This is a genomic window from Caldivirga sp. MU80 (genome assembly GCF_001663375.1).
Lineage (GTDB): Archaea > Thermoproteota > Thermoprotei > Thermoproteales > Thermocladiaceae > Caldivirga.
Genome location: NZ_LCTF01000005.1, coordinates 1 through 57671 on the forward strand (window position 1 = coordinate 1; position 57671 = coordinate 57671).

Consider the following 57671-nt stretch of genomic DNA (forward strand, 5'->3'; position numbering starts at 1 on the left):
ACCGTAAGTATAGGCAGGAGTATCCGGGCTTGCATGCTCACTTAGTAATCCAGGCGATTAGGCAAGCCTCTGAGGTTGCGGAATCATTCGTTAAAAGGGGAATGAGGAGCTTGGTGAGCAAGCCCTATCCAGAGGTTAGGAGCGTCTCGATTAGGTTTACGGAGAAGGCATGGAGTTATGAACAGTTCGCTAGGTCAATAGCCCCGGTTAGGCTTAGCCTATCACTGCTCGGCGGGAGAAGGGAGGTTTGGTTAAGGTTGCACAAGCGCTTCTGGCTCTACTGGTGGAAAGTGTTGAATGGAGAGGCTGAGCTTGCCAGGACGTTGATTGTTAAGAGAAAGGCAAACAAGTGGTACGTAGTGTTCGTGTTCGAAATAAAGCCTAGGGAGGAAAGACCACAGTCAATTGTTGCCTTCGACATAAACGAGAACACCGTTGCTGTTAGTAGGATTGATTTACCATCCACCGTGGATAAGGTGGTTAATTGGAATAGGCAGTATCTAACGCCACAGCTCTACATGATTAGGACGGACTTCGGTAGGCTAGCCAGGAGGTATGAAAGGATTAGGGACGCAATTATCGATAGGCTAAAACCACACTTCGCATTACCGAGCGGTAATTACGTGAACATAACGAACACAAGGGAGTTTAGGAAGCGCGTGAAGAGGCTGCGCGAGGAAGAGAGGAAGGTTGGTAGGGTTAGGTATGTGGCGAGTGAGTTAACCAAGAACCCAGCAATCATAATCACCGAGGAACTTGGTGATAACCCGCAGGAATCAATGATTAATGAAATCAGGAGGAACGAAACAAGACACCGCATAAAGCAGATACCATTCAAGGCTGTGGAGAGGGCTATTGTGGATAAGGCTTTAGAGCGCGGCTCTAAACTGTTCCACGCATCATCCTATAGGAACAGCAGGGTTTGTCCAATTCATTTTACGAGACTTGAGAGGACTGATGATTGGCATTTCTTAAAATGCCCACTTGGACACCTCGTGCATAGGGACTACGCATCCATACTCAATATGGCTTGGAAAACAACACCAGAAGCATGGACCAAAGGCGTGTGGTGGGATTTGAAGAGGGAGAAGATGAATTGGAAGGTACGTGAAGGCGATTCCAACCCAATTATACCATACCCCATCGTACAGTACCTGCATGCAATATTAAAGACTTTCACGGCCAGCGAGGAAAGCCCCGCAGTGCTGGCCCGGGGCAGCCCCATGAACCCAGCCAGAGAAGCCAATGAAGGCTGGGCGAGGACACCACCCCGTTCTAAGACAACACCCACCCCTCAGAACGGGGAGGAGGCCAGTTCAGAAACGACGTCCTGGTGGTGACTGGGTCGTTATCAATATCAGCTAAGAGGGAGGTTGAGACCTTCCCTGGGAGGAGGGGTGGTGGTAAAACACTGCTAATGTTACCCCTACCCTTCTCCAGGTATGTGGAGCTCTTTAACATTCACTTACCTAGGGGTGACTTAGGCTTCGTCCTGTCGAATTACCAAGCATATAACCAATTCATTCCAATCCTAAATGATCTTCTGGAGAGGTATGAGGTGACTGGTGGATTTCCAAATGCCATTAGGGACTTCCTAAGGACTGGGGGCATTTCCAGCGATGTACTCAGTGACTTCATATCAAGCATTGTGAGTGATGTGAATAGGCTCAGGAGGAGTGAGACTTTCCTCAAGCTTACGGTTAGGGGGATAATGGAGAGGACCGCCAGTGAATTCAGCTACCATACGCTATCCAGGTCATTTGGGGTGGGTACGGTTAAGACTGCGATAAGCTACGTAGAGCTACTGGAGAGACTACACCTGCTTAAGGTTGTGGAGCAGGTGGACCTTGAGGGTAATGTGATGCCCAGAAAGGAGAAGAAGTTCTACTTCATCGACCCCTTCATCTACAGGGCCTTTGCCTTCTGGACCTCGGCCAGGTTACCTGACGAGAGCGGGTTAGTGGAGAGCATAGTCCTAACCCACCTATCCAGGATCTACGACGTCCACTACACTAAGGCTAGAGGTGAGGTTGATGCAGTGGTTGAGGATGGGGAGCCCATTGGGTTTGAAGTTAAGTTCGGAAGGGTTAAGCATGAAAGAAGGATCCTGGGCAGGATGAAGAAGATCTACATCCTAAGCAAAGACATGTTAGGAGATAATGTGATACCGGTAAGCCTATTCCTCGCCATGCTGAATATTCCGCAAACCATCGAATTAAAAATCCTAGAATGATGATTATATAGCCTCAACTTACATATAACCTTAAAATGCCAGTAACCTCCTCACCCATTCAGCAACTCTTATAACCACCTCCACGCACTTCTCATCCATCTTCCCCCAAGTACACTTCACTAAGTACCCCATTTGCCGCATCTGGGAACCTGGAGACGAGGTAGTATGAATTCAAATCCCTTAGGTAATCCATCACCTCATTAACCGGCAATCCACCATCCCTTAACCCCTCAACTAACTCAAGCAGGTTATGAATCTTCGGCAGCAGTATGCACAACCTCCGTATAATTAAAGCCCTAAGCGGCTTGCCCCCTTCTGCATCCTTAGCACTAAATAACCACCCCTCTCAATAAGGCTTCACATTAAATAACAATTAAATACTGAATACACTATAGAGAAATAAAATAACATTAGATTAAATATTCAACATGATAAATAATATTATATGGTATTATCGGTTAAATACATATTATATATAGGAATATGTGACTAACAAATAGTAATGAATTATAATATAATGGCATAGTTATCGTAGTATTCAACTTATTATATAGACTACCTATCAATACGGAACTGTTTCTTCTAAGTATGTAGCCTACTTCAATTCAATTCCTAGGGACACCATTAGGACTCGGTTTCTTGAGTCAGTTGGGGCGAACTGACTCATGATCCAAGTAAGGCCTCTTCACCTAAATGGGGATTTCAAGTTCACTAACGATTAAAAATTGAATGAATGACACTGTCCATTTAATTCCTAACTAGTGTTGTTTTTCCCGGGTGTTGGCATTAGTTTTTGGGTTTCTGAGCTCCCCTGACTTATGGCGCTGTAGCATTACCCTGCATGCACGTGAGGTACCCTTACCCTAAGGCGCTCATTAGGGGGATTCATGTAGGGTAAGAAGGGGATTAAGGAACCAAGTTACCTGGTTCCCAATGGGCACTAGTTCCACTGCACCTACTCGTTGCTTGTCGGCACGGTACACTAAAGCTCAGCATTAATCATGGAGTCAACCTCATTGCGGATGATTAATAGAACCTTCCTAGCCCTCTCCCAGTCACGATTCCTCAAGCGCATGTGCAGTAACTCCGACTCTCCACAAATACGCTAAAGTCTAACATCACCTTTTACCTGAGTTTTACAAACTGACCCAGAGTAATGATAGCCGCCGCTGGGTGTCGGTGTTAAGCCATGTGCAGTCAACCTTGGCTTTAAGGGGCCTTGATGTAATGGTATAATGTCCTAATAAAATAAAAAGATTCTCTACACTAATGCCTATATGAGGTCAGGTAGGAGAGTTGGGCTTGTGACAATAGGTGAATCGCCTAGGGTTGACATAACCAGTGAAATTAAACCTATACTTGGCATTGATGTTGAATTAATGGAGTGTGGTGCTTTAGATGGCTTAAGCAGAGATGAGATAAGGAACCTATTGCCTAAACCCAGTGACTACGTGTTAGTTACTAGGCTTAGGGATGATACCGTGGTGAAACTTAGTAAGATTAAGATCATTGAAAGGATGCAGAGGTGTATAAATTACCTTGAGGACTACGTTAATGTGATTGGCCTACTGTGTACCGGTGACTTCCCTGAACTATCGTCAAGAAGGCTCATGGTGGAGCCCTCCAGGTTAACCATGAACGTGGTGTCTTCGCTTAGTGGTGTAAGAAGACTTGGCGTAATCGTGCATGATAAGGATCAGATGCGTATGGAGGAGGAGAGGTGGAGGCGTATTATTAGCGACGTGGTTGTTATACCAGTATCAGCATATACAAGTAGTGAATATGACTTCAGAAGGGCCGCTGAGTATTTACGTGCCAGTAACGTTGACGTGGTGGTCCTTGACTCACTGGGCTATAGCATAGACATGAGGAACGTGGTTAGGGAGGTTTCTGGAAAGCCCGTGATACTGCCTAGGACAATTATGGCTGAGGTAATTAGGGAATTATCTGCATAATGCATTTAAGGGAAAAACCTGAAGTGATGGTATGTCGATGCTTAAGTACCTGTTAGAAATAATAGATTTACTCGATAACCCGAACGTTGACGGTGACTCTGTTCGAAAACTCTTTATCACTAAGGGTCTCGATAAATACCTAACGATAAGTATTGAACGTATTAGTAGTGAAAAGGGATTTACGGATTTTGTAAAGATTATAGTTCTGGGAAAACGCGGTAAGTACAATGGTGGTGATGCACCAACTCTAGGTATTATTGGTAGGCTTGGTGGTGTTGGTGCAAGGCCGTTGATAAAGGGCTTGGTATCTGATGCTGATGGTGCTATAATAGCCTTAACCGTTGCCTATAAACTTGCCGAAATGAGCATGAGGGGTGATGTTCTTGATGGCGACGTAATAGTAACCACGAATATATGCCCTAATGCCGTGGTAACCCCTCATAGACCAGCACCGATGATGTCGAGCCCAGTAAGCATATTTGAGCTTTTAAAGAGGGAGGTTGATCCACAAATGGACGCCGTGTTAAGTATTGATGCGACGAAGGCTAACCTGGTTGTTAAGGGTAGTGGTTTTGCAATAACCCCCACTGTTAAGGATGGGTGGATACTCAAGGTCAGTGATGATTTAATAAACATATACATGTGGGTAACTGGAAGATTGCCCATTATAGTGCCAATAACAATGCAGGACTTACTACCATTCTCGACACCAATATATCATATAAACAGTATCATGCAACCCTGGCTTTACACGCACTCCCCAGTGGTTGGTGTAGCTACGATAACGGAAACCGTGGTACCAGGCTCAGCAAGCTATGCCACAAACATTAATAGCCTCGATGAGACATCAAGATTCGTAATGGAGATTGCCAAAGGGTTTACCGCAGGAAGCGTTAAGTTTTATGATGAAAGTGAGTGGGAGACTATAATAAAGCTACATGGAGAGATAAGGCCAATTTTAACGAGGACACTGCACACTTAGTGCAGCGTTAGAGTCTCAGTACCGGTAACTTAGCCCTCCACGCAATATACAGGTCAACCACCCATATGACCGTCACTATACCTGTCAATGCCAATTCCAATGGCTTCACAGGGCTATTGAAGAATGGTGAAACGTCTATTGCGATGTAAGCTGTCACTATTGATATGATTAGCCAGGCATCGGCAACAACACGGCTACCCTGCCCCCTCCACGAGAAGTATATCCCCAACACGGCAGTTATCAGCATGAATAGGGAGATAGCCAGCGTGTGGTACAATGCGTAGATATTGGAGTTAAGCTGCAACGTACCAAGAAGTATCGCCGAAAAGGCTAGTTGCACGGCGGAAAAGTAGAGACTAAACCTGTGGAAGTTCATCTAACCACCCTTTCTAAACCACTCCTATACACGTACCTACCGAATTCATACCTAATGCCTGCTCTCTTGAACACGTACGCCAATGCCACATGCACGACGAAGGCCACCAGTATTGCGTTTATAGCCGCAATGCCCGGAACAAAGAAGCCGGCCAATGCACCGGCGGCGAATGACAGTAGCCCAACTAGGTTCACCTCCGGGTATTCCCTACCAGGCTCAAGTTTAAACCTCTGGCGTGGATCCTTAATACCCTCAAAGTACCTCTTAACAATGTAAAACTCAGCGAACACTGATCCACCTGCAGCGGGTAGTAGTGAACCAAGTAGCGTTATGAAGTTTTCAAAGGGTGTTAATGAGGCGCCGGCCGTGTACCCCCAGTAGGCCGCTAGCAGCGTACCTATGACGCCGACTATTATTGAGGATAAGTCCCTCCTAACCGGTATAGCATTTGTAAAGCTTAAACTACCACTGTATAGGTTAACCGTGTTTATTATCCACTGCCCCAGTATTATTATAAGCAAGACACCAACACCCATGCCAAGCTTTAACATGTCCTCCGTGATTATTACACTACCCGTCAGTAGCACTATGGCCACGGCACCTAGTATTAAGAATGGGTAGAAGACGTACATGTGCAGTACCCATGCCGTAACCGCATCTCTAGCCCTCTTGGCAAACCTGGTTATGTCGGGTGCTATCAAGGACCCAGCTATATATAGGCCAACGGTGTCTGTTATAGCATCAGTAAGGGTCATGTGTGACTTAGGTGCTGCCGTAAAAACAGCACCCCATCCACCATGTAGTGAAATGGCGAGCAGTAGGCCAACCGCAATGAGCCAGACATGCTGCGGTAAAATGAAGTAGCTAAGGAATGATAACGCCCTGTAGCCTATGTACGTAGACAATATCATGAGGATCCCACCCCAAAGGGCTGCTGCCCATACGGAGAAGAATGGGTTATGTGGAAAGATCTCGTTCATAACGACACCGAAGAACCAGCTCTCAACCGCGAACCACCCAATGCCCGTGGTTATCGTTATCAATGCGAACCCAAGAACCTTACCACCAACCCTGCCAAAGGGGAACCTCCAACCAACGTATGTTGATAAGCCTGAGTAAGCACCAATAGCACCACTAAGGGCACCTATTATAGCGAGGACCGTGGTACCTCCCGTTAGCACCGCTATTGTGGCATCAACGAAGTTAAGCCCACCGCCAAGAACACCGCCAGCAAAGAGGACTGCTATGGCTCCAAACGATGCACTTAACGTAAGGAACATGTTATATAAACCATACCTTTCCGTGGAAGGCACCTCCTCTAGTGAGTAGTCGTCGAAGAATATACCCCTTCCTCTCCCCTCCATATGAAACGTATGCACTAGATTGTTTTTTAAGCATTATCCATATTTTTCATTACATACTACATTTCCTAATGATGATAATATTTAAAATCTATTCCCATACAACGCAACTTAATATGGTACGTTACCACCTATCTAAAACTGATGTCGAGGATCTTGTGGTAGGGGCCGCAATACTGGGTACTGGTGGTGGAGGGGATCCCTACATTGGTAAGTTGATGGTTATTCAGGAGCTTGAGAGGGGCAGAAGGATTGAGATTGTCAGCATTGATGAGGCTGATGGAGATGCCTTCATAGTACCTGTGGCAGCCATGGGAACACCTGTTGTGCTTATGGAGAAGATACCAAGTGGTAAGGAGGCTCTATACTCACTTAGGTTACTTGAGGGTTACTTCAACAGGAGGGTTGACTTCATATCGCCAATAGAGGCTGGTGGCGTAAACTCAACAATACCACTGGTAGTTGGCGCCGAGAGGGGGTTACCTGTGATAGATGCGGATGGTATGGGTAGGGCATTCCCAGAGTTGCAGATGGTCACATTTCACATATACGGCATTAAGGCAACACCCATGGCTATATCCGACGAGAGGGGTAATGCAGCGATCCTGGACACGGTGGACAACTACTGGGCTGAGAGAATAGCTAGGGCGATCACGGTTAAGTATGGTGGCTCGGCATGGATTGCAATATACCCAACCTTCGGTAAACTATACAGGGATGCAGCCATTAAAGGCAGCATCTCCCTGGCCATTGAGGTAGGTAAGGCATTACGGGAGGCTAAACTAGCCGGTAGAAACCCAGTAGATGCATTGCTTGATGTTACCCACGGCTTTGAGTTGTTTAAGGGTAAGATAATTGATGTGCAGAGGTTCAATATTGGCGGATTTGCACGTGGTGAGGCTGTTATCGAAGGGCTCGATGAGTACAAGGGTTCAAGGTTAATGATCAGGTTTCAGAATGAGAACCTAGTTGCAATTAAGGATAACGAGGTGGTGGCCTCAGTACCAGACTTAATAACAGTGCTGGATAGTGAATCCGGTAAGCCAATAACCACGGAGAGGCTTAGATACGGACTCAGGGTCCTCGTAATCAGCATGCCATGTAATGAGAAGTGGAGGACCTCCAAGGGCCTTGAAACCGTTGGCCCAAGGTACTTCGGATACGACATTGACTACGTGCCAATAGAGGTAAGGGTGAAGAGGGTGGTTAAGCCATGACTAAGTACAAGGTTGGCATTGACGTTGGCAGCACACATACGGACGCAGTAATACTAGACGAGGGCAATAACCTAATACACGCCGAGAAGACCATGACCACGCCTGACGTAACCAGCGGCATAATCAACGCACTAAGACTTGTCCTGGAGGGGTCAGGGGTGAGTAGGGATGATATTGCAGCAGTCATGTTCGGCACAACCCACATAATAAATGCAATAGTTCAACGCAGGAACCTAGGTAAGGTTGGCGTCGTTAGGATTGGGCTACCGGCAACCGAGGCCATTGAACCAATGCTTGACTGGCCAATTGACCTCAGGGATTCTGTTAACGCTGGCATTACGATGATTAGGGGTGGGCACGACTACACAGGCGAACCAATAACGCAATTCGACGAAGACTCCCTTAGAAAGGCACTTGAGGCGTTCCGTAATAGGGGTGTTGACGCAGTAGCTGTAACGTCGGTTTGGTCAGTTGTTAACCCTGAACATGAGGTTAAGGTCAGGGAATTGGCCAGTGAGCTACTGCCAGGCGTACCTATAGTTTTATCTCATGAAATCAGCTCAATAGGGCTCCTTGAGAGGGAAAATGCGACTATACTAAATGCAGCCTCGATAAAGGTCATGGTTAACGCAATAAATGCGCTTAGGGAGGCTTTAAGAGATATGGGCCTTGAGCATGCCAAGATGTTCTTCGCCCAAAACGATGGCACAACGGCATCAGCTGACTACATAGTTAGGTTCCCCATATTCACTGTAATAGCGCCGATATCCAACAGCATCAGGGGTGCATATGTCCTAACCAAGATACCTAACGCCATAGTCGCAGACACTGGTGGAGCAACAACCAACATAGGGGCGTTAATCAATGGCTACCCAAGGGAGGCACTTGAGATTGAGATTGGGGGTGTTAGAACAAACATCAGGGCACCTGACGTAATAGCTATAGGTCTCGCTGGGGGTAGTATTGTCGAGGTTAAGGATGGTGACGTTAAGGTTGGCCCCGTGAGCGTCGGTTACAGGTTAATTTACGAGGGAATATCGTGGGGTGGTGGTACGGTCACCGCAACCGACATAGCGTTAGCAAAGGGTATCATGAGTATTGATGACCCAATGTGCAACCCTGAGCTGGCCAGATCCAAGATACCGAGCTGGCTTGTTGAAAGGGCATACGCCAAAATGATTGAGATACTTGAGGATTCCATTGACAGGATAAAGCTAAAGCCAGAACCGGAAACAGTAATACTGGTTGGCGGTGGATCCGCAATGTGGCCCAAGACGCTTAGGGGAGCCAGGGAGGTTATTAGACCTGAGCATGCCCAATATGCAAATGCAATAGGTGCAGCCACGGCGCTGGTTGGCGCCGTCGTAGAGAAGGCATACTCGTACGAGCAGATAACCAGGGAGAGGGCTATCCAGGATGCATCCGAGGAGGCTAAGAAGAGGGCTGTTGAAGCCGGTGCTGATCCATCAACGGTGGAGGTGGCTGAGGTTGAAGAAATAGCAATGCCATACCTACCAGGCAATGCGGTGAAGGTAAGGGTAAAGGCAGTTGGAAAACTAAAACTCTAAAAGAAGTAATAATGATTTATCTCCAAGTTTATTAACCCTTAAGTAAATATTAATCAATGAACTTCTGGCTTAACGTATTGGCTGTAATACTTGGACTGCTGGCTGGTATAGCGGTAATAGTAGCCGTTGTTGTTGGGGTAGTATCCGTGGTGGCGCTTATCTTAAATAAGCTTGGTAGGTATGATGATGTGGAAACTGCATTAAGCGTCGTAATCCCAGCCTTGTCTATAATACTCGCTGGTATTGGCATAGTACTGCTCGTTACGTCAATCACCCAGATAGCTCACAATGGGTTGACGTGGTGGGATGCGTTCAACCTTGGCTTAAGCATACAGCTCGTGCTAAGCCTGTCTTTAAGACGCAAGAGAGAGGAGTAGCCAATTATCGCCACCACTATTGTGCCTGCTTCTTAATGCAATGAGCAACCCCACGGTTCCTGCTACCCTTTGCCTCACACTGGTAGTCCCTTTGCAACGTTCTTAGTAGTGCATTCACAGGTTTGTTGACGGCATATGGGTGGTATTCGAAGATTAACTCCTTGAATAGCCTAACATGCTCGTAGTCGTTTAGTATTACGTCGAATTCGCAGCCTTGGCAATCCATCTTGAGGACAGCCTCACCACCATTGATACTGAGTCTACTCATTAATTCGCCTAGCGTTACGGCTGGGATACCACTGTTACAATTACCTGGCCTGTGGTATGTAACTACTGTGGCATCTAAATCAACATTCTCGATGCATATTTTTCCTGGCTTGCTTGCTAGGCCTGCATTAATTGGTATAATCACGTTTTCCAGATTGTTTAGCCTAATGTTATCAAGCATCTCGGCAAAGGCACCAGGATGAGGCTCAATGGCTATTACCTTCCTTGCACCTTTTAAGGCGAAGTAAATGGCCGAGTCCCCTATGTAGGCCCCAGCATCAACAACCCTACCAACAACATTCAACGACTCATACTCACCGTAATCAAAAACCTCAAGGATAGTACCATGCATATGCCTAAACTTCACACCACCCCTAAACCAAAAACCACCAACAGAATCATAAACCCAACCATTTACCTCAGCATCCCCATTAGTATCATCAACCCTCATGTCTCTCACCAAATTCACTTCAAGGTTAATGCACCTAATTAAACTTTAATCAACCGCACGTCTAGGTTCATCAATAGACTTCAATTACCCCACGAACTCCTAGCTGACTTTACTTAATGCAGATAGCCATTAATCTACTCGAGATTATAAGGAAGGTAATTGAAGATCAATTGAAAGAATGCGTAGATAATTACCTTGGAACATCTCTATTGCTGATCCGAATTGACAAGTTAGGGTTAATATCTACCTTTACCTCTCATTCTCATTAACTGCGCTGCCAAGACAAGTATAGGTCCAACAATGGCACCGCCGATAGCCATAATGATTATAAGTAGAATGATGAGTATTAGCCAGGCAAATGGATTGTCTCTCCATTCCCTTCCCATTATCCATTGGAAGACGATTATAAATAATCCAAATAATATTAAACCGGCCACAAGATAGAGCCAAAGTTTTACTAATATTATCACAAATATTAGATAAATAAGAATAATACCAATATTTATATATACTGCATATATGATATTACTATTAATCCTATAAGCAATAGTTAGAGCAAGTGAAACCACTGGGAAAATCCATAAGTAACTAGGAATAGTAATATGTAGCTTAAGGAAAGGCAGAATAATGAGAGAAACTAGCCAGATTATCAATCCAATCCAGTCTAAGGCACTTACCCAGTTAACACGCATAATAAACTTAAAGATATAACATTTTTAAGCATAATCATAATCTATAGTGATATTACGGTGAATCGCATCATATGTGTCTACATTAGGCACATCAGACAAGCATTACTTCACTGTGTTTTCCCGAATCCATAAGGGTTATGTACCGTTTTACGATAATTTTAAATACATGACTTAGTTGCATGATTACGTGAAGTATTTCGTATTCCAAGGTAGAGCTGTTAATGCGGCGCATTCATTGATTATGCTTAGAAGTGGGGGAACTAGGTATTTTGTCTGGGGTTTTCATAGTGGGTTAGAGAGCAGGTACAATTCAATTAATACCGGTGACTATGCATTTCTCTATGTGACTAGTCCAGTGAGTGCAATAGTGCTTGGTGGTTTTGTTCGCAGTAAGTTTAGGGGTGATGATAAATTCTGGCCAATTGACTATGAGGCTGGGGATAAGTGGCCACTTAGGGTTGATATTGAGGTTGAATTCCTGTGTGTAAAGGATGAAGGGACGTGGAGTATCATTAAGGGGTGCTCCGAATCCAGCTATGATAAGAGTAATGACTGCAGTAGGTGGGGTCAGTATTCCCAGGAGCTTATAGGTGATTTACCGTATGGGCTAATGAACAAGAGGCCGATGCTTGGTTCTATAATACCCTTACCTGATGAGGATGGGACTAAATTACGCAAGTTCTTAATTGAAAGGTGTGCTACAATTGAGCGTATTAGGCAGGTTAACATTGATGATGTTGCCAAAGACGTTTCATCAAGGTTATTTATTAATGGGGACATTATTAAGGACGTTGCCAATGCCGTGATGACAGGTAACGTTATGCTCATTGGTCCACCTGGCGTCGGTAAGACTAGCCTTGCCAAGGAGGTTGCTAAAGCCCTTAGCGACGTTCCACCCATTGTCAAGGTTGCCAATGCATTATGGTTTAGAAGGGATGTTATCGGCGGTGAAACCATTAGGATGGGTTCAGTTGAATGGAAATCGGGCTTTGTAATACAGGCTTATAATCTAGCGGCTAAAAACCCGGGTAGGTACGTTTTCCTCATTATTGATGAGTTTAATAGGGCTGATGTTGATAAGGCATTCGGGGACTTCTTCACAATATTCACATCACCAAACCCTGAGGATTGGGGGATGCCCGGTACGCTCATTGAGGAGATTAGGAGCTACAGGGAGAGGGATAATTACGCCGAGGAGTTTATGAAACTCTATGAGCAGTACAGCGATGAACCACTTAGGCGCATTAGAATCATCGGCACCATGAATGTCGTCGACATTAGGAACCTGTTCATGGTTGGTGAAGCAATCTTAAGGAGATTCATCATAATAGAGGTCAAATGCCCAACAGACACCAGTGACGTTGAAGGATTCCTCAATAGGTATGGCAAGGACATACCCAGTGACGTTCATAAGGAGATAATAGACTTCATTAGAGGTCTACGTAGGCCACCAGAGCCAGGTAAGTCGAGGGGTAGGCTTTGCATATCCCCAGGCTCCGTCAAAGTCAGTATTCAACTCCTTAACAATGCGTACGTCAACGGCATCATTGATAAGGCTAAGAATCCCCGTGAGGTGGTTAGGGACCACTTCATAAATTACCTCAGGTCCTCACTAGGCGTATTAATCGGAAATGAGCTGAAGGCATTTGACGAAACCGTGAGGAGGCTTATAAGTAAGGCTGGGTGACGATTAGTGAGGCGGAGTCTCCTTAAAAAGAGGCTTAGAAACTTAACAATACTAGGCAGGTACTACCTTGACCACTACGGAATCAGCAACTCCGCTAAGGTCATCAGAGCCTTACTTGGGTATGTCGGTGAAGGCCTTAATGTTGATGAGTTAAGCAGAAGCTACCTATCAATCACCATGGCGAACCTGGTGGTAAACGACCTGGTTCATGCAGTAACAGCCTCCCTAAACGATTATGTTAGGTATAGGGAATTCCGCGTAACCTACGATGAAGAGGCCTGGGGCCCGGTTGACGTAGCTAGGACTATTAGCGTGTACCCAAGCGGCCTATACGCCTCATTAACCTACCTCCCAACCAATAGGTCACCTGAATACGTCCTACTAAGGGAGATGGCTGTCCGTTCTCTGAAGTTGATTAACAAGGTTCGTAATAATGTAGTGGGTATTAAGCCGAAACTGGGTGAGATAGGTGATAAGTTCAATGAACCTATGGCGGGTGAGTTGGAGAGTAGGATTAATGCCCTAGGCGATGCAATTAAGAGACTTAGGGGGCTGATTAACAGGTTGCCTAAGCCCAGCATCAGGTATAGTGGTGATGAATTACTCAGTGAGGTTAGGAAGCTTTTACCGTACTCACCATCATGGTTCATTAGGGCTTATAACGCATACCTATTGAGTATACACCTCCTTAAGCCTATTTTAATTGCTCAGAGGAGGTTAAGGATCAGTAGGCGTGACCTGGTACTACTTGGTTGGAGACTCTATGAGATATTTGTCTACACACTACTACTTAGCATATTCATTGAGAACGGCTATAGAATCGTGAGTGGTAACCCACGAAGAATACTGCTCATTAAGGGTACTGAGGAGGTCCTAGTGCTATTCAATAGCGCATTGGACAATTCAATAATCAGCGATGTTAATGGTAATACAGGTATTGCTGAGAGAATTAGGGGCAGGCCTGACGCTGCTGTTAGTAGTAATGAGAGGGTTATTGTGGTTGAGTGTAAGTTCTCAAGCAACCCCACCTACATAACGGCCGGTAGGTTTAAGGCAATGGCTTACATGCATGAGTATAATGCCAACCTCGGCATAGTGGCGTTCCCAGACCTAGCCGTTGGAATGGCCTATGACGAGGAGGATAAAGCACAGAAGGCCTATGGGGCATGATGGTTAAGGGCGGTGGCATAGCCAGGATCTCGCTTAGGAATGGTGAAGTATTATACATGGTTAGGGTTGACCCGGCGGAAAAAGATGAGCCTGGTGAAAATTGGGAAATCTCCAAGTTAAGGCTCACAAAGGTGCTTAAGCATGTATTGAACTTACAATAATCTTCATCATCCCGCGGATTACAAATCCTAACCACAGCAGCCGTATTACCCATCGCAGCCCTTTAACTATACCTGGTTATGATTAAAAATCCATCCATCGCCGTAGTGATGCTATAGGTTATGTTACCTTACATTAAGGATTCTCATCAACTAAGTAATATTATGTTACGTGGATTCAAATGATGGTTGATGCGTTCTTACTAGGGGCGCCGAGATGAGAGGAACGGGGCGTAATGGCCATGGGGACATCTTTAAAAACTAAAGCCATAGGGTGGCGCGCATGGAATTTGGGGTCTTCTTCGCGGCGTTAGGTATAAGTCTCCTAGAACTTTCCGAAGCAGGTGCGGTAACTGCAATTTACCAGGGTTTGTACAGGGGGTTTAGACCTGTGCTGTATTCACTAGCCGGCGTCCTACTGGTGTTGGTACCCACCTTCACGGTGGGGCGCTACATAGTCTACCTACCACTCGACTACGTACTAGCGGCCTCAGCAGTAATACTGTTTTACTTTGGGTATAGGCTACTTAGGAGTGCCCGAAGGTACTTTAAGAGGATGAACAAGGGTGGGGGCGGTGAGGAGGAGCGTGGCGACTTAGCCGTGGTGTTCACGGTATCAGCAATAGAGGCCTTCGAGGCCGCCCTAGTTTTAATCGCCCTAATACCGAAGAGCTATGCCTCAACCTTAATGGGGACTTTAATAGCCGCAGCAGTAGTCGTCGTCCTCACGGCACTCATCAAGAACCAGATAGCTAGAATTAGGCTACCTCATCTCAAGTACGTCCTATCCTCATTGCTCTTCAGCCTGGGGACACTATGGGCCATGGAGGCCACCGGCCTTGAGATAACAGACCTAGTGCTACTTCCCCTCTTCCTAGCATACCTAGGCATCAACTACCTGTTGATTAAGGCATGATGCAATGTGGTACGTAGACACGCCAGAGTGCCTATTATGCCTTATTGAGTCTAGGTATTCGGAACTAAAGAAATTGAATGTTAAGGACCCGGCAATGTACAATGGAACTCGGTGGATACGTGATGGAGAACGCAGGCAAGGGCGGGGAGGAGGCCAGAGTATTCATGGAATCCCACATATGGCTTAGGCGCAGGCTCGGATTGATGATCCACATAATGATGAGAAAGCATCCCTAGAATCCCTCACAAAGGACGCAATAAGCAATCTACTCAGTAATTTAGGTGATAATGTGGTAAGGTACGTGGAATTGGCGGCAGCGGCTAACTCCGTGGACATACCCATGAGGAGCAGTTTTGGTTTTCATGATTATTTGTGGGGTTTATTACCATTGGTGATGAAGCGATTTACTTATAAACTCAATCCTAGCAATCCCTATTGGTTACCCTGGGTTTCCGAGATCCGTAGTGGCTGGGAGCCGCGGGCGACCGTTGGGGAGCTGCTGCGGTGAGGGGGCTCGGGGAGACCGTCGAGAAGGAGACGGTGGAGACAACAAACCTCTACCGCCTCCGGAGAGACGGCTACAGGTTCGGTACGGATGACCTACTGGCTAGGCTCAATGATGGGGTTCATTGGTTGGGGGTCACGCGGGATGGCTTGCGTGAGGTCATCGCTAGGGCTGGCTCGATAGGGTATGTAGTGGATAATGCTGGTGAGTTTCAATTCGATAAGGCACTCATCAAGAGACTTGCTGAGTTGGGTAGGGAGGTGGTTGTTTTATGCCAGGTCCGAGCCGTACGAGGTGGACGTTACAGAGGAGTACGTCATTAATGAATTACACGGCCTCAGCAATGTGAAAGTTGCGGGAAGTGGCAATGCGTACTCGGCATTGGTGAAAAGGGATTTGTGGTCATCATTGGGGTCTCATGGCCTATTGATAATGAAGGGTCTGGATAACTTCGAAACGTCCTAGAGCTAAAGCCAGGTTAGGCAATGCATTATTTCTACTAAGGGCTAAGTGTCCATTAATAGCCAGGCTTCTCGGTGTACCAACCAACAGCCCTGTTATAGCTAGCCGAGATTATGTGGATAAAATACGTATTCAATAATAGGCATTAGGCATTCTAGCCCTGATAACAGCCTCCCTCAATGTTGGGTACTCTATCCTATAATTATTATTTACCTTAGCTATGAAACCACCCTTGATCAGGTTTGTAATTACCCTATGCATTACTGACTTACTTAATGGCTTGCCCAATGCCCTACCCACTTCACTCATGATTTCACTCCATGATAGGCCAATTGGGAAATTAGCCAGTAGTTTAAGCACGGTAATGTAGACGCCGGAATTGTATAATTTAACGAACGCCCCTAAATCATGAAGCCACTGGGATATTGCGTACTCCCTAGCCCTCTCCAGGGCATCAACATGGCTCTTCCCAACACTCCTCCCTATTCCATACATCACAACGAAACCAGGAATTCCGGAGAGAACATTATGCACCTCAACCAACTCATCCCTCGTATAATGAATACCAGCCTCATTGAAACCCCTCGATAGATACTCCACGGTATCGTCTAAACCCCATCTATCGATAACGACCTCATCAACAAACCTAGCAAAACCAGCCTCAGAAGCCGATGGTGCAATAACTCTCTCAAGGAGCCCCGGCATTGAGCCCGTCAGTATGACTATTATGTTTGGGTAATTATCATGGATAAACTGAAGAAAGCCCCTATAATTGAAACCCCTTATAAACGGCAAGACCTGAGCTTCATCAAACACCACAACAAACCTATCATGCCTACGACTAAGCTCCCTCATAAGCGTCAACAGGTTCGATTGAAACACTGACGCAGTAACTCTAACGTTCTTAAGACCTAACTTAAGTATTGCAAGGTTAAGTTCGAGATCAACCTCAACCTGCCTATCACCAAACCTCATATCGCTCGGCACAAGGGCTTGGTAACTAACAGACCTAAGGCCTATGTATGGTGAAAGATCAAAGTAGATGTATGGGTAATTAAATTCATTAAGCACAACCCTAACAACACTAGTCTTACCAACCCTACGCGGACCAAGAACCGCCGCAAAAACTCCTCTCTCAATATCATCCTTAATACGAGAAACAGCCCTCCTATGCCCATCACCGACTAATAGTCTCAAGCTATTTATCGGTCTATCGCTGAAGTACATGAGTTCTCACTAAGAACTAGTTCTTAGTGAGAACCTATATAAACTAATCGGTGAAATTCACGATTAAAACTACCGATGCATTATCGCTGACTTATTACTTCTCTTAATGCCATTAGCATTCCCTTCCTGTTTGGTGCGTCCCTTGGCAGTATGTACTCATCATCTATCCTTTCTATGAAGCCCGTATTGACTAATCTATTTAGTATTTCGTAGACTCTTGATTCTGGGGCTTCCCCAATTAAAGCCTTAACCACCTTAGCCACCTCACCCAGCGTACCCTTCCCGCCTAACCTATCCAGTGCTATGATTACGGCTGAGTATCTTTCTGGGGATTGGGAGCCAAGTAGGAAGCCCTTAAACTCCTCCTTAACCTCATTAATCACCATCCCCTCCACTTCACTTAAGTCGACAGGAACATTTAGTGCTCGGGGTGGTGCCCCCGAGAGGGGGTTATTTCCCTCCGTTAGATGAGCCGATGGGGCGATACCCCACTGTTACCACCACTCCGAGGCGAAGCCATTAACCCCCAAAGAGGGGGCAACGGACGAGACCCCCACGGTGAAACCCCGCCCAAAAGACGGGGAGGGGGATCATTCCAATCTTCACGGCGTTGAACTCAAGGAAGGTTTCCTCATCCACACCCAATACATTAGAGATGAACCTAACCACCCTACCACCCAGTGTATACCTCCTAATGGCTTCATTAACTCCCTCCAGGAATACCCTAATGAAGTCGGGCCTTGAGTACCTTCTCTTCTTTGGGTCGTAGAGTCTCATTAAGTTAACCTTGACGACAATATATCTTTGATCATTAACTGCGACATTAACTACACTGGTCTTGCCAACCCTCCTAAAGCCATAAACTGATAGCCAAACCCTCCTATCAATGCTCTCCCTTATTTCACTCAACTTCCTCTCTATCGTAAAGATCTCTCTTATCCTCCTTAGGCCTAACATCGAATAACATTACGCCCCCGTAATTATTACGCCCGCGTAATGTTAAAACCTTACTCATCTTGCAAATATCTACCCTTAGATCAGGTAAGGTTAATTACGCAATCAAGTTCCTCCCAGCCCATCAAGGATGGGGGGGAGGATAACTTGCCTTAAACCCCTTAAAGATTTAGTCTGGAACGATGAAATAATGAAAATAAGTTTAATAATCTGGGCATTGGTATAATTAGTATGTCTTGGAAGCCCAGTGAGGATGTTGAGAGGGATAAGGAGAGGGTTATTGAGTATGAGAAACTGTATGGTGGGTTTACTGTACAGGGGCCGTTGACTGTGGAGTTGCGAACAGGCATTATAGTGGCTGCCAGATTTGCCGATAAACTAAGGCGTGCTGCCTTTGCCGCCTTCTCAAGAACAGTACCTGAAGATGTGATCCTGAGGGATATTGCAGAGTTAAATAGGTTGATATATGAGGAGATGATGAAGATGAACATAGATAAACTAGCCCTCGTTAGGATAAGTGTCGTTGTTATTTACGATCAAAGAAATAATAAACTCAACTTCTCTAATATAAAAATTGAGAGACTTTACACCGAGGATGAGTTAAACAAGGTGGTGAGCGAGAGGTGCAGGGAGCTGGAACAGAAACTTGAGCGCATTAAGAGCATTATTGGGTAGCTGAACCAATTGAGTTTCATAAACTCCCCTTACCAATAAGCATTAAAACCACGGGAAACTCACCCATACAGTCAATGTCTAAAAACCTGCATAGTTCATTATCATAGAAGGCGCCAACAGCCCTGACACCCAATCCAAGGCCTGTGGCGGCTAGGTAAATGTTTTCCATAACAGCTCCAGAGTCCAGTAACACGTATCTTAAAGCCCGCTTCCAGTATTTCCAATAGGTCCTAGCATACATCACCGTAAGTATTATGACCACTGATGCACGTGAAACGTGATCCTGCCCGAGGGCTATGTCGGCCATCAATGAGCTGTAATCACCAAGCCTTAAGACCTCAAGGGCGTGGTCAAAGGGGTCGTACTTGTACAACCCACTTTTAAGGCCCAGCACATTGTTAACCACCGGGTAAGCTTCAACGGGCTGCAGCGCACCTGCAGAGGGGTATGAGCGTAGCGGGTATTTACCATACCCGTAGGCCTGGGTCCAACCTGTAATACCGACACCCATGTACAGCACCGTGGCTAGGTCCTCAATACTTATGGGTTCATTGGCAAAGTCATCAGCGCTCCGCCTTGTGCTAATTACCACACTGATCGGTGTACTAACGCTCTTTGGCTTAGGTAGGGTGATGATGCTACTACTTCGCCTCCTCCTCAATGGCGGCATTGGGCCCATTCTCCTGGGCCAGTATTCATCCCTATAATGCCTCATCAGGAAATCGCAGGCTAGGCCAATATTATTCCTGCTAATTAGCATTTTAAATGCATCCAATGCCTCATTAGGGACTACATCTTCTAAGTTAATGTCGCACATAATTGATTAACTAGGTCATGGACCTAAAAGCTTTAATTCACAATACCCATGATGCTTAACGTTCATGAGGTTTGATTAATGTTTAGGTTTTTGTGAAAATAATTTCGTTAAGCCAATTGGTAATGAAGCTAGTGTTGATGGTACCTGGGGCTTTTTACTCTTAAGCAGGTACCCACTACACTGATGCTTAATGGCATATGCCCTAGTGAATAGTATTCTCAGTGATGCCACTCTAAACCCTCTCATGCTGAACCATACCGATATTGGGAGAAACCTACAGGATCAACGGAATTCACTTAACTTTGCCCCAACCGCCTCCTCCCGGCGTTTTTATGGTTACTTCGTCGTTGGGGTTTAGGTCTATTGATGCCTTACTGGGTAGCTTAACCACTGATCCATCTACCCTAGTCACCGTTACCTCCCCAGGTTCACCATCACCCCCACCCCAAAGCCCCCAGGGCCTCACCTTGAAGCGCTCCGCCATTATTGATAACCTGGCTGGGGTGAGGACCTTGAAGGACCTCACTATGCCATCCCCACCCCTGTATAGGCCCACCCCACCACTCCCATCCCTTATCCTATAAGCCGTGAAGAGTATTGGGTACTGCCTCTCCGCAATCTCAATGGGCGTGTTGAGGGTGTTGGTCATGTTTACGTGGACCCCTGAAACTCCAGGCTTACCAGGCCTACCCCCAGTCCCCCCACCAATAGTCTCGTAGTAGGCCCAGTAGCCTCCGTTTGGTAATGGGCCACCGAGCATGATATTCATCATCGTACCTGACCCAGCCGCAGGGACTTTATTGGGTAGTGCCTTGGCCAGGGCCTTGAAGGTTACGTCCGCTATTCTCTGGCTTGTCTCAACATTACCACCACTAACCGGCGCCGGCTTTCTTGGATTCACCAGGGTGCCCTCCGGGGCGTTCACGTCGATTACGCTGTAGAAGCCCTCATTCGTGGGTATGTCTCCGCTTAACAGTGACCTCACGACGAAGGAGACCGCTGAGTACGTTACGCCAAGTACGGCGTTTATTGGTGCCTCAACCTGGCTGTGGGTACCGGTGAAGTCCGCCTTAACTAAACCTCCCTTAACCTCAACCCTTATGCGTATTGGTAGCAAATCCTCACCAAGCTCCATGTAGTCCACCGCCTCGTAAGCGCCATCAGGCCACCTTGAGGTCTCCAACACCGTTAACCTCCTGCCGTATTCAATGCCCTCACCCCACGCCCTCAGGACACCATCAACACCGTACCTACTCACCAATTCCCTAATCCTAGATGCCCCAACCCTATTAGCCGACAACTGAGCCATTAGGTCCCCATGGGCTGTCTCAGGGGTCTTGAAATTGCTTAGGATCATGTTAACGACATCCTTGTTAAGCTCACTACCCCTAACCACTTTAACCGGCGGTATGATGAGCCCCTCCTCGTATATAGTCTTGGCCAGTGGGTTTATGCTGCCTGGTGTTGGTCCGCCTACGTCGACGTGGTGAGCCTTATTGACGACGTAACCCACCAACCTGTCACCAGCGTAAACGGGCTCCATGACCATTACGTCGTTTAGGTGAGTCCCGGATATGTAGGGGTCGTTGAGGAGTACCACGTCACCCTGGTTCAACTCAACCCCCTCCCTATCAAGCCAGTTGAGGAGGTTCCTAACCCCAACCCTGAATGAACCCAGGTGAACGGGTATGTGCTCAGCCTGGGCAACAACCTCACCCTCAGGGTTCACTATGGCGCAGCTGTGGTCCATCCTCTCGCGTATGTTTGGTGAGAAGGCAGACCTACGCAACGCAACCCCCATCTCCTCAGTTACGAAAACCGATGCCCTAAAAACCAACTCCCAGGAAACCACGTTAAAGGTCAACACCTCAGGCTATTAAACGTTTAACAAGGCTTAAGTGACACCGGTTAAAAGGCCTAACCATGGCTAGGCAGGTTAGTGGGGAGTTAAGCAGGGGTGCAACAGGCCTCCTCGGCTCGCTCTACAACTCCTTAGCTGGGCAGGCGCCGGCCTACAGCATTGCAGCTGGGGCTGCGCTTGTAATGGGCCAGGCGTATGCAGCCGCACCCCTAGCCATGCTATTGACGCTACTGGGTGTTTTAACGGTGGTATACTCAATATTCGTAATGGCGCGTAGGTACCCACATGCAGCCAGCTTCTACGCGTACGTAACGAACACGTTAAATTCATGGACAGGCTTCTTCAATGGCGTCGTCTACACCGTGTTTTACAGTATCATTGGTGTTGGTTCAGTGGCCATAGCCTTCGCCTACCTGGGCGCGGAGGGAGTTTATGCTGTTACTGGGTGGTCAATAAACCCACTAATCCTGCTCCCAGTGCCCATGGTATTAGCCCTAGTACCCACTGTGCTTGGCATTAGACCAAGCATTAAGACTGAAATAACTTTAACTAGCATTGAAGTTGCAATGCTTCTGGTATTCGTTGCATTATCCATCACGGCCAACGTGAGTAAACTTTCCCCATTACCATTCACTGTGCAGGGGACATTACAAACAAGCCCCAGTGGAATCCTAGCGGCATTGTCGGGTGGGTTGGTGTTCGCCATAACGTACTTCATGGGTTTTGAGGTTAGTACACAAATTTCCGAAGAGGTTAGAGACCCCAGGAGGAGTGTACCAACGGGCACGCTCTGGGCTACGGTAATCATGGGGCTCCTCTACATACTCGTCACATACGCCATAATACTCGATGTCGGCTACTCTCAATCAGCTATCAGCAACTTTGTAAGTGAGGCCGAGGGCATGGGTCCGAATCCCGTTTACACGTTAATCGGTCATTACCTGGGTAAACCCGGCCTCATACTATTCGCCGTAAGTGTGTTGTTCAGTGTGTTTGGGTGTTACCTAGCCACCTTGAATGCAACGGCTAGGATGCTTTACGGCATGGCTAGGGATGGGTTGTTACCTGCCTGGCTGGCGGAGACCCACCCAAGGTTTAGGAGCCCACATAATGCCCTTTACCTAAGCACTGGGGTTGCCGTAGCCACCATGGTACTTGCATACCTAGCCTCATACCTAAGTGGTTACTATAAGCCGATTGAGTTAACGTACAATGCAATGGAGTATGCGTACGCCATTGACTCGCTGTATTACGTGCTCAGCCTACTACTGATAGCGGCTGGTGCACTCAGGGTTACGTCATGGCTTGGTAAGGTTGCAATAGCCATTGGAGCTGCGTTACTTGCCATGACGCTGTACTACTCGGTGACAAACATTGTTTACCTGTACATACTACTTGCATCAATAGTATTGGTAATAGCCATAGAGTTAACGATATTGAGGAGTAGGTTAAGGGGAATTAAGGCAACCACATGCCCATACTGCTAACTAAGGACCTGCCATACGCCCCAGCAAAACCTGCCTTTAACCCCTTAATCTCAGGTGGGTTTGACCCATTGGCAGATTGCTGTATAGTGGATGCATGTTAACTGAGAGAGTCCTCTGGCCCCTTGGGGCAGCTATGACCCAAGCATAGTTAACGCTGTTTATGGTTGAGGCCACGTTGGGGTGGTAGCCCCTCCTTATCAACACAACGTCGAAGTCGTGAACCACGTAGGCCTCCTCCTCATCCTCACTTAGCACAAGTTGAACGGCGAAACCTGGGTCAATGCCGTAGAATATGTAGGCCTCGGGTTTGCCATCATGCCTATGTGGTGGGTATGAGGTCCAGTTGCCAGTAGCCCCCTCAGTGTACCCCATTAGGAATGAGTAAGCCGAATCCCCCTCACCAATCATTGTGTAAACCCTCCTCTCATATGGTGGCACACCAGACACTACTGGTCTAACAGTCTCCCTCCGCTTAACGTAAAACTCACCCCCACCCTCAGCCCAGGACTCGGCTAGGTAGGCTATAGTGTTTGGCTCAAGCTCAACACTGACGCTCATGCCCCTTGGCAGGTAGGCCACGTCGAAACTACCCATGGAAACACCATTAACCCTCATCGAGCCCCTTAGAGCGAAGAGGAGGGCCTCACCATTAGCCGCGTTAGCCGTGCTCACCACACGCCTACTAGTGGCTATTGAACTTAACTTGAAGTACCCATCCTCAAAAACCCTAACCCACTCATCATCCACCTTATGGTAGTCCCTGTACCTAACGTGCATGGTTAAAGACCAGTGCTAACCCCCTAATAAAGGTTGAATAGGATTAGTGCAACCACCTCAAGGGCAGTCCCCCAACCAGGTTTAACCGGAGTCAACCCAACCATTAGGGTAATGTTTTTATTTGGTTTTGTTTTGTGGTTTTGTGGGTCGTGGTGTTGTTGTTAGGGGGTTTGGGAGGGGGAGTTTGAGGTGTGTTAGGTGTGGTACTCATGAGGCCGTGATAAGGAGATACGGACTAATGCTATGCAGAAGATGCTTCAGAGAAGTAGCACCACAACTAGGATTCAAAAAATACTACTAAATGGTTAAGACAAGGGGCACTACGATTGGAACCACCACGGTAAGCAGTAGGCCATTTGATATTGAGGCCACTGAGTAATCCCTACCCAACACCGACACGTAGACGGGCAGGGTATCATCCATCGTGGTAGCCCCACCTACGCTTATCAATGCCTCAGGGCTACCTGGCATGAAGGGTACCACCACGTACGTCAACTGTTCCCTAAGGAAGTTGGTTAGGAAGGCAAGAAGCCCGTAGTATGGCCCAGCGTAAAGGGCAACTGTGGGGCCTGTGAAGGTGTACCAACCCATGCCAAGGGCCACCGCCAGTGATACATTCAACCCAACACCCAGTAACCGTGAAAGCGCCAACCCGGTTAATGAGCTGCCGATTAGGGCCGCTAAACTTGCCATTAACCCAACCCTCCCACCGGCTGCAATTGACCTGAGGGTAATTACCCTACCCGTTGATAAGCCAACCACGGAGGCAAGTACCATCAACTCTGGTTCAACGGCATTGCCGACTATGGGTATGCGTGTAAACGCCCCCACTACCCAACCAACCACGAGGGTTAGTATGAATACCAACGGCGCCCTACCCCTAGCCACAGCCCTACCCCGACCCCACCCCCTGCTGATTAACATGCCTACGGCGTAGGTTACCAGCACTATGGCTATGGAGTAAGCCAGGGAGTAGGCCACAAGTCTGGTGACCTTGCTTAGGCTCGTTAATTCACCGCCACCCCACATGCTTATGGTGAATATCAGGGCTAGTACAGTGGGCGTAAGTAGCTTATTAGCAGCCTTACCAACACTAGGCGGCAGTATCCTTCCGGCTATCATCGCCAGGGCGAAGACTATTATGAATAGGAAACCGGCAATGTACATCCAACCACCCAGTAGTCAAAGCAATAGGCTACATTCAACCGGTTAGGCATGCACAGTACCGTTAGGGTGTATGTGTACTCCATTAAGTGGGTGGACACCCCTAGGGTTTTACTTAATTACCCTTCGTTGGTAAATTGTCTGCTTGGTTAGGATTCATCAACCATCAGCCCGAATCCCCTCACCACGTCAATTAAGCGGTAGCCCAACCCCTAATAAGGCTTACAGAAACTCTCTAAGGAGTAGAAGGGCTTAAATACTTGCATGCTCTCAGGCTTATACTGAACGAAGTCTCCCTAAAGGGAGTAAAAGTAATATTAACACTGCCGAGGCCACTAGGGGGTCTGCCATATTGGAAACTCCCTAAAGGGAGTGGAAGGTTGGCGGAGTTGATGTGGGCATTGATGTCAAGCAGTTGGTTAACGTGGTGGCGAATGCCCTAACTAGGTGTGTAACGTAAAGCTAATAGACGTGGTGAAGAAGGTCTTCAATGCCTTAAAGTAACGCCACGCTACTACGCCAGATAATAAGTATATACTATGCCTAATTCCACGTGTATATAATTAAGTTTATAAATATCCTAAGGTAAAAGTAAATTAGGGGTGGGGTAGGTGGGTGGCTGCATCAGCGCCAGGGAGGTTGCTAAAATGGTTAGGGACGCTAAGGTTAGGGTAGTTGTGGCGAGTCCAAGTCTTGGTCTCACTATGATGGGTTACCTGATTGAGGCTGCTGGGCGCGGTGTGGATGTTAAAGTCATCACAAGGCCAACCATTGTTAGGGGTAAGGTTCTTCCAACTATTATTGATCCTAAGGCTCTTAAGCTCTCTAAGAGGGATTCGCTAATCTACTTTGCATTACTCATAATCATCATGGTTGCCAGTTACTTAATGCACCTCCCATCATCATTAGTATTATTCATGGGTCTTGCATTAGCAATCGGCTTTATGATGTACATGTTTAGGGAGTTCATAGCCTATACCCTCAAGCTGAAGCCACGCGGATTCACGCTGGACACGCTTGACTTCGTTCACAGGAACACTGCACGCGCAGCGGCATTAGCAATACTCCTCGTAACAGCCATAGGCGGCTTTATCATATGGGCAGGCTTCCTGTTCGGCATTCCACTGGTTACCTGGCTTATAGTGGGCTTCGGCTAGGATGCTGTGGTAGAAGAGGGATAGGTGTGCCCCGTTCCCCTCATGCCTGCGTTCCTAATCACCAGTCATCCCTTGTCGGGACTTTGCCCCCATTCTCGGGGTGTCATCTTTTCACAGCCCACGGGGCAGGGACTGAACCCGCCCCATCACCGGCACTTTACCTCCGGAAGCGGGACAAGACCTAAGTAAAGGGCTTACTTATAAACTTTTCGCAGAAATTATCTTAAAAGGAGACGAAAGGCTTATAAAGTTCGGTTCTATAGTGTCAATGATGCCGGAGGCAATTTACTTCAAGGGCAAGGTAGTGATTGGGAAGAGGATTGGTAATAAGGTCTACGCAAGGATTGACGTGTATCTTGATGAGGGCGGAAAGGAGCTCGCAAAGTACATCGGCAAGGAAATTGCTGGGATAGCGGTGGTGATTGAGGATGAAGACTCATAGGACAATACTCATTAAGTTACCCAAGGATAAATGTGATGTTGATTACATAAGGAGGTTGATGGCTTTGGCGAACCTAGCCTACCGTGGCTTTGAAGTCTGGGCACCAGATCTTCCAAAAACAATACAGTACCAACTCTATGGTTCTTTCAAGAACTACATGGGAAGTCTGGTCTTTGGAACTACACCAAAGAGGTGGTTTGCAAGGGCGTGGGTACCGCTGAAGACAGTAAGAGTTTATGCTGATAGCTCTATGAAGGGTGATAAGAGCGCACCAGTGGTTCTCGACTTCGAGAGTAGTGTTATTAGATTGCGCCAAGTTTGTAGGGATGAACTTGGATATTCTATCGAAGTCCAGATGCCCAAATGGGTTGTTGAGCGGGTTAGGGAGGGTGGTGATGTTAAGTATGCCATGATTGGTTTAAGAGATGATGAGCCCTACCTAGCTTTGGTCGCTGAGCGCGAGGTGGAGCCTTATCAACCCAGTGGGTATATCCTAGCCATTGATATTAACTCTTGGAGTCACGGCATCGCATGGGGCCTCTTGAGGAGTGGTAGGATTGTATCGTTCAAGCAAGAAGGACTCAACCCACAGAGAATCGTATCTCTCTATAATCAAGCAGTGAAGCGAGAAAAGAAGGTAGGGCGATTAAAGAGACTCGGATTGGAAGATACATTAAATGCTAAGAGGGCTGGGAGGTTGGTTAGGAGGCTTAGGAGTCGTGCGTATAGGCTCATTAGGGCTGAGGCGGTTTTCCTAGCTAGGAAGCTCACTAAGAAAGCCCTCAGGTACAAGGCAATGGTGGTTATTGATGATGTTGATTGGGAAAGCTTGAGGGAACTCCTCACAAGGAAGTATGGAGGGAAGGTTGGTAAGTTGCTTTTATCGGGGCTCAAGAGGTTCGTGAAGTTATTAGTCACTCAGTTACAGTGGTACGGCGTACCATATGAGTTCAGGAGACTGTATAGCAAGAAGTGCCCAAGGTGCGGGCACAAACTAACACAACAAAAAGGAAGAACCATGGTTTGCGAAAACTGTGGGTTCAAAGCACCAAGGGACGAGGTACCCATATACTGGGCATTGAAGGCCATGCCCGGAGCCTCGGCGGGCCTAACCTAGATGGAAGCCCCATGCCGTTGGGCTCAACAACCACCCATGAACCCACAAGAATACCCAAAACCCTATGGACAAGGTGGAAGTCCTAGGTGCAACAAATAAACATAAACAAACGAGAACAAACACCTAGGGACAAACGGGAGGTAGGTAGAGGTTTTCACATTTATGCATCAGTTTTATAAGGCATTTCTTCACTAAAGGGTGGTGTGAGTAGGCTTGCCCAATTAGCCTTCGTGATTAAGGAGTTGGGTGTTAGGGCTAGTGAGGTCCTTAGTGATGGTGATGATGGCCTTGAGGCTAGGGTTAGGATTCAAAAGGTTGTTTACTTTCTTAAGCGGTTAGGCTTTGATATTGGTTATGAATTTGACCTCTATTACCATGGACCGTACTCGTCTGCCCTCGCCGATGATTACTATTTACTGGCGGGGCGTGGTGATGAGGAGATAAATGGATTAGCAACTCTTTGTGAAGGGGGTAAGGTTTGTAATGGCGAAATGGGTAGGCTCATTAATGAGCTCAATAAGTGGGACACGACAGCACTTGAAGTTGCGGCAACACTTGCTGACTTACTCGAAAGCCCTGACTTCAAGGGAGACCTAAATGGAGCAATTGAACATGTGAAGTTCTTGAAGCCTTGGATAGAGGATGGTAATGTCGAGGATGCGTTAAGACTACTTAGAAGCTTAGGCATACTTAAAGCCTAGGTGTTTTGCGTGAATTGTATTCATGTGGACGCAAACATATTACTAAACCCAAGGATCTTACGCAGTTTATTACAGGTTTATTACAGAGGTGCCGTAATAGTGGGTACGTGATTAAAATATCTCCATTCACATTGACAGAATTCATTAGTAAATACGGAGAACACGTAAGACTGTCAAGGCAGGCATTATACATGCCCAATGATCCACTCAATATACTTCTCAATGGTATAGCTGAGGGTTTGATAGATATATTCGTGATTAAAGATGAGAAACTGGGTGATTTCATAAGTTACATTAATGAATTAAGAAGTGAAGTTGCATGGCTTCATTCAATGGACATATTAATATTGGCATCAGCGTTAATTGATGAGGAGTGTAATGGGCTCATAACCCTCGACTCTAGAATGATTAAGTCTAGAAAAATCGGGAAGATACTCCATAAGGCTAAAAAGCACTTATATGATGAGGAATTAAAAAGATTAAACACTTAAAAATACATAGGAATGAGTCATTGACCAATCCTTAAATCCAGTTAATACATTAGTTCCGTTGCTTACTTAGAGCTTTTTCAGCACGCCAATCCTCATTGATTAGATAGGGAGTATGGGGCAGATTAATCAATAACCATATTTAATGTTGACACAAAGACTAGGTGATAACTATACTAATAATATTTTTAATACCTCATTTTAAGGTCTTGAAGAACATGTATGCACCTAATTATCATAATATGATGTTAATTATACATCATTAATTCTATATTCTCTCCCTAATCCTTATATTCTCTATTATTCTCTATATTCTCTTTTCTCATTCCTAAAGGCAATGGCAAAAATTGATAATACATATAAGGCGAAATGAACATACAAGCTAAAGTAGTAACAACTAATTACAAACTTATGTAAAAATTCAAATCTTTGACGTGGGAAATTAAGATGGGGCACTTAAAGTATGCTTTAGGGTTTGTCTCTAAATTGTGTAAATGTCTTCACTTAATTTAAGATACCTTGTGTTTAATATGATTTAGTGCATTTAGTGTGATGTGGGTGGTGTTGGTATGTTTGGTGTTGTTGGTTTGAATGTTATTGTTATGTTCATGGTTACGGATGTGAATTGACCTGATAGGATATTGCTTATGACTAGGTAGTAGCCGTCATTAGCCAACTGGGCTGTGTTTAACATTACCGTTGTGTTGAAGCTTGTTGAGTTACCACCATAGTAGTAGGCTGGGCCTGTGAAATTAACCGCCTGCTGTGCATTTAAATTCTTAAAGTAGTTGAATTGGTCCGGCGTAAATATGAATAATTTAACTTGGCTTGATGCCTGTACGTTAATGTTCAACTCCACGTATGTGCCATTGGTGATGGTAGCCAGGTTATATTGGATTGGTAGGTAGATGTACTCATTGGGACCCATGAGTAATGGCAGAGAGAGAAGTGATGAGTTAGTTGAGCTTACGGTGAACGTGATAGGTCCACTACACCAATTGCTCAATTCCAGGACTAACCACGTCATGTTTTCAAGCTTCACAGAGCATCCCTGGGATTGGAAGTATTGGGGTATGTTTATGTTTGGACCAGGTATCTCGGTGACTGGGCAGTAACCCTCTATTACATAAGTTGGGGCATAACCAATGTAGTAGCCGTAGTAGGCGAAGTCACCATCCATGAGCCCACCCCAGTGTAGGGGTGCATTACTAATCATGTACTGCACGAAACCACTTGGGGTGTATCCGCTTGGGAACAATACCTCCTCACCCACGGATAAGAAGCCCTGATACTGATCAAGATACTCGTAGAAGTCTTCATTAAACCCATAGTGGCTTATTGAAGGGTTCTGGGACATAGCCTCAAACCTAATGTAGGCGAAGTTACTCAACCATGGACAATACTGGAGTGGTGACGCGTTCCTAGAACTCAGTATTGGAAGTGGTGGAAGTTGTATTAAACCCTTAGAAGTTTCATTCTTACTGGAAACCCTATACTGGTTAACAATGCTTATAAATTGGGAGACCCACGAGGAATCAATACCACCTTGCTCTGACCCAGAACCCTGAACCTGACTTTGCATTTCAGAGATAGTGCTGGTGGTATTTATTGAATGAGCCTGTGGCGTTACGTTATTGAGCTTTAGGGTATGGATAATTGCGAATGCGACGAGCATAGTGAACACCATCATAACTATGATCCTATAATCTTGCCGCGTGATCTATGGGTTTGTAGCTTAACTGGCTCGGTGTAATACTTGGGCGTAGGCGTTTCTGGTTCAGGTGTTGGCTCAGGTATTAGGATTGGCCCCGGTGTCTCTTCGCTCTCCCTGTCTTTGCTTATTTGAATTACATTTGGGAATATTTTCATTAGAATGTCCTTAACCTCGCTGCTTAGTCCGTGTAGGTATGCTTTGCGTATTGAGTACCTGTCTATGCCCAGGTCCTCAAGCTCAGTGATCATTAGCTTGGTTATGTTGTCCTCAAGGTCTCTGCAACCCCTCTCCCCACCTTCCCTTAGCATTGTGCCTATTATTGACCCAACCCTACTCACGATTTGCCAGTCCTCAAAACCTGATTTACCAATCCTCCTGAACTCCCTCTTAAACTCCTCAAGTTCAAAACAACCCTCAGGGAAGCAACTCTTAAACTCACCACACGACCACTTAACACCAGTATTACCCCAAATGGCTCTACACATTGAGTAACACCTATTAAGCTCAGGGGCATTATCACCATAATACCTAACACAATCCCTCATACAATCAGCAAGCTCATCGGTAAACTGCCCCTCCGCAACCTCACCCTTAGCCTCACTCTTGGCTTCACCTACAGTTGATGCCAGCTTAGTGGGCCTAGTGGTCATATTCCTGTAATACTCTTCGCAATACCTAGATAAATCATCAACATTCCCCACTAATCTAGCGCAGTAATCCTTAAACCTAACCATAGTCTCATAATCATTAATGCTCATTAACCTGCCTTGAACCATTGCATCAATTATTCTACCAAACTGGTCAATGCAATCCCTGTAACACCCAGCCCTGGCTGGAGAACCAGCCCTATTGTAATCCTCACACTTATGCAAACAATCAATCAACCAAACATGGTAAGCCATAGTAAACCACCTTAACAGTCACAATCCGTATAATCAACATAACTGCAATACAAGGAAACACAACCATAATGTAATTTGCACCCAAGGGTGCTTATAAGCATTATACTGCTTAGGAATTTAAACCAAAACCATTTAATCACTATAATTTACACACCAGTTGCCATTCAGGCCACGGTTAATCGGTTAACAGCCAGCAGTTAAGAGGTATACGTGAGACACCTCTCTTTAGTTATACCTAGAACTAGTAAGGATACTTTGTTTAAGTATTATTGATGTGCTTTCGAAATATTTAAAAGTTAAGCAAAGAGTGACGGACATGAGCAGTCAGCCTAGCCCTAGTAGTGAGCTTTTGAATTATATAAGGATGGCTAGGCGTGGCGTATTAATTATGCTCTATATTATCCCTGTTAATATCTTACTGCTTCTAATTTTCATTACCTTAGTAGCTCTTACAGAAAATCCGTTACTATCGTTATTATATTATCTCCTTGATGCAATAATAGTACTATTCATGGTTATTTACGGTGCACATCTGCAGCAGAGAGGTATTAGGGGTATTGGATGGTCTTACAATAACTCCACGTTGATTAAGGATACTGGGTCGTTATTTTGGTACTGGGTCATTTACGCAGTGATACCGTTATTTGGGTTAATATTCCTTGGGTTTAAAATAGCTGATATAGCTGAGGACCTCTATAACATGTTCAACATTAAGGAGTTTAATACGGCAATATCTAGGTGGGAATGGTCAGCATACTTAGCAATAGTGTTTGGTATAGGTTACATTATCGCAGTATTCGCAATGTACAATACGTATAAGGGCCTTGACAAGGCACTGAAATCGGTAACGCTACAATAATTAACTAATTCCATTACCTTACGTGCTTTTAAACCCTAAGGCACATGTTAAACATGGCTCAACCTCAACAACCTCAGGAGGATCCACTGGCTTTATTTAAAGAGCAGTTGAGGAAGTTGGTGGAAGGGGCTAAGCCTATTCAGTGTCCTACTGGTGTGGTGTTCACTGTCTATGGTTCATTCTTCACTGCGCACTACCAATGTGATGAACTTGCTGATTTCATTGCCAGTGGTCTTCATCCGTCTACACGGGTGTCTATGCACATTGCCTGGAGGCTTTCATTAGGCATCCTCAGGCGTAGGCATGGGGAGGGTGCATTCACCCTAATCCCACCTGGCTTACTTTATGCACTTAATGAGAAGGGTGATGAAGCATCCTTTACCCTTGGCTTCGGTAGGCCGTTTAGCAGCGGCTTCACGCAATTCTTCACAGCATTCCCCCTCGTATTTGCCTTGCATGGGATTGAGAGGGATTGGTTCTACACCATTAACATGAAGGACATCTACACTTTTTACATCACCTTGAACATTAATGATAATGAGGACGTGTACTACTTCACATTCGGCTTAACCGATGACTTGAGGGATGAATCTAAAGCACCCTTGGCAAGTCTATTCCGTAAAGATAAAATTACTTCATACACTGGCTTAACCGAAACCAGGTTCATGAGTACTGACTTCGGCTTAAACCCAATTCACATTGAGCAGGAGATTACAGTCATATCACACTTCATAGCTGAGGCAATCTCCCACGGCAGGTTTTCATCATGGGTGCATAAGGACACATGCACAGGCAGAACACGCATTCAAGTCTACACCCCACTACAGGTTAAATAACAGACAACACAAATAACCCTAATAATAATGTACAATCAGATACTTCAAAATTTATTTAATTTCAGAACTTTCCTCTACATTTCACCACACCTTTGCAGTATCCTTAGTCATTATACGAAGCATTAGCCTATTAGGGGCAGGGACATTAAGCAGTGCGTTAATTAGCCGTTACCTTACGTCGCATAGAGTAATGATAACCTAACATATGATGGATTGTTAAGCAGCATTAAGTGGCTCAATAATTCTAAGGTGTATATAAGGTAATGGCTTAGTGAATTACTTGAGTTATTATGTGTAGGGTCTTTGTTACCTTAAATTAGATTTTAAACCCTGGTTCACTACTTCATGTTTTATACTCATTAACAGATTGGAAAAAAGAATCTTTTCTGGTAGCCGGGCCCGGATTCGAACCGGGGTCAGTGGGTCCAGAGCCCACCATCCTTGGCCGCTAGACGACCCGGCTCAAAACATTAGGCAAACCAGAATTTAAAAACACTACCCAATGTAACCGATGATTATAGTTAATTTTCACCATTCATGGCGGATTGCAGTACTGCGTGGGATCTCATGGCGGTGGATTCACAGGGCCCAGCTTTACTAGGGTATTTAGTAGTCTCCGTATAGGAGTAACTACCAAGACCCCTCAGAGTGAAAGCCCAGCTTGCAGGGCGAGGGGGTCATATCCAGCAACTTGGGTTGTCCTTAAGCCTTATTGGCCTTTGTGTTCCTGTACCTGGATAATATAGCGTTAACCAGTTTCTCAGCTGCCTCCTCAACCTCCCGTGGTGCCTTGGCCTCTTCTGGGTATTCCTTGCCTTCGTACTCGCCTGGTAGTTTTCTTGTTGCGTCTAGGCCTAGTTTGCTGCCTAGGCCTGGTGTTGGGGTTGATGGGTCCAGTTCCTCGGTTGGGTAGTCTGGCATTACCACCACGTCCCTCTGTGGGTTTAGGTTTGAGGCTATGGCGTAGACAACCTCCCCCAAGTCCCTCACGTTGACGCCACTATCAACCACAACCACCACCTTGTTGTAGACTGGTAGCAACCCCCATAGGGCCGTCATAACCCTCCTGGCTTGGCCTGGGTACCTCTTCCTGATTGAAACTATTGTCCAGTACCCCACCCCCTCCGGGGGCATGTAGACGTCTTCGATTTCAGGTATTAGCTGCCTTAGGAGGGGTTTCATGACTTCAATCCCGAATTTAATTATGTTCCCATCCTCAAGCACAGGCTTACCTGTTACGGTTACTGGGATTACTGGGTCTTCCCTTGAGTAGATTGCAGTTACCTTGACCACTGGGTATTCCTTGACTATTGAGTAGTAGCCCACGTGGTCCCCGAAGGGGCCCTCCTTAACGTACTCCCCCGTTAACCTACCCTCAATCACCAGTTCCGCGTTGGCTGGGTAGTTGAGGTTCACCGTGGAGCCCTTAACCAACTCAACCCCCTCACCCCTAACCACGCCTGTTAGAAGCAACTTATCCAGTGGGTGCGGTACGGGTACACCCGCCATTAGCATTGTGACTGGGTCTGGGCCAAAGACCACTGCTACCTCGGTTTCACCCTCCTCTGCGTATTGGACGCTCCTCCTCCAAGGCATCCAGTGCATTATGAACCTATCCCTCCCAATGACCTGAAGTCTGTAGTAGCCGAAGTTAGTGATACCGCCACGCCTAATTATGGATACACCGAAGGTTAGGAACCTGCCGGGCTCAAGGGACCACTGCCTAATGGCCGGTAACTTGCCTAGGTCAATCTCCCTCCACTCAACCTCCTTAACCGGGGCATTCCTAATTGTCCTTGGGAAGTACCTTGAGGCATCCCTCAACTCGCCGAGGGCCTTAACGGCATCGATGAGACCTGTGGGAGGTTTAACGTTAAGTAGATCAATCACTCTCTCAGACGCCTTACTCGGCTCAACGCCGCCCAGGGCTAGGAGGACCCTCTCCCAGGTGCCGAATAGGTTACCCACGGCCGGTAATGTACCCTCCTTAGTCCTCTCAATAAGCAACGCCGGCCCACCCCTATACATCATGTTCCTTAGTAATGCAGGTAACTCCAAGTCAACGCTAACCGGCTCACTTAACCTAACCAACTCACCCCTCCCCTCCAATTCACCTAGGTAACCCCTCAGGTCCTTGAACACCATTAACGGTTAATCGGCTTGGCTTATTTAAGCCCGGCGCCGAGCTCAAGTTTTAAATGCGGTGGTCTGTGGCTTGGTGCGATGAGGATTAGCGATTTGAGGCCTTGGCTGGTTTCATTTAGCCCAACGACCCTGACCAGTGCCTTCTCCTCAGTTACCCTTGGCACGGCCCTGGCCTGGTACCTGAATGGAATCTTTAAGCCCATCATATACGTGATTACCCTATTAGCCATAATGCTTGCCCAGGCCGGGGTTAACCTGGTCCACGATTACGTGGACTACAGCACTGGGGTTGATGTGCTTTATAGGGCCAGTGGCTTCGCCCATAGGCCCAACCCCATAATTGACCTCGGTTTAAACCCACGTAGCGTTAGGCTGGTGGGCTACATCTTCATCTCCATAACAATAGCCGCTGGCGTCTACCTGGCCATTGTGGTTGGCCTCCCAGTCCTAATACTGGGCTTGGCTGGGATCCTGATCGGCATTGGGTACAGTGAGGCACCCCTTAAACTCCACTATAGGGGGCTTGGTGAGGCCTTCGCTGCATTGGCCATGGGCCCCTTGGTCACGTGGGGATCCTACATAGTGCAAACCAGCATATACCTAAACCCAGCACCATTGCTCGTGGGTACATCGAATGGTTTATTCACATTACTCATACTCCTAGGCTCCGGGGCCCTTGAACTGGATGCCTCGAGGAGGGTTGGTAAGTTAACCCTGGTCCTCCTGCTTGGCCTAAGGAGGGTTAGGTACCTGGTGTATGGAGTTATTGCCTCAATCTACGTGGCCCTGGTCTCCTCGGCGCTCCTCGGCTACATACCCTACGTATCCCTGGTCTCCCTAGTCCTAATACCGAGGACCCTTAGGTTAGCTGGGCCACTGTTGAGTGGGGATGAGGGGGAGGTTAGGAGGAGGTGGAGGGAGTTGAGGAAGCTTTGGGCTGGGCCCTTCAGCGTAAGGCTAGTCATACTTGCCATACTGGTCGCCTCAATGATACTGGTTAGGCTGATACCCTGGATCCCTTAAAAATAGGCGCCAGCGTAAAAACCCCAGTGATGAGTGAGCTCCGTACTGCAACGTGATGAAGTTAAACCAACTGAACCACTTATTAACCTAAGCCAGCCCAGCCACCATGGACTGCGTGGAGGGTGTTAGGGGGTTGCTTAGGGGCCTTGTTAAGGATGCTTACCCAGGCGCATCACTGGTTGTTATGGCTAATGGGGAGGTTATAATGGATTTAACCGTCGGCTACGCCCAGCTGAAGCCAGTTGAGAGGGAGTTGAGGGGTGGCATGCTGTTTGACTTAGCATCACTAACGAAGGCCCTCTCAACCTCAATAATAGTGATGAGGCTCGTGGAGAGGGGGGTTATCCACCTCACCCAGAGGGTGAGTGACGTAATCCCCGAGTTCTCAACCACAAACGCAGGCTTCAGTGAGGTTAAGGATAAGGTTAGGGTTTGGATGCTCCTCTCACACACCTCAGGGCTGCCGGCCTGGCTACCCCTCTACAAGTCCGCGTCCAGTAGGGATGATGTTATTAGGCAGGCCTTAACGGCGTTCCCAGTTTACGAACCAGGCTCAAGGGTCGTCTACAGTGACTTAAACTACATAGTGTTAACTGCATTGGTGGAGAAACTAACGGGCCAGCGCATAGACTCGGTATTCAATGAAATGATTGCCGAACCCCTCAGCCTAGAGAGGACGCTCTACAACCCGTTAACGAGGTTCAGTAGGGATGATGTAGTGGCCACGGAGTACGTTAATGAGGCTAACGACGCCTTGGTGGGTATAGTCCACGATGAGAACGCCAGGGCTATGGGAGGTGTCTCTGGGCATGCAGGATTATTTGCAACGGCCGAGGAGGCGGCTGGGATAGGGAACGCCCTCCTCGAGTCATACAGGGATGGGGTATTCCTATCGAGGCCGAGTGTCAGGTCAATGTGGACTCCCTGGGCCTGTGGTGAATCATGCTATGGGTTAGGGTGGCAGGTGTACAGGAGGGGTGTCACAACCAGTGGTGGGGATTTACTAACTGATGGTAAGGCCTTTGGGCACACCGGCTTCACAGGCACTTCAATTTGGATAGACACGGAACTCAACCTAGTCGTAACGCTATTCACGAATAGGGTTCACCCAACTAGGGATAATAGGAGGATTGACTATGCAAGGCCGGTTATACACAATGCCGTAGTGTCGTGTGCCGACAAGTTGATTTACCGTTAAAGGACCGTCGATAAAACCTGTTTAGTACAGTTTTTAAATAGGTTAAAGACTAACTACTCCTCCTCAAACTCCTCCTGCGTCGACTCCCCAGGCTGGGCCTCCTCCTGGCTTGTGGAGGCTGCTTGAGTTGACTCACCTGCTCCCGTGGCCAGTTCAGCCACGGCGAAGGATGGGCCAACCCTCGTTATCTTAACCTTAACCTTATCGCCTGGCTTAGTGTTTGGCACGAAGATGATGAAGCCCCTTATCTTAGCGACCCCATCACCCCTCTTAGAAACCTCCGTCACCTCAACATCAACGACGTCACCCACCTTCACTGGCTTTGGACCACGGCCCCTTCGCCTGGGCCTTCCCCTATACGTTCCGGATCCTGTTGACGTTCGTATCGCCAGCTAGGCAGCCGCTAATCCCTTTAATAAACATTTCGTTGGTATATTGATCCAGCCTTAACCTAACCGTGGATCATCCTTATTATCCTCCTGTACTTTAAGTATAGGGAGTAGTCTATGTAGACCTTATCCTCAAGCATCTCACCCACCGTCCTGGCTAACTTAACCCTACTAGGCAGTAGGTCAGTGGTCTCTATGTAGAAGGCGTTTGAGCCAGCCCCACTGCCGAAGGTCACGACGAGTATCCTAGACCCCGGCTTAGCCTCCTCAAGGACCTTGGCTAGGCCCAGTAGGGCTGAGGCATTGTAGGTGTTCCCAATCAAATCAACGACTATACCCGGTTTAACCTTCTCCAGCGGGAACCCAAGCATCTGGGCTACCCTAACTGGGAACCTGGCGTTGGGTTGGTGGAAGATTGCGTAGTCGAAGTCATTGGGCTTCATACCAAGCTCCTCCATTAACCCCTTGGCGGCGCCTATTATGTGCCTAAAGTAGGCTGGCTCCCCAGTGAAGCCCTCCCCATGCACTGGGTAAGGTGAGCCATCCCTCCTCCAGAAGTCGGGTGTGTCTGAGGCGAATGGGTAAGTGTGCTTTATCTCAGCCACTAGGTTAGTTGAGCCTATGATGTACGCCACGGCGCCAGTACCCACCGTGTACTCAAGGTGTTCACCTGGTTCGCCCTGTGATGAGTCGGTGCCCACCGCTATGCCGTACTTTATCAGGCCTGACTTAACAAGCCCCATTAGGTTGACTATGGCGTCCGAGCCAGCCTTACAGGCGAACTCCATGTCAACGGAGTAGACCTGCCTCTTAAGGTTAAGGGCATCTATTAATATTGATGATATTGGCTTAACGGCGTAGGGTTTAGACTCAGTACCAGCAAACACGGCTCCAACCTCACTGGGTGCTATACCGGCCCTGGTTAAGGCATCCCTAGACGCCTCAACAGCCATGGTGACCGGGTCCTCGTCGATGTAGCCCACGGCCTTCTCCTCAACTAGGTACATGTCCCTTATCCTAAGCGCATCGTCACCCCAGGCCTCGGCTATCTCACGGGTCTTAATCCTGTACCTGGGTATGTAGGCACCCCAGCCAACTATGCCCACCGCCATTACCAACACCCCTTAACTGGCCTTAACTTGAAGCCGTAATAAATTATGCCGTAGTCGCTGTCCTCCTTAACCCTCCTAAACACAACCTCAACCTCAGCCCCCTCACCGAGCTTATCTGGGTTGGGGCAGTCCACAAGTTGCCCAAACACCCTGACTCCCCCAAGGTCAGCTATGCCGAAGGCGAGTGGCCTCTGCTTCTCGAAGTCAGACGTAACGCTCCTAAGCACCGTGTACTCTATTAACTTACCCCTCCTCGGTAGTTCATACTCGTCGAATTCCCTTGACCCACATTCACACACTGCCCTGGGTGGGAAGTAAACCCTGCCGCACTTCCTACATTTAACAGCGGTTAACCTGTAGTACTGGGGTATCTTCCTCCAGTACTTGGGTACTGACAGGTTCTGGTCAACCATATTACTTCACCACCCTCAGCGTGAACACCACGCTTTCCTGATCCACGCCAACCATATCCTCCACCATTGCCGATTCAGCGTTTAAACCGTTGAATGGTTTATCACCCCTAAGCTGCATAACCACGCCGGCCATTTGGTAAACTCCTGATGCACCCATTGAGTTGCCCACGGCCTTCAACCCACCATCAAGGTTAACCATAACCCTGCCACCCTGGTCGAAGTAACCCTCGTTAAGTAGCCTAAGGGCGCTCCCCCTCTTACATAGGCCAAGTGCCTCAAGGGCCAGTACACCGAATATACTGTACGTGTCGTGCACGCTAACTACACCGTTGAAATTTTCCAACGGTCCCACCGCCTTAGCAGCCTCCACCACTGATGACAAGACCGTGTAGTCGTTCCTTGAGGCGAAGTAGGAGTTTGAAGCCCCAAAGCCATAGTTAATTACGCCGATGGCTAAGTCATTGGGGTTTGGCTTGCTGCATAGGACCAGCGCCGCGGCGCCGTCCACGAAGGGGGAGACGTCGTATAGCCTTAGGGGGTCGGCTACAAGCTCGGAGTCGAGTACGTCCTTAAGCTTAGCGGCCCTCTTAAAGTATGCGTACGGGTTCTTGGCACCCCTCTCATGCATCTTAATGGCCCATGTTGCTAAGTCCTCGTACTTGTACTCGTAGCTCCTCATGTACTGCTTAGCCATTATTGCCGCTAAGGCTACTGGCGTGGCCCCGAAGTAGGCCTCGTAGTCAGAGTCGAGGAGGTATGAGGCGTACTTGTTCTGCTTAAGTGAAATGACCTCGTGTGGCTTATCGACACCAACCACTAGCATGCACCCGTTTCCCGCTGATGCGAGGTGGTTTAGGGCCGTCATGATTGCGAAGCCACCTGACCCATCACCATTCTCAATCCTTATTGATGGGATATTCCTGAGCCCAGCATAGTCCCTCAGCACGTTTCCTATGGCCAACTGCTCCCCGGTTAACTCAGATAGGGCTGAGGCCACGTAAATCGCCTTAATGTCCGGGTTACCAGCGGCCTCAAGGGCCTTTAGGGCTACTTCAGCGAAGAGCTCCCTGTAACCCTTATCGTAATACCTGCCTGGGGGAGTGATGGCGAATCCATTTATGTAGCCTAATGCCGAATTATGCATCGACTCACCCCACACCTGAAGCTTAATAAATATTGCACACCAGCGCCCAGCGTGATGGTTTTAACCCCACACCCCGGGGTGATACCATGGCCAGCATGCTTAGGTTCATGATTGGGAGGAGCTTGGTCCTCGGTGACGCCGAGCCAGCCCTAATGGCCCCATCAATATACGTTGCTGAGGAGGTTAGCAATGCTAAGGTTAAGAACGCCGTGCTTGAGGTGGGCGGTGACGTTATACTGTCAAGTTACGTTAAGCTCCCGGTTAGGGATAAGTCGATTGATTCAGGCATACTCAACCTGGCGGGCGGTCTCGGCGATATAGTTGCGATAATGCGTGAGTTGATTAGGGTTAGTAGGTTAACTGTAGTTATTGCGGGTTGGCAGCCTGATAAGGGTTGGTCAACTACACCCATGTTCACCAGTGAGTTAAGTGTCATTAGGAATAAGGTTAGGGCTGTGGCGTCTGCATTCCCACATGATGAGCTGGAGTTAAGCGATAAGTACATCTACGTGCTTTACCTTAACACTCAGGGTAATGCTAGTGGTTATTGAGCGTTGAGGCCAATTCACTGGACATGCCTATTATCCTCCTTATTATGCTAGATGTGCTGCATAGGCTACAGTTAACGAGCCTACTCATCCTAACCACCTCAGCGTCAACACCCCTACTCCTAAGGGCCCTCCTAACCTCCTCCTCACTGAAGGGTTGGTTTGGGCCGAGCAGCACCAGGTCGGGCTTCTCCTCCTCCACGACCCTAAACATGTCATCTGGGTAACCCACCCTGGCCTTTGTGACGTACTCTATGGCGCCCAGCACCTTAACCCTCTGCTCAGCCGGTATAATGGGCTCCCTACCCTTAACCCTCCTAACACTTTCATCAGTGGACACCACGGCGACCACCCTACCGAGGCTCCACGCATACCTTAGGTACTCTATGTGGCCTGGGTGGATTATGTCGAAGGTGCCCGCCACGAAGACCTTCCTCTCTGCTGACTTAGCCAAATCACTGGGCTTCATCCACCTAATGTCCCTCAGCTTCAGTACCCTTAAGGCATCCAGCAACCCCTCGGCGTAGGATATGGTAGCCAGGGCAGTCTCATAGTCACCCACCTTGAGGTAGTGCTTAGTGTCCTTCAGGTAAGCCTCAGCCAACTCCACAACCTCCCCAACATCCCCACCCAAACCCTGCCCTCTCAATTGCTCAAGGGCCTGCTCAACATTCCTAACATACACCATAACCCTACCAGCCAAATCAGTCATCAGCAGCCTAATGAACTATAGGTTAAAAATACTTACGATAAGTGAAACACCACAGCAACCCTAGGATTCTAGCGTATTATAAGTAGCAGGCATCCTACATCTGATACTGGTTGAATGAACAATCCCTGCTACACCTAATTTACTGGTCAAGAGACTTAACATCCTTAAACCCTATACCCACTAGCAATTACAGGATAAATAACCTAATAGCAACTACATGCATTTTAACTGTTTAAATTGCATGTTTCATGCGTTTCTGCCATTTGGTTCATGCTTCTTCGTGTTCATTTGTTTCATCATTGTTTTGCATGTTTCATGCAATTCACCCATTTTGCATTGGATTTAAAACCATTGGAACACTATTTCAATTCCTCCATCACCTTTCGATTGGAACAACCATTCAATCCCACCATCAAAACCATCGGAACAAGAATGAACCATACAATGAGCTCTGAAACCCTGTTCTAATGGCAAACATTTAAAATAAACCACAAAACTTAAAAACCCAAATAAAGCCAGAGCAACCAGAAGATCTCAAAAGAGAATTGAAGGACATTTCTCAGTGAGGCCTCATAGAAATTAACACTTTGTAACACGAGGATCTCAAAGGAGAATTAAAAGGGCAACCACTGGCCTATAGTACTCGTCAGTCATTGGATTGGCGTGAAGATCTGAAAAGAGAATTAAAAGCTCAAAAAGGCAGCTAAGGAGGCGGTTCAAGTCATCCTTTCAATGAGGATCTCGAAGGGGGAATTGAAGGTTTGAGTAGTAGGGCTACGACGTGTTCGCAGGGCTTGGCCTGTCTCTTGCATTTGCTGCAGCTCCAGGTACCGTTCCTTAAGTCAACTTCAACCCTGGCCCCGTTGACGTAGCCCCTGATTATTGAGCCCTCCATGGATTCGCCGGTGACCTTATCCAGCAGTAGCTTAGCCCTCTCAATTGTTAGTCTGGGTATTGTTAACCCCATTATTTTGCTTAACTTGGCCTCGTAGTCACTATCCTTAACCCCCCAGTACTTGTCGAGGTTAATGTCACCCCCACCGTACTCAAGCACCCTATTCCTAAGCCTAACCACTATGGGCACCTGCCCACCAACCATGGGCCCCATCATCAGTGACTCACCCACGTTAAGCGATGCCAGTATTCTATCCAGGTTACCGTTCATCAACTCCCCAGCCTCAAGTAAAGCCTCCCTATCCTTGGGGTTAACAATCTTAAGCAGTGCGTAGTTTTGGACCTGGCTAAGTATGTCTGGGTCTATCTTAGATGGCCTCTGGGTTATTAGGATTAGGAATACGCCGAACTTCCTACCCTCCATGGCTATCCTGGAGAGCACACTATACGTCAACGTCCTCCTACCGTTACCCGGGGCAAACCTATGTGCCTCCTCAACAACAATGACGACTGGGTAGGGGTACTTGGGGCCAGGTAGCCTCCTAACGTAGTTTATCCTAGCCTTAAGCACCCTGTTTAGTATGCTGTAGGCCACGTGGTCCTGGACTGAGTCATCGAGCCCAGCCAGGTTTACTATTGATGCGTGCCTAGCCTTAAGGAGTTTAAGCAGTGGCGTGTTTAATGGGGCGTAGACCCTAAGCCTCCTAAGCCTCCTAACGTACCTCTTAGCGGCCAGGGCTGCGTGGCGGCCTTGGGATTGTGAGGCTAGTTCATTTAAATCGGAGAGCACGGACTTAAGTTTATCGAAGTACCTGTTCCCGCTTAGGTCGCTGGTCGGGTACTTGGTTCCAAACAGCCTTTGAAGCATCGCCACCTGTACAGTGTGCCCAGAGGCCACTTGGGAGAGTAGCCTCTCCATGTTCCTCAAGGTGGCTAGCTTAGGGTCCCCATAGGCCTTGGCGGCCAGTTTAATGCACGTGTGGGCTAGCGTGAAGGCCTCCCTAACCCTAACGGCCTTATCATCAATACCGGATACCGAGGCCACGTGGTCAGGGTCGGCGGCCATTAAGCCAACCCTATACATGAAGTCGCCCATGTGTTGCTTGGAAAGCCTAAACACCGTTATGCCTGCACCACCCAGCTTATCAATGGACTCCTTAGCCTTAACGTACTCGCCGTGTGGATCCAGGATTAGGACCGTAGCCCCCAGTTTGAGCAACTCCTCAATTATCAATACACTGAGCCAGGTCTTACCGTTGCCGGTTGCCCCTATTATAGCCATATGCCTATTAATGGCCCTCTCGTTTAGGCATACCTTAACGTCCTGCAGGCTGGATAAGTAACCAATGCATAACCTACCCCTCAACCCTAGGTAGGACCTGACCAGGTCTGGGTTAGCCCTATAGACTGGGGTTGATACTGGGGGTGGTGCCTCGGGTAGCCTCAACACATCCCCAGCCTTCTTACCGATGACAAGTAGCTTAATTAGGATAGTCTCCACGGGCTTAATACCATCATTAAACACCACCGGGGCCAGTGAGTCGCTGACCCTGTACAACTCACGGCTTATGTCAACGACCTGGGCCAGTATCCTCGAATCCCCTTGGTCGTAGTAAACGTAGTCGAAGAGCCTTATTTCATCGGCATACCTTGGGTTAGCTATCATCGTTAACTCATCCACGCCGTTATTGCCAATCACGTAGCCAATAGGCTCCATTCGAATGAAACAGCCTTAAAGGTGTTATTAAGCATTGTTAGTAAGTAATGTTAAGAATTCCCTATAAGTTTAATACCTTTAGGTATCGGGTTTACGGGATATAACACTAATACTTTAAGCCAACACAGAAGGTTGAAATAACCCAAAGCATGGTTATGCCATGCCTGACTTATTCATGGACCTGCTCATTAGGGAATTGAACTCCATATCAAGTGAGATGAAGAGTGCTGAGGGTAGGTTAAACGGCCTTGAGGGGGTTATCGACGGGCTCTGGATTAACATTAACCCCAGTGGCTCCTTTAGGAATGCCGTCGCCGTTGACGGTGGGTTACAGGAGGTTAAGTTGGCTAACGGCCACCTGCTCAGTATGGCTAGGGCCATAGCCGTGAATAACATGGGCATGGAGCCCATTAGGGTGGTTAAGGTTGCATTATTCCCAGAGTCGTCACCAGGCGGTATCCTGACAATGAGCACGCTTGAGGTTAAGGCAGCCCTAGAGGCCATTAACAGGTACGGTGGGTTAAGGTACGTACTCATGGATGGCTCCCTCTTCGTCAAGCTACTTGAGGCCCTACGAGTCCTACTGCTGGGTAGGAGTATTGGGGAGGTTTACGCAATACCCGAGGCCGTTGAATTCCTAAACATAACCTCAAGCCTACTCACCGAGGTCTCCAGGAGGGGTGTTAGGTTAATCTTCGTTAGCAAGGACACTAACCTGAGGGTGTATAAGGAGTACGCTATACTGCGTGAATTAGCCAAGAGTAGTGTTAGTCAGGTTAGTGAATTAGCCAGTGAGGGCTTGAACTACTACTCCGTTACCTGGTCCAGGAGGCTGAGGCTACGCTTCTTCAACCTAATGAGGAGGCTGAGCGGTACTAGGGAGGCATCGTTAATGGGCCTACTCCTCAACCAATCAGTAAGCGACATAACGCTCCTAGCATCGTCAACTAGGAGGGTGGGGATTAGCCATGGGATGGTTAAGCCTATGGTCTTGAGCGGTGGTTTAAGCCCATGGCTAAGTGAGTTGAGTGACGACGAATTGGTTAGGATGGTTAAGAGGAAGCTTAACGATTCCCTAACCCTGAGGGGGGTTGAGCCCAGCCTAGACCCATCGGTACTGTTTAACCTACCTCAAGTGGCCTTAACCTACGTCTCAGCCTCCATGGATGACTCACCAATGTTGGTTGAGGTACCCATTAGGGGTGAGGGATTCCTAAAGAGGCCGAGGTTCAGGGAATTGAACGATACCAGTGTCCTAACTGAAGTGGCTGGGCTAATGCTCGGCGACTACGTTGACCCGGTTAGGTACAATGGGTTATTAACCCTGGCCCACGTCTATGCCAATTTCACTGTTGGTCAACTGGGCGAGTACATCGCCATGCTTCAGGATAGGCTTGGCTTAAGGTTCTCTAGGAGACTTGGCCTAGCGGTGCTTTAGAATTTAGGTGAAATGGGAACATTTAAAACTAGGTGTTAGCCGTAACAGCTTCAATGAAGTTCTTCGTTAAGGAGCTTGACTACAGTACTAGGAGCCGCGTTGAGGTCATTGACATAACGAGTGATGTTGAGGGTGTGGTGAGGGAGAGTGGGGTTAGGAATGGGATTGTGCTTGTCTTCGCACCCCACGCCACAGCAGCCGTGGTGCTTAATGAGGCTGAGGAGGGGTTGATGAGGGATATCGTTAACAAGATCCTTGAATTGTTCCCAAGGGAGGGTAACTACGCCCACAACCTAATTGACGACAACGCCAACTCGCACCTCGCAAGTGCCTTCCTGGGGCAGGGCAAGGATATACCACTCGTCAATGGCTCCATGGTTAGGGGTACTTGGCAGAACATCCTCCTCATTGAGCTTGATGGGCCTAGGGCCAGGAGGAGGGTTGTGGTTGAGGTGATTGGCGAATGAACACATACGACATACTTATAATGTACCTGGTGGCCGGCTTACTGGCATCGGTTGCGTTAAGCGTACTGGCTATTAGGGCTAAGGTGATTAGGAGGGGTGCAATGCCCCAGTCTGTGATGGTTGGGACCCTGGTGACCCTTTCAGGGTTTCCCTCAGTCCTACTCTTCATACTATTCCTAGCCTACACAACCCTAGTCACTAGGCTCGGTAAGGAGCGTAAGGTTAAGCTAGGCGTCGCCGATGATGTGGAGGGTAGGAAGGCTAATCAAGTGGTGGCCGTTGGCTTCACCCCAGCTGTGATGGCCATGGCCAGCTCAATTATGTATGCGGTTGGGTTAACCGAGGCGTCTGGGGTATTCCTGGCATCATATGTTGCGTCGTTGGCAGCTGCATCAGCGGACACGTGGGCCAGTGAAATCGGCGTCCTGTCCAGGGGTAGGCCAATACTGTTCACAATGCCCAGGGCTAGGGTTTCACCAGGCACGTCAGGCGCAGTGACGCCGCTGGGTGAGTTAAGCTCATTGGCCGGCTCAGCCTCGGTGGCCTTAACCTACCTAGCCCTAACCAGGGTCTTCAACACCTCACCCCTCTGGGTTAAGTTCAACTGGGGTTCGCTTAACCCATCGATACAACTGGTTCTACTTATAATTGCACTAGGCTACGTGGGTGAGGTCATGGATAGCGTAATAGGCGCCTTAACTCAACCCAAGTACTACTGCGATAGGTGTGGTGTGGTGACTGAGCATGAGGTCCACACCTGCGGTGAGAGGACTAGGTTAATCTATGACCCAAGGGTTAAGTTAAGTAACGAGGCTGTTAACCTACTTGAGAGCCTAATAGCGGCAGTACTGGCAATAGTAATAACCCTATCATTCAGCCGCTTATTAACTTAATTAACCAGCCCAAGCTGCCTTAACGCGTATATTCAGGAGTCATACTCCTGAGTATTCAGGACTAGATAACGTATACTCAGTGAACCATACCTTGTTAAATAACCCAACCCAGGTTTAGTTATGGTTCAAGAACACGTGAGCTACCCATCGGACTTCAGGGAGATTGAGAGGTGGGTTAGTGAGGCCCTGTATAGGTCGATAAATAGGGCCATGGGCACATGCGTGAGCTTCACACCTAAGACGCTCCTTGAGTACATTAACAGGGAGAATGTCATACCCGTGGTGTTGACGCTGGTTAAGCATATTCTTGAGGAGCTTTATAAACACGGGCTGATTGAGAAGGATCAGAGCAGGAGCATAATTAGGTATAGGGTGTGCAGCAACAGCCCCCTTTGGACGCTGGCTAAGGATAGCCAAGACCCTTCGAAAATACTGACCCTGCTCATGACGATAGTTGAGTAGGTTTAGGGCACTAGAAGCACCTTACCTATCCTCGACCCAGATTCAAGCATCCTCAACGCCTCGGCGAATTCCCTCAGTGGGTACTTGGCGGCCACCACTGGTTCAATGGGCCTAACCTTAACAATGCCGAAGACGGAGGCCACATCACTCCTATTGGCCGCTGCGTTACCGAGTATCATTATGTCCTTTAGTATTGTGTAACCCAACCTCAATTGGTAGGTTTCATCAGGGTTAACGTTGCCTATGAGAAGTAGCCTACCACCAGCCCTAAGGCTCCTGATGGATTCGCTAATGGTTGGCGTCCCCACGGCCTCCACAACAACATCGACTCCGCCATTAAACCTCCTCTTAACCTCCTCACTGAACCCTGAACCAACTATGATGTCATCGGCGAATTTGCCAAGCACCTTGGCCTTCTCTTCACTCCTGGTGACCGCAATGACCCTAGCCCCCATTGCCCTGGCCAATTGAACTGCATGAACCCCAACTCCACCACTGGCCCCAGTGACCAGCACTGTCTCGCCCATGTTTAGGTTAATCCTCCTAAATCCCCTGTAGAGCATGGCTAGGACGCATGGGGTTAACACCGCCAATTCATCACTAACCCAGTCTGGTACCTTAACCAGTGAGTTACCCGTAACCCTGGCGTACTCGGCGAAGAACCCATCCACCTCCTCACCGAAGCTTAACCTATTCCTGCAGTAAACCTCCTCACCCCTAAGGCACATGTCACACGTCCCATCGATGCTGTGGAGTATTGGAACAACCCTATCCCCCCTACTAAACCTAGGGTCCCTAGACTCCTCAACAACACCAACCACCTCATGCCCAAGCACCACTGGGTAACGCATCCTTGGGTAGTAGCCCCTAAGTTGAAGCAGGTCCCTATAACACAACGCCGCATATCTAATCCTAACCAGGACTTCACCAGCGTTGAGACTAGGCATGGGGATATCCCTAACCTCAAACCTACCCTTACTGGTAACCACAACAGCCAACATACACCTAAGGGGCACCAACAGCACTATTTAAGTACTATAAAGATATTTATATGGAAGAGGTGGAAAAGAAGGAATGTTTTTAATAATCTATAATTGATATTTAGGTTAACTATCTCCTCCTCAGTGCTATTAAAGCCACCACAGCCGCAACCACTATCACCACTACTATTATCCCCACTATAGCCAGCGTGCCTATCACAGGCTTCGTCACTGTTACAGTGGTCACCACCGGTGTTGCTGTGGTTACCGTCGTGGTTGTGGTCACCGGCACGGTTGTGGTTGTAGTTGTAGCGGTTGAAATGGTAGTGGTAGTGGTGGTTACTGTCGTGGTGGTCACGGGAACAGTGGTTGTGGTAACCACGGTAGTGGTGGTTACCGGCACCGTGGTTGTTGTGGTGACCGAGGTCTTGAATGATATGTGGGTTAACAGCGCATACCAGCCTGGTGTTGAATGCTGCTCTAGGTTAATCCATATTGATGAGTCATTAACGGGCCAGTTAATGTACTTAGTGTTAACGAAGACTACGCTAACGGACCAATCCAACTGTATGAACCATGGGTACTTGTTAATACCCCACATGGTGTCCGCTATGCACTGGAAGAGCCTCGGCGGCGTCACGGCCTGGTAGCACACCTGGGCCAGGCTCACTGAGGTGCCGTTGGGGAGCACTATCACGTTATCCCAATGGGTAATGTTATACGTGGCTGTTGGGCCCGAGAAGTAGCCGCTCTCCGGGAAGAATGACGGTATGTAGGGTGAGTACGAATCACTGTAGTAGGCGAAGAATAGGTCATACTGCCCCTTCTGAACAATAGTCCTATACTCGGAGCTTGGGAAGGTGACTACCGTTGTAGGTATTCCGAAGCTTGTTAATGCGTTAGCTATCTCATTGGCGAGCGTGAGTTGCGGTGGAGCGGCACTTGACGATATGTATATTGTTAGTGCGAATTGTGTGCCGTTTGGAGTGTACCATATGCCATTCACCTTCTTAAAACCAACGGACTCAAGCAACTGAGCAGCTAGGCTTGGGTTATAGGTGTAGTTGACGTAGGCCCACTCAGGGCCCAGTGAGGCCCAATACTTACTCGTATTAACCAACCACTGCTCGTAGTACACTGGGTTTAGGCCTACCTGAGGCATTGGTGAGGGCAGTATTAATGGCCCATAGGCAGATTGGGCCAGCTCAGTCCAGTTCACCGCATAGTAGATAGCCTGCCTAACCTGGGTAATCCTCAACCACGGATTAAGGAAGTTGAAGTAAAGCGCATCACCACCGAAGGCCGGGTAGATGTACATCTTAATGTACGGGTTGCTTAGTATTTGGGGCAGCAGGGTTGGTGATAACGACGTGCCGCCGGTTTGCCAGTAGCTGAGCTTACCCGTGGCCAATGCTGCATACACCTGGGCCATTGAGGCGTATTGGTAAAGCACTATGTATTGGACCGGTATTTGATTTGCAGCGTAGAAGTACGGATTCTTACAGAGTAGGATGTACTCAGGTGTTACATCGCACACGTAGAATGGGCCATTGTAAAACGCCATTGATGGCGAGTAGGTGGGCTTAAGCGTGAATAATTCGTTAATTAGACTTGATATGTTGTGTTCAGCTGATGAAGCCACTGATGGCGGGCCGAAGTTATATAGGTAAACCTGCGAGTAATTAGCCGTGGCAGCTTCAACTAAAGGCTTCCAGGCACTGTAAGACCAAACTAAGGCAACCCCACCCCAGTCCAGGGTCCCAAATAAATCATCAATCACGTTACCCGGTGATGTTGGAGGTAGGTAAAATCCACTAGGCACCATGAAGGCGCACGTTGTATCGTTTATAATGGTAAGGTTACCAGCCATATCATCAACCAGACCCAGCATGAGGTTTGTCGCGTAAACGTCATTGCACGTGACCAACTCGCCATTATTCCACCCAGTGTGCCTAAGGTTGAATAGAACCTCAAGGGTGCCGTTGGGTAGAACCGTCCAGTTCCACCAGCCAGGTCCGGGACCATGGTGTTTGATGTTATATTCAACGAAGCCAGGAAGTCCTGAACGAGACCGTAGGTGGCTAACCCACCGTGGAAGATGTTGGGGTTGTACACGGACATACTCGTGATCGGTGGACTCTCAATTATGAACATGTACAGGGTGTTGTAGGGTGTTATGTTGTATTGCTGGGCCCTCAAAACTACCTCAGAGCCGATGGGGTTGACTATCGTGAGGTAGCTGACCAAGACTATTACCAGCAATGAGCCTTATTGAAGCCTTCATGCACTAGGCTTATTAGCCTAGATATATAAACTTTATTCAAATGTTTATACTAAAAACGTAATTACTAATATATAGCATTACATTGTTCATCGCTTAACTTTAGTAGTTTCCTTAAGTAGAATGAGTTCAACTAGCAACCCCTCCTTAGCCTCATTAACCCATGGCGGGATGTTGACCAGTGCATCGGCTTCAGCTAATGTTGATGTGAAGGAGCTGCCCGTGATCCTTATGGGTTTAACCACGTAGCCCTCATCACCAAGCTCAACCTTAGCCCTAACCTGCCTCCAGAGACCCCTACCTGGCTCGGTTGACCCAGCAAGCTTACCGTAGACCCTTGGTATCGGTATAGTGCTAGTTATACCAAGCATAGACTCCACGAATGGTTTAATTAACAGTGTTAGGGCGTTTAACGCACTTATGGGATGGCCACTAACGCCGAAAACCACACGGCAATCGTCGAACACGGCCACTGTTGATGGCCTACCTGGCCTCATTTTAACCCCCCTTACGTAGTACCTAGGCCTTAGTGATGTTATGACCTCGTGCACGTAGTCGATGTCACTTGGGCCTGTCCCACCAGTTATGATGACTATGTTGGATTCCACCAGGGCCCCCTTAACTGACTCCATTATTTCACCGTAGGAATCCTTAACGATAACATGCCTCAATACCGTTAGGTAGGGCATGTAGTTGCCCATGAACCACTTAACCAGTGAGCCCGTGCTCTCAATAACCTTACCATTCATGAACTCCCTCAACGCCTCCTCCGGGGTGTTTGGCCTAACCAACTCACTGCCCGTGGATATTACCGATACCTTGAGTCTACTGTAGAACCTAGCCTTAAAGACCCCTGCCTCAAGCAGCGCCGACATTATGTATGGGGTCAAAACAGTTCCCTTACTGGCCAGTACTTGGCCCCTCCTCGCATATGAGCCGGGTTCATCAATGTTCTTGCCCACCGGGTAGGCCTTGCTGACGGTGATTAAGTCACCGTTAACCGTCACGTCCTCCTCTGGGACAACCACATCAGCACCCCTTGGCAGGTAAGCGCCGGTCGTTACGTAGTAGGCCTCACCCTTACCCAAAACGCCACTCGGCACCTGCCCTATCAACACAGACCCCACTACCTTGAATGTGCCAGGCGTCTCACTTGACCTAACGGCGAACCCATCGTAGGCTGCCCTTGGCATTATCGGTGTGTCGAAGGGTGCAACCACGTCGTCCGCTAGGACTAGGCCCACCGCATCCCATAGGGCCAACTCCACGGTGCCTGGGTTACACCTGGGTGCATTACCCAGCACCTCGTCTAGGTCGTGTAGCGTTATGTACTTATCCTCATGTAGCCTCATTAATTCTAAATGCTTATTAGTGCTTTTAAACCAGCCGTGGCCATTTTTTAGTCATGCATTTAACTACTTCTCAACGCCAATGGAGTTAAGTATCATGTTGGCCATAGCCCCAAAGCCCCTACTCAAGTGTTCAAGGTCCTTTAGGGCATGGGCGGCCAGTGTCATTATGCCCTCACGCACGTAAACCTTAACCTCACTCCACAACTCCTCCTCAGGGTCACTCATACCGTTAAGTACCCTTAGTAGGGGTGGTTCACGCCAATTGAGTTCCTTATCGCTGGTGAACACTATGGGTCCGCTTAGGTTGAAGCCCATTAGGTCGCTTCTCCTGTTAACGTTGAGGAAGTAGGTTAACCTTAATCCATGGCTTAGTGGGCTTAGGAACTTAACAGTGCTTGAAAGCCTAAACACGTCGCTTAGCCGCTCCCTACCGTGATTGGCGATGATATCCATAATCCCTCTAAGCAGGTCTGAGTCAACTCTGAATAAGTGGGTTTCAACAAGCCCATTGGGCATTACGAAGACTGACAATGGGCCATTATCCATGAGTGCCTTGAAGACGTCGACAGTCACGTTGGGTGTATCGCATGGTGAAAAAACCAACACACCACCCAGTGTGGATGCCGAATCCACCCCAGCCAACACACCCCTAAGCCGCTCACTATCCTTAATCACCCTTAGGCCCATTTTAACGTACTTCTCGTAGTTAACCCCAGCCGCTATGACCACGTTGTTGAAGATTGTCGCCTGCCTAATAATCCTCATTATCATGGGCTCCCCGTTAAATGGGAATAGGCACTTATCCACGCTACCTGAATCGCCAAGTTGAAACCTCCTCGACCCCCCACCCGCAAGGATGACTAACGTCGACTCCATGCCTGGCTATAGGTATATGGCGCCGCTTATAAGCAGCACCCTCATGCCGGCTGGGCATAAAGCTTATTTGTAGGTTAAGGTGCAGGTGGTTATGGCAATCTATCACCTAAAGACCCCCATCAGTGACCAGGACGTTGAAAGGTTAAACATTGGTGACACGGTTTACGTCAGCGGAATCCTAGTCAGCGCCCGTGACGCAGCCCACGTTAGGATGGTTGAGGCGATTAGGAGGGGTGAGGCCCTGCCTGTTGACCTAAGGGGAGGTGTCATATACCATGCAGGCCCCGTTGCTGTCAAGGAGGGTGAATCCTGGAGGATAATAAGCATGGGGCCAACTACCAGTGCCAGGATGGAGGAGTTCGAGCCGGAGGTCATTGAGAAGCTTGGGGTTAAGCTGGTGATAGGGAAGGGGGGCATGGGGTCCAGGACCACCGAGGCCATGAGGAGGTTTAAGGCGGCATACTTGATATTCACTGGTGGTGCAGGTGTATTGGCTGCCAGAGCCATTAAGAGGGTTTTGGGGGTTCACTGGCTTGACTTAGGCGCAGCGGAGGCTATGTGGATTCTTGAGGTTGAGGAGTTCGGCCCATTAACAGTGATAATAGACTCAAAGGGCAACAACTACTACGAGGACCTGAGGAGGAAGGCTAGGGAGAGGGTTGATGAGGCGGCCAGGGAGGTGTTGGGTAGTGTCCCACGTTAACGCCGTAGGTGAGTTAGGGGAAGTCTTATTAATGCTGGGGGGTGAAGTGAGGCATGCCGGTTAAGCTTGAGGATGCCGTTAAGGAGGCGGCTAAGGAGATAGTAAAAATGGCCAGTGTGTCCCCGGCCCTTGACGTCAAGAACGCGATTAAGGGTTCACTTAACATTGAGACCCATGAACCCAGTAGGGTTCAGTTAAATGCAATACTCGAGAACATTAACCTAGCTGAGAATTACAAGGCTGCAGTCTGCCAGGACACGGGGGTGCCTACATTCTTCATAAGGCTTGGTGACGGCTTCCCAATTAGAAGCAGGCTACTTCAAATATTAACGGAGGCTGTTAGGGAGGTCACTAAGGAACTACCCCTCAGGTCAAACACTGTTGACCCGGTTAGTGAGAAGAATAGCGGCGACAATACTGGTCTTGGGGTACCTGTCTTCGACATCGAACTCTTCGACGGTGATTACCTTGAAATGGTCTACACGCCGAAGGGTGGTGGAACAGAGCTACCCAGCAAGGCATTCGTGATACCACCCGGTAACGCCTGGGAGAAGCTACCTAAACTAGTGCTCGATGCCGTTGTTGACGCAGGTCCAATGCCCTGCCCACCCGTCATTGTTGGCGTTGGTATTGGGCCGTCGGTGGACGTGGCGGCTAAGTTGGCTAAGAAGGCTGCTGTGCTTAGGCCCATCGGCTCAAGGAACAGTAACCCAGATGTGGCTAAGCTTGAGGATGCGCTTCTAAGGGCTGTGAATAAACTGGGCATAGGTGCGCATGGCACTGGCGGCGTGGTCACGGCGCTTGACGTCCACATTGAATACGCCTATAGGCACCCAGCCACCTTCGCCGTGGGTATAGTGTTCTCCTGCTGGGCAACCAGGAGGGCGAGGGCTATTGTTCACCCCGACGGTAGCTTTGAGGTTAGGCCCCAGTGATCGGCTACCTATTTACGTAAATGTAATGCATATTTTTACTTATAAATTATACATGAGCTCAACGTCAATCCCATTAAGGATTTAGTAACCATAACGGTAAGTGTTATTAATCCAAGCTTCAGGGAGGCGCTCATGGAGATGGAGTATAAGACCTTTAGGGGGAATTTAAAGATGCCCGTGATAGGCCTTGGGACGTGGGGAATAGGGGGTGGTTACTGGACCCCTGACTGTTCGCGTAAGGCTGAGTGGGTTGCCCTATTGAGAAGGGCCATTGAGTTTGGGTATAGGATGTTTGATACCGCCGAGATGTATGGTGGTGGCTGTAGTGAGGAGATTGTTGGGGCCGCCGTCTCCAGCTCCGGCTTACCTAGGGATGAATTCTTCATCATCAGTAAGGTTTGGCCTAACCACGCTTCCTACAATGACGTCCTTAAGAGCGCTAAGAACAGTGTCTCTAGGCTTGGAACCTACATCGACCTCTACCTACTCCACTGGCCCAGTAGGGAGGTTCCAATCTCCGAGACCATTAGGGCCTTTGAGAAGCTCATTGATGATGGCTTAATTAAATTCATGGGTGTTAGCAACTTCGACTCAAGGCTACTCATGGAGGCCATGGGCGCTGCTAAGAAGCATGAGGTTGTTGCTGATGAGGTTAAGTACAATCTTTCAGATAGGTTTGTTGAGAGGGATTTAATGCCAGTGGCCGTGAGGGAGAACATAGCCATAATAGCCTACAGCCCATTGGGCACAGGTTCACTGCTAAACCCATCATCAAAGGGCTTTGAGGTGTTGAGTAGAGTAGCCTCAAAGTACGGTAAGACACCGGCCCAGGTGGCCCTAAACTGGCTAATAGGTAAACCAAACACAGTGGCCATACCCAAGGCCACTAGTGAAAAGCACCTAAGGGAGAACCTGGAGGCATTGGGGTGGAGGTTAAGCCAGGAGGATGTGGAGCAGTTGGAGCAGGCATACCCAATAACTTGAAGTAACACTTAAAACACGAGTATCAAGGGCTCGGTGTGAGGTTGATTAAACTATCCGGTGAGGGCCTATCCTCAGGTGAAGTCAGTGAGGGGGAGCTTGGTGGTGTTGGTAAGCCATACGTTGCCGTTATAGGTGGTTCGGGGCTTTACGACCCAGGCATCTTCGAGGAGCCCGTTGAGGTGCAGATCCATACACCCTACGGCCTACCCAGCGATAACATTGTAGTGGGTAGGGTTAGGGGGGAGTGGGTTGCCTTCCTCCCTAGGCATGGACGTGGGCACAGGTACCCACCGCATAAGATCCCCTACAGGGCTAACATATGGGCCCTCAGGGCGTTGGGGGTTAGGGTGATACTCTCCATAAGCGCAGTGGGTAGTTTAAGGCAGGACTACGCCCCAGGCGACTTCGTCGTACCCGACCAATTCGTCGACATGACTAAGGGCAGGGAGTACACGTTCTACGATGGCCCCAGGGTTTGCCACGTTCAAATAGGCCTCGAGCCCTTCAACAACGACCTTAGGAGGCTGATTATAGAGACTGCCTCAAAGTACAATAGGACGCATGACTCAGGGTGCTACATATGCATTGAGGGGCCCAGGTTCAGCACTAAGGCTGAGTCCAGGATTTGGAGGGATGTCTACGGATGCGACATAATAGGCATGACGCTGGTACCCGAGGTTAACCTCGCCAGGGAGTTGGGCATGTGCTATGCGCTCCTGGCCATGGTGACCGACTACGACATATGGGTCCCCCACCAGCCCGTTACGGCTGAGTTGGTTGAGAGGATTATGGGTGAGAAGCTTGACTTGGCTAAGAGGGTTATGACCGAGGTCATACCCAGGATACCTAAGGACATACACGTTAAGTGCCAGGAGGCCCTGAAGGACGCGTGCATTTAGAAGGTTAACTCAGGGTTGCTCGGCTTCATGAACTCCCTAAGTAGCGTTGTGGCGTAGTTGCCCTTGGGCAGCCTGAAGATTAACCTAGCCTCATTGCCATTTATCGTGATCAACTTTATGATTGGAGCGACGCTAAGCCACCTAACCCCACCGGCCGTGGCTAACTTAGGCATTTCACTAACCCTGAAGTCGCTTGGCTCAACGCCCTCAGCCCTAAGCACGCTCAGCTCAAGCTCACCCTGAATTCCATTACTAAACCTGCTGCCGTAACCCACCAGGTGCCCAACAACCGTCGCCCTACCCCTGGCTATGGCTGAGTTAACCCTATCAACCATTGAACCCTCAACCCTAATCACGTTACCTGTGGGTAATCCATGCTCATCAAGCAGCATTATTAAGTCACCCTCAACAGCCCTATTAATCGGAATACCCCTACCAATCCTTAGGCTTAGGGCCTTGTTGAATAGGTAGGATTGGTAAGCCTCAACGTACAGTTTAAGTAGGTTCACCGGTAGCTTGCCTAGGGCATTCATGTAGTTGCCTGGGTCAGT

Annotated in this window: 60 protein-coding genes and 1 tRNA gene (1 of these 61 running past the window's edge); 33 read left to right on the forward strand and 28 right to left on the reverse strand. The window is 48.1% G+C overall.

Features of this window, described 5'->3' with window-relative positions:
* Both AAX04_RS02110 and AAX04_RS02115 read left to right on the forward strand, forming a co-directional pair.
* The coding region (locus tag AAX04_RS02110) for a zinc ribbon domain-containing protein (protein WP_066793311.1) at positions 1–1340 on the forward strand (1340 nt) is incomplete at its 5' end.
* Positions 1334–2233, forward strand: coding sequence for an ATP-binding protein (locus AAX04_RS02115; RefSeq protein ID WP_202904409.1), 900 nt, complete (start codon positions 1334–1336; stop codon positions 2231–2233). The genes AAX04_RS02110 and AAX04_RS02115, both read left to right, overlap by 7 nt.
* Before the next feature lie 91 nt (positions 2234–2324).
* Here AAX04_RS02115 and AAX04_RS02120 read toward each other — a convergent pair whose 3' ends face one another.
* Positions 2325–2510: a HEPN domain-containing protein gene (locus AAX04_RS02120; RefSeq protein ID WP_066793313.1), complete on the reverse strand. Its 186-nt coding sequence runs from the start codon at positions 2508–2510 to the stop codon at positions 2325–2327.
* Between the two features lie 1000 nt (positions 2511–3510).
* Here AAX04_RS02120 and AAX04_RS02125 point away from each other — a divergent pair.
* Both AAX04_RS02125 and AAX04_RS02130 read left to right on the forward strand, forming a co-directional pair.
* Positions 3511–4188 carry an AroM family protein gene (locus tag AAX04_RS02125; RefSeq protein ID WP_066793315.1) on the forward strand — a complete coding sequence of 226 codons (678 nt, stop codon included), beginning with the start codon at positions 3511–3513 and terminating at the stop codon, positions 4186–4188.
* A gap of 31 nt (positions 4189–4219) precedes the next feature.
* Positions 4220–5170, forward strand: coding sequence for a DUF1177 domain-containing protein (locus AAX04_RS02130; protein ID WP_202904410.1), 951 nt, complete (start codon positions 4220–4222; stop codon positions 5168–5170).
* Positions 5171–5177: 7 nt separating this feature from the next.
* Here the strand turns inward: AAX04_RS02130 and AAX04_RS02135 are convergent, their stop codons facing one another.
* Both AAX04_RS02135 and AAX04_RS02140 read right to left on the reverse strand, forming a co-directional pair.
* On the reverse strand, positions 5178–5546 hold the full coding sequence (locus AAX04_RS02135; RefSeq protein ID WP_066793321.1) for a hypothetical protein: 369 nt from the start codon (positions 5544–5546) through the stop codon (positions 5178–5180).
* Positions 5543–6910, reverse strand: coding sequence for a cytosine permease (locus tag AAX04_RS02140; RefSeq protein WP_066793324.1), 1368 nt, complete (start codon positions 6908–6910; stop codon positions 5543–5545). The genes AAX04_RS02135 and AAX04_RS02140 overlap by 4 nt, the downstream gene beginning before the upstream one ends.
* 113 nt (positions 6911–7023) lie before the next feature.
* Here AAX04_RS02140 and AAX04_RS02145 point away from each other — a divergent pair, with 113 nt between their 5' ends.
* Genes AAX04_RS02145 through AAX04_RS02155 form a run of 3 tightly spaced genes read left to right on the forward strand, consistent with a single transcriptional unit; the run spans position 7024 to position 10069 of the window.
* Positions 7024–8124 (forward strand): DUF917 domain-containing protein, encoded by a 1101-nt coding sequence (locus AAX04_RS02145; RefSeq protein WP_066793326.1) that lies wholly within the window; start codon positions 7024–7026, stop codon positions 8122–8124.
* Entirely contained in the window at positions 8121–9692 is a 1572-nt protein-coding gene (locus AAX04_RS02150) for a hydantoinase/oxoprolinase N-terminal domain-containing protein (protein ID WP_066793328.1), read from the forward strand. Before AAX04_RS02145 ends, AAX04_RS02150 begins: the two co-directional genes overlap by 4 nt.
* Positions 9693–9748: 56 nt before the next feature.
* The gene (locus AAX04_RS02155) at positions 9749–10069 is read left to right on the forward strand and encodes a hypothetical protein (RefSeq protein WP_066793330.1); all 321 of its coding nucleotides are present in this window, start codon (positions 9749–9751) and stop codon (positions 10067–10069) included.
* 16 nt (positions 10070–10085) lie between these two features.
* Here AAX04_RS02155 and AAX04_RS02160 read toward each other — a convergent pair whose 3' ends face one another.
* Together AAX04_RS02160 and AAX04_RS02165 are read right to left on the reverse strand one after the other, a co-directional pair.
* On the reverse strand, positions 10086–10787 hold the full coding sequence (locus AAX04_RS02160) for an FkbM family methyltransferase (protein WP_156519652.1): 702 nt from the start codon (positions 10785–10787) through the stop codon (positions 10086–10088).
* A gap of 236 nt (positions 10788–11023) precedes the next feature.
* Positions 11024–11479, reverse strand: coding sequence for a hypothetical protein (locus tag AAX04_RS02165; protein WP_066793333.1), 456 nt, complete (start codon positions 11477–11479; stop codon positions 11024–11026).
* A 187-nt stretch (positions 11480–11666) separates the two neighbouring features.
* Between AAX04_RS02165 and AAX04_RS02170 the strand changes: the two genes are divergently transcribed.
* From AAX04_RS02170 to AAX04_RS11800, 5 genes are all read left to right on the forward strand, one after another.
* Positions 11667–13166 (forward strand): AAA family ATPase, encoded by a 1500-nt coding sequence (locus AAX04_RS02170; protein ID WP_238377763.1) that lies wholly within the window; start codon positions 11667–11669, stop codon positions 13164–13166.
* A 6-nt stretch (positions 13167–13172) separates the two neighbouring features.
* Positions 13173–14336: a hypothetical protein gene (locus AAX04_RS02175; protein WP_066793339.1), complete on the forward strand. Its 1164-nt coding sequence runs from the start codon at positions 13173–13175 to the stop codon at positions 14334–14336.
* Positions 14336–14497: a hypothetical protein gene (locus AAX04_RS11795; RefSeq protein ID WP_156519653.1), complete on the forward strand. Its 162-nt coding sequence runs from the start codon at positions 14336–14338 to the stop codon at positions 14495–14497. The genes AAX04_RS02175 and AAX04_RS11795 overlap by 1 nt, the downstream gene beginning before the upstream one ends.
* 280 nt (positions 14498–14777) lie before the next feature.
* Positions 14778–15410 carry a hypothetical protein gene (locus tag AAX04_RS02180; protein ID WP_066793342.1) on the forward strand — a complete coding sequence of 211 codons (633 nt, stop codon included), beginning with the start codon at positions 14778–14780 and terminating at the stop codon, positions 15408–15410.
* Positions 15411–15914: 504 nt separating this feature from the next.
* A complete protein-coding gene (locus AAX04_RS11800) occupies positions 15915–16238 on the forward strand; it encodes an ARMT1-like domain-containing protein (RefSeq protein WP_156519654.1) in 324 nt (107 codons plus the stop codon).
* Positions 16239–16509: 271 nt separating this feature from the next.
* Here the strand turns inward: AAX04_RS11800 and AAX04_RS02185 are convergent, their stop codons facing one another.
* The 3 genes from AAX04_RS02185 to AAX04_RS02195 all read right to left on the reverse strand — a co-directional run bounded on the left by AAX04_RS02185 (position 16510) and on the right by AAX04_RS02195 (position 18561).
* Positions 16510–17604, reverse strand: a complete 1095-nt coding sequence (locus tag AAX04_RS02185) for an ATP-binding protein (RefSeq protein ID WP_066793345.1) — start codon at positions 17602–17604, stop codon at positions 16510–16512.
* An 80-nt stretch (positions 17605–17684) separates the two neighbouring features.
* The gene (locus AAX04_RS02190) at positions 17685–17990 is read right to left on the reverse strand and encodes a hypothetical protein (RefSeq protein WP_066793520.1); all 306 of its coding nucleotides are present in this window, start codon (positions 17988–17990) and stop codon (positions 17685–17687) included.
* A 133-nt stretch (positions 17991–18123) separates the two neighbouring features.
* Positions 18124–18561: an ATP-binding protein gene (locus AAX04_RS02195; RefSeq protein ID WP_066793348.1), complete on the reverse strand. Its 438-nt coding sequence runs from the start codon at positions 18559–18561 to the stop codon at positions 18124–18126.
* A 228-nt stretch (positions 18562–18789) separates the two neighbouring features.
* Between AAX04_RS02195 and AAX04_RS02200 the strand changes: the two genes are divergently transcribed.
* Positions 18790–19233 (forward strand): DUF2258 domain-containing protein, encoded by a 444-nt coding sequence (locus AAX04_RS02200; protein WP_066793351.1) that lies wholly within the window; start codon positions 18790–18792, stop codon positions 19231–19233.
* A 16-nt stretch (positions 19234–19249) separates the two neighbouring features.
* Here the strand turns inward: AAX04_RS02200 and AAX04_RS02205 are convergent, their stop codons facing one another.
* Positions 19250–20050, reverse strand: a complete 801-nt coding sequence (locus tag AAX04_RS02205; RefSeq protein ID WP_066793354.1) for a SagB/ThcOx family dehydrogenase — start codon at positions 20048–20050, stop codon at positions 19250–19252.
* Between the two features lie 292 nt (positions 20051–20342).
* Positions 20343–21902 (reverse strand): hydantoinase B/oxoprolinase family protein, encoded by a 1560-nt coding sequence (locus AAX04_RS02210; protein WP_066793357.1) that lies wholly within the window; start codon positions 21900–21902, stop codon positions 20343–20345.
* A 71-nt stretch (positions 21903–21973) separates the two neighbouring features.
* Here AAX04_RS02210 and AAX04_RS02215 point away from each other — a divergent pair, with 71 nt between their 5' ends.
* The gene (locus AAX04_RS02215; protein ID WP_066793360.1) at positions 21974–23398 is read left to right on the forward strand and encodes an APC family permease; all 1425 of its coding nucleotides are present in this window, start codon (positions 21974–21976) and stop codon (positions 23396–23398) included.
* A 36-nt stretch (positions 23399–23434) separates the two neighbouring features.
* On the opposite strand, the gene AAX04_RS02220 is transcribed toward AAX04_RS02215, so the two are convergent.
* Positions 23435–24175 carry a 5-deoxy-glucuronate isomerase gene (locus AAX04_RS02220; RefSeq protein ID WP_066793367.1) on the reverse strand — a complete coding sequence of 247 codons (741 nt, stop codon included), beginning with the start codon at positions 24173–24175 and terminating at the stop codon, positions 23435–23437.
* Positions 24176–24317: 142 nt separating this feature from the next.
* Here AAX04_RS02220 and AAX04_RS11605 point away from each other — a divergent pair, with 142 nt between their 5' ends.
* Positions 24318–24476 (forward strand): 30S ribosomal protein S14, encoded by a 159-nt coding sequence (locus AAX04_RS11605; protein ID WP_084761149.1) that lies wholly within the window; start codon positions 24318–24320, stop codon positions 24474–24476.
* Here the strand turns inward: AAX04_RS11605 and AAX04_RS02225 are convergent.
* Positions 24473–25342, reverse strand: a complete 870-nt coding sequence (locus tag AAX04_RS02225) for a lysine exporter LysO family protein (protein ID WP_066793369.1) — start codon at positions 25340–25342, stop codon at positions 24473–24475. The two genes, AAX04_RS11605 and AAX04_RS02225, sit on opposite strands and share 4 nt — an antisense overlap.
* A gap of 608 nt (positions 25343–25950) precedes the next feature.
* Here AAX04_RS02225 and AAX04_RS02230 point away from each other — a divergent pair.
* From AAX04_RS02230 to AAX04_RS02245, 5 genes are all read left to right on the forward strand, one after another.
* Positions 25951–26496: a hypothetical protein gene (locus AAX04_RS02230; protein WP_066793371.1), complete on the forward strand. Its 546-nt coding sequence runs from the start codon at positions 25951–25953 to the stop codon at positions 26494–26496.
* A 271-nt stretch (positions 26497–26767) separates the two neighbouring features.
* Positions 26768–26938 (forward strand): hypothetical protein, encoded by a 171-nt coding sequence (locus AAX04_RS11805; RefSeq protein ID WP_156519655.1) that lies wholly within the window; start codon positions 26768–26770, stop codon positions 26936–26938.
* A complete protein-coding gene (locus tag AAX04_RS02235; RefSeq protein ID WP_066793373.1) occupies positions 26925–28055 on the forward strand; it encodes a zinc ribbon domain-containing protein in 1131 nt (376 codons plus the stop codon). Before AAX04_RS11805 ends, AAX04_RS02235 begins: the two co-directional genes overlap by 14 nt.
* Before the next feature lie 203 nt (positions 28056–28258).
* Positions 28259–28756: a hypothetical protein gene (locus tag AAX04_RS02240; protein ID WP_066793377.1), complete on the forward strand. Its 498-nt coding sequence runs from the start codon at positions 28259–28261 to the stop codon at positions 28754–28756.
* Between the two features lie 107 nt (positions 28757–28863).
* The gene (locus tag AAX04_RS02245) at positions 28864–29247 is read left to right on the forward strand and encodes a hypothetical protein (protein ID WP_066793380.1); all 384 of its coding nucleotides are present in this window, start codon (positions 28864–28866) and stop codon (positions 29245–29247) included.
* Between the two features lie 541 nt (positions 29248–29788).
* On the opposite strand, the gene AAX04_RS02250 is transcribed toward AAX04_RS02245, so the two are convergent.
* Positions 29789–30826: a hypothetical protein gene (locus AAX04_RS02250; RefSeq protein ID WP_066793383.1), complete on the reverse strand. Its 1038-nt coding sequence runs from the start codon at positions 30824–30826 to the stop codon at positions 29789–29791.
* A gap of 110 nt (positions 30827–30936) precedes the next feature.
* Positions 30937–31860 (reverse strand): hypothetical protein, encoded by a 924-nt coding sequence (locus tag AAX04_RS02255; RefSeq protein ID WP_066793386.1) that lies wholly within the window; start codon positions 31858–31860, stop codon positions 30937–30939.
* A 316-nt stretch (positions 31861–32176) separates the two neighbouring features.
* On the opposite strand from AAX04_RS02255, the gene AAX04_RS12130 reads away from it, so the two are divergent.
* A complete protein-coding gene (locus AAX04_RS12130; protein WP_066793389.1) occupies positions 32177–32719 on the forward strand; it encodes a hypothetical protein in 543 nt (180 codons plus the stop codon).
* 53 nt (positions 32720–32772) lie between these two features.
* The gene (locus tag AAX04_RS02265) at positions 32773–33555 is read left to right on the forward strand and encodes a hypothetical protein (protein ID WP_156519657.1); all 783 of its coding nucleotides are present in this window, start codon (positions 32773–32775) and stop codon (positions 33553–33555) included.
* A gap of 387 nt (positions 33556–33942) precedes the next feature.
* Here AAX04_RS02265 and AAX04_RS02270 read toward each other — a convergent pair.
* Positions 33943–34018: transfer RNA gene (locus AAX04_RS02270), tRNA-Gln, on the reverse strand.
* A 239-nt stretch (positions 34019–34257) separates the two neighbouring features.
* The gene (locus tag AAX04_RS02275) at positions 34258–35700 is read right to left on the reverse strand and encodes a UbiD family decarboxylase (RefSeq protein ID WP_084761150.1); all 1443 of its coding nucleotides are present in this window, start codon (positions 35698–35700) and stop codon (positions 34258–34260) included.
* Positions 35701–35778: 78 nt separating this feature from the next.
* Here AAX04_RS02275 and AAX04_RS02280 point away from each other — a divergent pair, with 78 nt between their 5' ends.
* Positions 35779–36723, forward strand: coding sequence for a prenyltransferase (locus AAX04_RS02280; RefSeq protein ID WP_066793394.1), 945 nt, complete (start codon positions 35779–35781; stop codon positions 36721–36723).
* A gap of 106 nt (positions 36724–36829) precedes the next feature.
* Entirely contained in the window at positions 36830–37921 is a 1092-nt protein-coding gene (locus tag AAX04_RS02285) for a serine hydrolase (RefSeq protein WP_066793396.1), read from the forward strand.
* A 53-nt stretch (positions 37922–37974) separates the two neighbouring features.
* Here the strand turns inward: AAX04_RS02285 and AAX04_RS02290 are convergent, their stop codons facing one another.
* The 4 genes from AAX04_RS02290 to AAX04_RS02305 all read right to left on the reverse strand — a co-directional run bounded on the left by AAX04_RS02290 (position 37975) and on the right by AAX04_RS02305 (position 40979).
* Positions 37975–38238: a TRAM domain-containing protein gene (locus AAX04_RS02290; protein WP_369818400.1), complete on the reverse strand. Its 264-nt coding sequence runs from the start codon at positions 38236–38238 to the stop codon at positions 37975–37977.
* 134 nt (positions 38239–38372) lie between these two features.
* The gene (locus AAX04_RS02295) at positions 38373–39422 is read right to left on the reverse strand and encodes a hydroxymethylglutaryl-CoA synthase (protein ID WP_066793530.1); all 1050 of its coding nucleotides are present in this window, start codon (positions 39420–39422) and stop codon (positions 38373–38375) included.
* On the reverse strand, positions 39422–39835 hold the full coding sequence (locus tag AAX04_RS02300) for a Zn-ribbon domain-containing OB-fold protein (RefSeq protein WP_066793401.1): 414 nt from the start codon (positions 39833–39835) through the stop codon (positions 39422–39424). The genes AAX04_RS02295 and AAX04_RS02300 overlap by 1 nt, the downstream gene beginning before the upstream one ends.
* A 1-nt stretch (position 39836) precedes the next feature.
* On the reverse strand, positions 39837–40979 hold the full coding sequence (locus AAX04_RS02305; protein WP_066793404.1) for a hypothetical protein: 1143 nt from the start codon (positions 40977–40979) through the stop codon (positions 39837–39839).
* 86 nt (positions 40980–41065) lie between these two features.
* Between AAX04_RS02305 and AAX04_RS02310 the strand changes: the two genes are divergently transcribed.
* Positions 41066–41530 (forward strand): hypothetical protein, encoded by a 465-nt coding sequence (locus tag AAX04_RS02310; RefSeq protein WP_066793410.1) that lies wholly within the window; start codon positions 41066–41068, stop codon positions 41528–41530.
* On the opposite strand, the gene AAX04_RS02315 is transcribed toward AAX04_RS02310, so the two are convergent.
* Both AAX04_RS02315 and AAX04_RS02320 read right to left on the reverse strand, forming a co-directional pair.
* Complete coding sequence (locus AAX04_RS02315; protein ID WP_066793412.1) at positions 41517–42239, reverse strand: DUF357 domain-containing protein; 723 nt, start codon at positions 42237–42239, stop codon at positions 41517–41519. The two genes, AAX04_RS02310 and AAX04_RS02315, sit on opposite strands and share 14 nt — an antisense overlap.
* A gap of 721 nt (positions 42240–42960) precedes the next feature.
* Entirely contained in the window at positions 42961–44850 is a 1890-nt protein-coding gene (locus AAX04_RS02320) for an ATP-binding protein (protein ID WP_066793414.1), read from the reverse strand.
* 160 nt (positions 44851–45010) lie between these two features.
* Here AAX04_RS02320 and AAX04_RS02325 point away from each other — a divergent pair, with 160 nt between their 5' ends.
* The 4 genes from AAX04_RS02325 (at position 45011) to AAX04_RS02340 (ending at position 48110) form a co-directional block, all read left to right on the forward strand.
* On the forward strand, positions 45011–46288 hold the full coding sequence (locus tag AAX04_RS02325; protein ID WP_066793416.1) for a DNA double-strand break repair nuclease NurA: 1278 nt from the start codon (positions 45011–45013) through the stop codon (positions 46286–46288).
* A 53-nt stretch (positions 46289–46341) separates the two neighbouring features.
* Positions 46342–46755 (forward strand): secondary thiamine-phosphate synthase enzyme YjbQ, encoded by a 414-nt coding sequence (locus AAX04_RS02330; protein WP_066793418.1) that lies wholly within the window; start codon positions 46342–46344, stop codon positions 46753–46755.
* Positions 46752–47648: a DUF92 domain-containing protein gene (locus AAX04_RS02335; protein ID WP_066793420.1), complete on the forward strand. Its 897-nt coding sequence runs from the start codon at positions 46752–46754 to the stop codon at positions 47646–47648. Before AAX04_RS02330 ends, AAX04_RS02335 begins: the two co-directional genes overlap by 4 nt.
* A gap of 120 nt (positions 47649–47768) precedes the next feature.
* The gene (locus AAX04_RS02340; protein ID WP_066793425.1) at positions 47769–48110 is read left to right on the forward strand and encodes a hypothetical protein; all 342 of its coding nucleotides are present in this window, start codon (positions 47769–47771) and stop codon (positions 48108–48110) included.
* Positions 48111–48112: 2 nt separating this feature from the next.
* Here the strand turns inward: AAX04_RS02340 and AAX04_RS02345 are convergent, their stop codons facing one another.
* The 5 genes from AAX04_RS02345 to AAX04_RS02365 form a co-directional block, all read right to left on the reverse strand.
* Entirely contained in the window at positions 48113–49111 is a 999-nt protein-coding gene (locus tag AAX04_RS02345) for an acryloyl-coenzyme A reductase (protein ID WP_066793427.1), read from the reverse strand.
* 109 nt (positions 49112–49220) lie between these two features.
* On the reverse strand, positions 49221–51017 hold the full coding sequence (locus tag AAX04_RS02350; protein ID WP_238377764.1) for an ABC transporter substrate-binding protein: 1797 nt from the start codon (positions 51015–51017) through the stop codon (positions 49221–49223).
* Complete coding sequence (locus AAX04_RS12335; RefSeq protein ID WP_238377765.1) at positions 50936–51337, reverse strand: hypothetical protein; 402 nt, start codon at positions 51335–51337, stop codon at positions 50936–50938. Before AAX04_RS12335 ends, AAX04_RS02350 begins: the two co-directional genes overlap by 82 nt.
* 123 nt (positions 51338–51460) lie before the next feature.
* Positions 51461–52723: a molybdopterin molybdotransferase MoeA gene (locus AAX04_RS02360; protein WP_066793433.1), complete on the reverse strand. Its 1263-nt coding sequence runs from the start codon at positions 52721–52723 to the stop codon at positions 51461–51463.
* A 63-nt stretch (positions 52724–52786) separates the two neighbouring features.
* On the reverse strand, positions 52787–53599 hold the full coding sequence (locus AAX04_RS02365; protein WP_066793435.1) for a molybdenum cofactor guanylyltransferase: 813 nt from the start codon (positions 53597–53599) through the stop codon (positions 52787–52789).
* 91 nt (positions 53600–53690) lie between these two features.
* Here AAX04_RS02365 and AAX04_RS02370 point away from each other — a divergent pair, with 91 nt between their 5' ends.
* From AAX04_RS02370 to AAX04_RS02385, 4 genes are all read left to right on the forward strand, one after another.
* The gene (locus tag AAX04_RS02370; protein WP_066793438.1) at positions 53691–54302 is read left to right on the forward strand and encodes a FumA C-terminus/TtdB family hydratase beta subunit; all 612 of its coding nucleotides are present in this window, start codon (positions 53691–53693) and stop codon (positions 54300–54302) included.
* Positions 54303–54355: 53 nt separating this feature from the next.
* Positions 54356–55237, forward strand: coding sequence for a fumarate hydratase (locus tag AAX04_RS02375; protein ID WP_066793440.1), 882 nt, complete (start codon positions 54356–54358; stop codon positions 55235–55237).
* Positions 55238–55369: 132 nt separating this feature from the next.
* The gene (locus AAX04_RS02380) at positions 55370–56221 is read left to right on the forward strand and encodes an aldo/keto reductase (protein WP_066793442.1); all 852 of its coding nucleotides are present in this window, start codon (positions 55370–55372) and stop codon (positions 56219–56221) included.
* 35 nt (positions 56222–56256) lie between these two features.
* Positions 56257–57120 (forward strand): S-methyl-5'-thioadenosine phosphorylase, encoded by an 864-nt coding sequence (locus AAX04_RS02385; protein WP_066793444.1) that lies wholly within the window; start codon positions 56257–56259, stop codon positions 57118–57120.
* Here AAX04_RS02385 and truD read toward each other — a convergent pair.
* Positions 57117–57671, reverse strand: the 3' portion of a protein-coding gene (truD, locus tag AAX04_RS02390) for a tRNA pseudouridine(13) synthase TruD (RefSeq protein ID WP_066793446.1). Its footprint extends 789 nt past the window's final position; only the last 555 of its 1344 coding nucleotides appear in the window; its start codon lies off the right edge, out of view; the stop codon is at positions 57117–57119. The two genes, AAX04_RS02385 and truD, sit on opposite strands and share 4 nt — an antisense overlap.

Excerpts from the sequence above, each read along its gene's own strand:
- AAX04_RS02125 (WP_066793315.1), top strand. The coding sequence starts at position 3,511 with ATGAGGTCAGGTAGGAGAGTTGGGCTTGTGACAATAGGTGAATCGCCT.
- AAX04_RS02130 (WP_202904410.1), top strand. The coding sequence starts at position 4,220 with ATGTCGATGCTTAAGTACCTGTTAGAAATAATAGATTTACTCGATAAC.
- AAX04_RS02135 (WP_066793321.1), bottom strand. The coding sequence starts at position 5,546 with ATGAACTTCCACAGGTTTAGTCTCTACTTTTCCGCCGTGCAACTAGCC.
- AAX04_RS02140 (WP_066793324.1), bottom strand. The coding sequence starts at position 6,910 with ATGGAGGGGAGAGGAAGGGGTATATTCTTCGACGACTACTCACTAGAG.
- AAX04_RS02145 (WP_066793326.1), top strand. The coding sequence starts at position 7,024 with ATGGTACGTTACCACCTATCTAAAACTGATGTCGAGGATCTTGTGGTA.
- AAX04_RS02150 (WP_066793328.1), top strand. The coding sequence starts at position 8,121 with ATGACTAAGTACAAGGTTGGCATTGACGTTGGCAGCACACATACGGAC.
- AAX04_RS02155 (WP_066793330.1), top strand. The coding sequence starts at position 9,749 with ATGAACTTCTGGCTTAACGTATTGGCTGTAATACTTGGACTGCTGGCT.
- AAX04_RS02160 (WP_156519652.1), bottom strand. The coding sequence starts at position 10,787 with ATGAGGGTTGATGATACTAATGGGGATGCTGAGGTAAATGGTTGGGTT.
- AAX04_RS02165 (WP_066793333.1), bottom strand. The coding sequence starts at position 11,479 with ATGCGTGTTAACTGGGTAAGTGCCTTAGACTGGATTGGATTGATAATC.
- AAX04_RS11795 (WP_156519653.1), top strand. The coding sequence starts at position 14,336 with ATGGTTAAGGGCGGTGGCATAGCCAGGATCTCGCTTAGGAATGGTGAA.
- AAX04_RS02180 (WP_066793342.1), top strand. The coding sequence starts at position 14,778 with ATGGAATTTGGGGTCTTCTTCGCGGCGTTAGGTATAAGTCTCCTAGAA.
- AAX04_RS02185 (WP_066793345.1), bottom strand. The coding sequence starts at position 17,604 with ATGTACTTCAGCGATAGACCGATAAATAGCTTGAGACTATTAGTCGGT.
- AAX04_RS02190 (WP_066793520.1), bottom strand. The coding sequence starts at position 17,990 with ATGGTGATTAATGAGGTTAAGGAGGAGTTTAAGGGCTTCCTACTTGGC.
- AAX04_RS02195 (WP_066793348.1), bottom strand. The coding sequence starts at position 18,561 with ATGTTAGGCCTAAGGAGGATAAGAGAGATCTTTACGATAGAGAGGAAG.
- AAX04_RS02200 (WP_066793351.1), top strand. The coding sequence starts at position 18,790 with ATGTCTTGGAAGCCCAGTGAGGATGTTGAGAGGGATAAGGAGAGGGTT.
- AAX04_RS02205 (WP_066793354.1), bottom strand. The coding sequence starts at position 20,050 with ATGTGCGACATTAACTTAGAAGATGTAGTCCCTAATGAGGCATTGGAT.
- AAX04_RS02215 (WP_066793360.1), top strand. The coding sequence starts at position 21,974 with ATGGCTAGGCAGGTTAGTGGGGAGTTAAGCAGGGGTGCAACAGGCCTC.
- AAX04_RS02220 (WP_066793367.1), bottom strand. The coding sequence starts at position 24,175 with ATGCACGTTAGGTACAGGGACTACCATAAGGTGGATGATGAGTGGGTT.
- AAX04_RS02225 (WP_066793369.1), bottom strand. The coding sequence starts at position 25,342 with ATGTACATTGCCGGTTTCCTATTCATAATAGTCTTCGCCCTGGCGATG.
- AAX04_RS11805 (WP_156519655.1), top strand. The coding sequence starts at position 26,768 with ATGCCGGAGGCAATTTACTTCAAGGGCAAGGTAGTGATTGGGAAGAGG.
- AAX04_RS02235 (WP_066793373.1), top strand. The coding sequence starts at position 26,925 with ATGAAGACTCATAGGACAATACTCATTAAGTTACCCAAGGATAAATGT.
- AAX04_RS02250 (WP_066793383.1), bottom strand. The coding sequence starts at position 30,826 with ATGCAAAGTCAGGTTCAGGGTTCTGGGTCAGAGCAAGGTGGTATTGAT.
- AAX04_RS02255 (WP_066793386.1), bottom strand. The coding sequence starts at position 31,860 with ATGGCTTACCATGTTTGGTTGATTGATTGTTTGCATAAGTGTGAGGAT.
- AAX04_RS12130 (WP_066793389.1), top strand. The coding sequence starts at position 32,177 with ATGAGCAGTCAGCCTAGCCCTAGTAGTGAGCTTTTGAATTATATAAGG.
- AAX04_RS02265 (WP_156519657.1), top strand. The coding sequence starts at position 32,773 with ATGGCTCAACCTCAACAACCTCAGGAGGATCCACTGGCTTTATTTAAA.
- AAX04_RS02275 (WP_084761150.1), bottom strand. The coding sequence starts at position 35,700 with ATGGTGTTCAAGGACCTGAGGGGTTACCTAGGTGAATTGGAGGGGAGG.
- AAX04_RS02280 (WP_066793394.1), top strand. The coding sequence starts at position 35,779 with ATGAGGATTAGCGATTTGAGGCCTTGGCTGGTTTCATTTAGCCCAACG.
- AAX04_RS02285 (WP_066793396.1), top strand. The coding sequence starts at position 36,830 with ATGGACTGCGTGGAGGGTGTTAGGGGGTTGCTTAGGGGCCTTGTTAAG.
- AAX04_RS02295 (WP_066793530.1), bottom strand. The coding sequence starts at position 39,422 with ATGGCGGTGGGCATAGTTGGCTGGGGTGCCTACATACCCAGGTACAGG.
- AAX04_RS02300 (WP_066793401.1), bottom strand. The coding sequence starts at position 39,835 with ATGGTTGACCAGAACCTGTCAGTACCCAAGTACTGGAGGAAGATACCC.
- AAX04_RS02305 (WP_066793404.1), bottom strand. The coding sequence starts at position 40,979 with ATGCATAATTCGGCATTAGGCTACATAAATGGATTCGCCATCACTCCC.
- AAX04_RS02310 (WP_066793410.1), top strand. The coding sequence starts at position 41,066 with ATGGCCAGCATGCTTAGGTTCATGATTGGGAGGAGCTTGGTCCTCGGT.
- AAX04_RS02315 (WP_066793412.1), bottom strand. The coding sequence starts at position 42,239 with ATGACTGATTTGGCTGGTAGGGTTATGGTGTATGTTAGGAATGTTGAG.
- AAX04_RS02320 (WP_066793414.1), bottom strand. The coding sequence starts at position 44,850 with ATGGAGCCTATTGGCTACGTGATTGGCAATAACGGCGTGGATGAGTTA.
- AAX04_RS02325 (WP_066793416.1), top strand. The coding sequence starts at position 45,011 with ATGCCTGACTTATTCATGGACCTGCTCATTAGGGAATTGAACTCCATA.
- AAX04_RS02330 (WP_066793418.1), top strand. The coding sequence starts at position 46,342 with ATGAAGTTCTTCGTTAAGGAGCTTGACTACAGTACTAGGAGCCGCGTT.
- AAX04_RS02335 (WP_066793420.1), top strand. The coding sequence starts at position 46,752 with ATGAACACATACGACATACTTATAATGTACCTGGTGGCCGGCTTACTG.
- AAX04_RS02340 (WP_066793425.1), top strand. The coding sequence starts at position 47,769 with ATGGTTCAAGAACACGTGAGCTACCCATCGGACTTCAGGGAGATTGAG.
- AAX04_RS02345 (WP_066793427.1), bottom strand. The coding sequence starts at position 49,111 with ATGTTGGCTGTTGTGGTTACCAGTAAGGGTAGGTTTGAGGTTAGGGAT.
- AAX04_RS02360 (WP_066793433.1), bottom strand. The coding sequence starts at position 52,723 with ATGAGGCTACATGAGGATAAGTACATAACGCTACACGACCTAGACGAG.
- AAX04_RS02365 (WP_066793435.1), bottom strand. The coding sequence starts at position 53,599 with ATGGAGTCGACGTTAGTCATCCTTGCGGGTGGGGGGTCGAGGAGGTTT.
- AAX04_RS02370 (WP_066793438.1), top strand. The coding sequence starts at position 53,691 with ATGGCAATCTATCACCTAAAGACCCCCATCAGTGACCAGGACGTTGAA.
- AAX04_RS02375 (WP_066793440.1), top strand. The coding sequence starts at position 54,356 with ATGCCGGTTAAGCTTGAGGATGCCGTTAAGGAGGCGGCTAAGGAGATA.
- AAX04_RS02380 (WP_066793442.1), top strand. The coding sequence starts at position 55,370 with ATGGAGATGGAGTATAAGACCTTTAGGGGGAATTTAAAGATGCCCGTG.